The organism is Algoriphagus sp. AGSA1, from assembly GCF_021390545.1.
Classification (GTDB): domain Bacteria; phylum Bacteroidota; class Bacteroidia; order Cytophagales; family Cyclobacteriaceae; genus Algoriphagus.
In genome coordinates this window covers 115343-171636 of sequence record NZ_JAJUWR010000011.1, presented here as the reverse complement: position 1 = coordinate 171636, position 56294 = coordinate 115343, and the positions used below count along the sequence as shown (strand labels likewise).

Genomic DNA, 56294 nt, shown 5'->3' with positions numbered 1-56294 from the left:
CAGTGACAGGATTTTGAATTAGATGAATAGGGTGATCAAAGACATATTCCAGGATTTTTTCCTCCAATACTTCTTTCACTGTCCCTGATTTTGCAATCATGCCATTTTTGAGCAATGCGATTTTATCGGCATACTGGGCAGCTAGATTCAGTTCATGGAGGATGACCAGGATGCCGATGTTTCTTGCTTTCAAGGTCTGGAGTATCTTCAGCACCGCATGCTGTTGTGCGATGTCAAGGCTGGAAGTTGGTTCATCCAGCAGCAAATACCTTGGAAAGGGCTTGGTTTCCCAGATTTGTACCAAGACTCTGGCAAGTTGAACACGTTGTTTTTCCCCTCCGGAAAGATGGTTGAACACCTGGCCTTTCAGATGGGCTGTATTGGTTGCTTCCAACACTTCTTCGATAAGCCTAGCTGGCCGCTTTACTTTGGTATTGATGAGCCCCAGTTCCACCACTTCTTGCACAGTAAACGGGAAATTAACCTGTGTATGCTGTGGCATCACTGCTCTTACAGCGGCAAGTTCACGCGCTTTCAGCTTGTGGATATTGTGCCCGTTATAGTCAATAGATCCGTGTTTGCATATGATTTCCCCAGAAAGCAATTTGAAGAAGGTGGATTTCCCAGCACCATTTGGCCCCAATACCGCCAGAATTTCTCCAGGATGCAATTCCAGGCTAACCTCATCTACGATAGGTCTTTGGCGGATGCAAAAATGTACTTGGGAAGCTTGAAGCATCAGTTTTTGGATTTATTCAGGTTGAAAATAAGCCAGATAAAGAAAGGCGCTCCGATCAGTGCTGTGATCACTCCGATGGGCATTTCGGCCGGGATTACAATTATTCTTGAGATCAGATCCGCAAAGTTCATAAGTATGGCACCCAGAAGAAATGATCCCGGTAGAACCAACCTATGGTCTGCCCCAAACAATATCCGGATGAGGTGGGGAACCACCAGGCCTACAAATCCGATCATCCCAACCATCGATACCCCTACTCCCACGATCAATGCGCTGCAGGTAAGCAGTCTTATTTTCACCAGTTGCACATTTACCCCCATGTGGAAGGCCTCCTGTTCACCAAGCGCGAGGGCATTGAGTTGTCTGGCATTGAGCATTAGTAAAATGGAGGGGATTCCAATTAAAATCAGGCTTACCGGGATTTTGCTCCAGACAGCTCCTCCCAGATCACCCAGACTCCAGAAAGTAAAGCTTCGCAAAGCTGAATCGTCCGCAAAGAAAAGTACAAGCCCTATCAATGCCGCTGCGAGTGCATTGATGGCAACTCCTGCCAGGATCAAGGTGGCGGCGTCTGTTCTTCCCTGGGATTTGGAAAGTTGGTACACCGAAGTCACACAGATCAGCCCTCCGATAAAAGCAAATAGGGGTAAGCCAAGCATTTTGATCCAAGTCAATGAAGAAACGGTAGGCACCCATACCATAAAAATCACAGCGAATAAAGCGGAACCGGTACTTACTCCGATCAGCCCGGGTTCGACTAGAGGATTTCTGAACATTCCCTGAAGCGCTGCTCCGGCTATGCCCAAACCTCCGCCCACAAGCATGGCCATCAAAACTCTCGGTGCACGGATCTGCAAGATCACGTTGGCCTGTTGCGTTTCATAGGTACCCAAACTTATACCAAGTTGATCAAGTAGGATCGCCAAAGTCTTTGGAAATGGAATGCCATAAGCTCCCAAAGAAAGGGAGGCGATCAGAACCAGCACTAGCACCAAGCCAAATCCAAGAAGGATGAGAGTTTGACTTTGTGTCTTCGTATGGTTCCAGGCGAAATTCATACTTTATTATTATTGACGGACTGCTTTGGCTAAATCCAATGCTGCTTTCCCTACTCTAGGCCCAAAACCTGAAAGGTATTGCCCATCTAGTGACACGATGTTACCATTTTTATATGCTGTGGTCTGATCTATGCCCTGGATTGCAGCTAAACCATCTTTGCCACCCACACTTTGAATTCCTGATTCGAAAAAGACCAAATATTCAGGATTCATAGAAACAAGAGATTCCGGAGTCATTGGAGCGAATTCGTCAAAACCAGTGGCACTTCCTTGGATTTTCGCCAATTTGAACATTTCTGATGCGAATGTTTTGTCCCCTGCGATAAATACGGTTTCCGGGCCACGAGCCATGACGAAAATTGCCTTTGGCTGGGATTCCTGTGATTCTAAATAAGTTGTGAGATTAGCAATATCGGTATCTATGGAGGTATTTATTTCTTTGCCTTTTTCCTCCTCATCAAAAAAAGAAGCCAATTCATTCACCAGTTTCTTAGTGCCGTCCACGGTGGTGGGCTTGGTGAAAACGTGGATGTTTACCTGTGCCGCCTTTAGTTGTGTGACAACATCGGGATTAAGATAGCCTTCCTCAATAAGTACTATGTCAGGCCCTAATGCAAGAATTCCTTCGGCTTTGATCTGGTTTCTGTAGCCAATGGAAGGGAGATCCTGCATAGTTGTGGGGTAGGTAGAGGTGATGTCGGTAGCGATGATCTGATCGCTGTATCCGAGCGCATCTACTACTTCAGTAATGGTGCCCCCTGCCGTGATGATTTTAGACTGCCCGGCACTTTCCTCCTCTCGCCGAGATGGGGTACAGGCTGTAATAATTGACATTGTTACTAGCGCAAATGAGAAAACGTGTCTTATCATTATTTAGATTAATTTCAAATACCATGCAAATGTAAACTTAACTAGATTGAATCCAAATAAAAACAATGATGAAATTGTTAAAATTAGAGGTGGCTTTTACAGGAATGGCGAGAACTGTGGGGAAATGTTCCCGTCTCAGCTTCAGCAGTCTGCTCAGTTTTTCAACCAACACTACTTAGAAGGTATTAAAAATTGAACCTTAGGATATTAATTTCCCAAATATCCTTTGGTATTCGTCTTTTCTGCTTAATTTTGCGGTCGAATTCAAAAAGCACATCCTTTTTACATTTCAATTATCAAATGGCAAATATTGGAAAGATAACTCAAGTGATCGGGCCCGTAGTGGACGTTTCCTTTGAAGGCGGCAAGCTGCCAAATATCCTTGACGCGGTAGAAGTTACCAAAGAAAATGGCCAAGTGGTCGTAATGGAAGTTCAACAGCACTTGGGTGAAGATCGGGTGAGAACTATTGCAATGGACTCATCTGAAGGGATGGTTCGTGGCATGGAAGTTAGGGATCTTGGTCTTCCTATTTCAGTTCCTACAGGTGAAGGCATCAAAGGCCGTCTTTTCAACGTGGTTGGTGAAGCTATCGATGGTTTGCCTCCAGTTCCAGCTGGAAAAAGACTTCCGATCCACAGATCTGCTCCGCGATTCGAGGATCTTTCTACAGCAACAGAAGTACTTTTCACAGGTATCAAAGTAATTGACTTGATCGAGCCTTATGCAAAAGGTGGTAAGATCGGGTTGTTCGGTGGTGCAGGTGTAGGTAAAACTGTATTGATCCAGGAATTGATCAACAACATCGCAAAAGCATATGCGGGTCTCTCTGTATTTGCCGGTGTAGGTGAAAGGACAAGAGAAGGAAATGACTTACTTCGTGAAATGATCGAGTCAGGCATCGTGACTTACGGTGATGACTTTGTCCACAGCCTTGAAGAAGAAGGTGGATGGGATCTTTCCAAAGTTGATTTGAAAAAATTGGAAGACTCTAAAGCAACCTTTGTTTTCGGTCAGATGAACGAGCCTCCAGGGGCACGTGCACGTGTGGCTTTGACTGGTTTGACTTTGGCAGAATATTATAGAGATGGTGAAGGCGATGGAGCAGGTAAGGATATCCTATTCTTTATAGATAACATTTTCCGATTCACCCAGGCAGGTTCTGAAGTGTCCGCACTTCTAGGACGTATGCCATCTGCGGTAGGTTACCAGCCAACTTTGGCTACAGAAATGGGTACCATGCAGGAGCGTATTACTTCTACTAAGAACGGTTCCATTACTTCAGTACAGGCGGTTTACGTGCCAGCGGATGATTTGACCGATCCGGCTCCGGCTACGACTTTCGCCCACTTGGATGCTACTACGGTATTGTCGAGAAAGATCGCCGAATTGGGGATTTATCCTGCGGTGGATCCTTTGGATTCTACTTCCCGTATCCTTTCTCCGGATATCTTGGGAGAGGAGCATTACGGATGCGCACAGCGTGTGAAGGAGATTCTTCAGCGTTACAAGGAATTGCAGGATATCATTGCGATCTTGGGTATGGAAGAGCTTTCTGAAGAGGATAAGCAAGTCGTACACAGAGCAAGACGTGTACAGCGTTTTCTTTCCCAGCCATTCCACGTAGCAGAGCAGTTTACAGGCTTGAAAGGTGTGTTGGTAGATATCAAAGACACCATCAAAGGCTTCAACATGATCATGGACGGTGAGTTGGATCACCTTCCTGAAGGAGCATTCAACCTCGTAGGTAGCATCGAAGATGCCATCGCCAAGGGTGAGAAAATGTTGGCAGAAGTTAAATAATTAGACACCAGAGCAGCGGCTTAGGACATTCTTAGTCGCTTGCTTTTTTATATTCCGAATCAGATGCATTTAGAAATCGTCACACCGGACAAAAAAGTATTTCAGGGTGAAGTATCCGAGGCCAGTTTCCCTGGTGCCAACGGATCATTTCAGGTGCTGAACAATCACGCTCCTCTCGTTTCGGCCTTGGCAAAGGGAACGGTTTCCTTTACCACTCCGGAGGGAAAGCAGTCCATGATCGTGGATGGCGGCGTAGTGGAAGTCAAAGACAATGTGATCGTGGTGCTGGCTGAGAAAGTAGTCGCATAAGCAATTCATTTCAATATATAAAAAGGTCTCCTGTGCGAATGGGAGACCTTTTATGCTTTAGTCTTACGAAGATTAGCTTTTCCAAAGTTCGGAACTTTGGAAAAGCTGGTGACTAGGGTTATCTGTAAGTTGATATTTCGGAATACTTCTTATTCTTCAATAGGCTTCAGGATGGCACGTTTGATGTATTTATTATCTTTGCTAACTAAAGCCGCATCCACTATATACAAAGTGTCATTTTTTATACCTGCTATATGGCCAAAATCCAAAAACTTGAAAGAATTGATCGTTTCAGACCAAGTTTTTTCAATATTATTATATTTCAAAATATGTGACATGTTGTTTGTTGCTTGTGGACTTTTTTGATCTTTCATAAATGATTGTAAGACAAATCCATCTTCATATACTTTAAAGTCACTAAAATAGTGTGGCTCTGGATGGTGTACTAAAGTGCCTGGAATGTTTTCTACTTCGAATTCTAAAAATGGGATATCATATATGAAATGTCTACTTTTTGGAAAAGAAATATTTTCTAATGTTTTAGTCAAGTTATCGGTCTGAAAGATTGAAATCGATTCAGTGAATGGAAAAGAAATCATCATTTCTTGATGGTGAGTAAAACCTGAAGTAAAAATCTTCCCCGGGGCAATAAACTTATTCATTTCTCTGAGCTCATGTGGGAATGATATACTGTTTTCAATGAAATTCCCTTTTAGGTCGTACTTGCCAATCAATTTGTCGGTTAGATTATAAAACTTGTTTGATGTAAATGTAGTCTGATTAGTTGAGTGCTCGATGAAAAAATGATCCTGATCCTTAGAAAATAAGCCTAGCATTAAGGGTTTGAATCTGATGTCATTTGGTGGTGCTAAGGAAATGGTATTCACATGTTTTTGGCCAACTTCAAGTTCTTTGGAAAGGTTGAATTGATGAATCTTTTTTGATGTGCCCTCAAATACATATACCATTGGATATTCGAACCAGTGTACTTTTGTAGGAAGCAAATTAATTCCCTTTTCCTGACCATTCGTTATAGAAGAGACCTCTTTTCCACTCCTGATGTCAAAAACCCAAACGCCCCTACTATGAAAACTTTCAACGCCAATTAAAGTGTCATTAATTAGTGTTGCGTCTGAGGGCTTTGTTAGGAATCCATTACTCTGTATGATTTCCACGGAATCAATTAATACTAACTCTAAGGCTTGAGGTAATTGATCATAATCAGTCTTCTCACCACAAGACCAAAGAGTTAGTAATAAATACAAAAAACAAAGTAGTTTCATTTAGTTTATGACATTAACATTCTAAGTCTGCATCTTCATCAGGACACGCTACAATAACACAGCCGCTAGGACATAAATATGTTGCGCAATCATATTGATCCTCTCCTATTAACTCGCATTTCTCTGCAGTTACCGTTTGTGAAAAGCCTACCATACCTAGTACGGCAAGGGTTAAAATCATCATTTTTTTCATGATTAATTTGTTTAAATTAAAAGATATTTATAAAAAGCTAGCTTAGTTGAAACTATAAAGACCATATTGAAATTACAAATTTCATTCCGGGTAATTTTATAAACGGTTAATTTCGATGGGGGGGGTAAATAGTTGGTTTGAGAATTATTGCTTGATACTGCTTAGGTTGATCTTGGGTCTTCCGGAAATCGTCACACCGGACAAAAAAGTATTTCAGGGTGAAGTATCCGAGGCCAGTTTCCCTGGTGCCAACGGATCATTTCATGTGTTTATAATTTGGTTTTTAAAGGCCATAACCTTTCCGGAAGGCAGGCTCGATTTCAGGTGCTGAACAATCACGCTCCTCTCGTTTCGGCCTTGGCAAAGGGAACGGTTTCCTTTACCACTCCGGAGGGAAAGCAGTCCATGATCGTGGATGGCGGAGTAGTGGAGGTCAAAAACAATGTGATCGTGGTGCTGGCTGAGAAAGTAGTCGCATAAGCAATTCATTTCAATATATAAAAAGGTCTCCTGTGCGAATGGGAGACCTTTTATGCTTTAGTCTTACGAAGATTAACTTTTCCAAAGTTCCGCACTTTGGAAAAGCTTGTGACGAGGTTTATTCTGTAAGTTGATATTTCGGAATGCCCCTTATTCTTCAATAGGTTTCAGGATGGCCCGCTTGATGTATTTATCATCGTACTTCATCATGCTGCCCTCGTAGAAGTATAAGGTGTCATTGGCAACTCCGGCTAGCATTCCGATATCAAGTATTCCTTTCGGATTTTGGGTTTCATACCATTTTTCTTCTTCCTTATTATACACCATCAGGTGAGCAAATCGTGTCTTTTCGATTCCTCCCTCACCGATTTTCATCCAAGTTTCAATATATATAGACTTCTCATCCTCATAAAGAGAGTTGAAATAATGGTTGTCAGGAGTTTTTGCACTTTGTTTTTCTCCGGCCATAATCGCCTTGAAATCAATTATTCTATCTGCAGCCTTCAGCTGATAATCAAATACCCTACTAGGCGGTAGATCTAGTTGTTCTAGCTCTTCACCCTTGTTCGTGTAGCGGTGTAGTTTCTTGCTGTGTGGAAAAGAAAGTAGAATGGTTTGATTATTATCACTCATTTTTAAGTAGTTAGTCGGACTTAATGACCCGTCCATGGCTTTATATTCCTCTGGATATTCCTTTATAGATTTTTGAAATTTTCCGTTGCTATCAAAAAAGTATAAAAGATCACCTGAATTTCGATAAAAGTCTGGCAGATAGGCATCGTACTTTTGGTCGTAAAGCTCTACCAAAAAGCCTTCTTTCGTTTTTTTGAATTCTGCTCCTATTGTTCGGATGATTTTGTCCTCTGGTAGATCTAGCCTTATTTTCTCGATAAACTCTTGGCTGACTACATTGAATACCAGCACAGACTGGCTTCTTCTATCAATGATATAGACAATGGGGTAATCTGAGATGTTATAGGATGTAGGCATAAAAGCACCTATGGGAAAATCCCCAGAAGCAATATTTCCCACTTGTTCGCCATTTTTACGGATAATTCCTACAGCGGGGGTTCGATTGGAGGATACGGCTAACAGGCTATCCCCGATTAATTCTACCTTGGCAGGTACGTTCATAAAAAAATGCTCTTCTTTAACTAAAGATGAGTCTACAATGACAAGGTCTAATAAAGTGGGAAGAGCATCCTTTTCCGCAGCTGATCGACATGACCATAAAGCAAAAAAGAATGCTCCAAATAAACAGTACTGTTTCATTTTGGTAAATTAATTAGGTGCAAACGGTCATCGTGTGACAATCACCATCTGCACATTGTTCTTCATTATCACAGGCCCAAGCGATACAATCACCACAGTCTGCTACATCACATCCATATTCATCTTCAAAATGTGTGCATGGATCATTCATATTCGCCATTGCCGGCTGCACCACCGCAAAACTACCCAATACCATACCTAGTACGGCAAGGGTTAAAATCATCATTTTTTTCATGATTAATTTGTTTAAATTAAAAGATATTCATAAAAAGCTAGCTTAGTTGAAACTATAAAGATCATATTGAAATTACAAATTTCATCCGAGATGATTTTATAAACGGTTAATTCCAATGGGGGGGTAAAAAATTAGTTTGAGTATTTTGTCCCCCAAGCTCACATGCGTACCATAACATGTTATAGTCAACACTTTATACTATCTTCAGCCGATGAAATTCCTGTTCTTCCTTCCTTTCTTTGTCCTGGCCAGTATAGTAGAGAGCGATACCCAAAAGCGGCACAAATCCTTTCACGAGGATTTCAAAAAAGCCAAATCCAGGCACTTCCGCTATGGATCTACAGGAACTGCAGCAGACTTCAAATATAAAATGGGGATGCAATCCCCCACGGAACCCGGGACTAATATTCTGTCTTTCAAGCTAAATCCTGAGGAAGAAGCCGGACCCGGAAAAGGGCCAGAGATCATCTCTAAGAAATTCACGCATTTTGGTTCCTACTCCACCCGTCTGAAAATACCTGCTGTTCGGGATCGCCAACCGGATGTAGGGGCTGTAGTAGGGTGTTTTACCTATCATGAGGATGACAAAGAAGGTTTGAGCGAGATTGACTTTGAGTGGCTGGTCGCTGATCCCAGAATCATCTACGTAGGTACTTGGACGGGCGAGCACGGCAAACTGCAGCGCATAGGAAGGATAATCAATCTTGCAGAAGGTAAAATCCTGGAGACGGTGAGCAAAATAAACTACGACGGAACGCCCACGGCTTTAGAGGGATTGCAGAATCTGCCTGAAACTATCCCTGCTATCAAGAATTACGATGCTTCTTCCCGGTTTTATACCTATGGGTTTGATTGGGGACGCGATAGGTTAAGGTGGTGGATGCTTCATCCTGAGACAGCCGATACGGTAGTGCTGTGGGACTATCAGGGTTCAAGGTTGGGTATCCCCCAGCATGCCTCAAAGTATAGGATGAACTTCTGGCATACGCAGGATTGGGCTGTGGAGGGTAACCCAAATTCCATGGAGAAGCCCGCATTTCCGTTTGAGCTAGAGGTGGATTGGATGGAGTACATGCCTAGGTAGTACCGTTTTATCAGGTTCATTTTTGACGAAGCAAAGCCGGTTGGTCACTTCATTAGTCTTTATAGCTGATGTGATCATTTAAAAAAGACCGGAACTTGTTAATTTCATTCACTGAATAAATCCCTCCTTGGATGAAGATCCCGAGTGTGATAGCTTCAGCTTTTTATTTTTCCAGTGCTACTTGGGTTATTGCCCGTATGCTAAAAATAGGTGCAAATGTTATTGGAGGGGGACAAGTGCTGTCCTTTGTTAGTAGTGAAGGGAGATCCTCTGGAGAAAACAGTTCAGTTTGCGCATAGGAAATAGGTGCTAAGCCCTAATTTACAACTAGTGTTTGGAAGGTTTATTTTAGAAGAACTGTTGTTTTTACAATATTATTTCTACCTTTGCAGCCACGAAAGGGGGTGTATAGATATGATCATAGTTAACGTAAAAGAGAACGAATCAATCGAGAAAGCGCTAAAGCGTTTCAAAAAGAAGTTTGACAAGACTGGTGCAGTCCGTGAACTTCGTGCGAGACAAGCTTTCACTAAGCCTTCTGTGAAGAGGAGAGCACAAGTAATCAAAGCGGCTTACAAGCAGCATCTTCAAGAAGAAGCAGCGAAGTAATCAGTTTTGATCTTCCGATATTGAGCGCATTTGCCATCGGGCAGATGCGTTTTTTTATGTCTCAGAGGTAACGGTTCCGTCATGGATTGGGAAAAAGAACACTTCGGAGCCCAGTTCACTTAGAATTTTCTTCGATCGTTCCGGTCTGGCATCTGTCAAAAAAATCTGCCCAAACGTGTGCTGGGAGATCAGCTTCATCAGCTGGGCAATGCGCAGATCGTCCAGTTTGTCAAAGATATCGTCCAGCAGCAATACAGGCTTTTCACCTTTCTCATTCTCAAATATCTGAAATTGAGACAGCTTAAGTGCAATGATATACGACTTCTGCTGCCCTTGGCTACCGATCTTCCGGATAGGGTGCTCCCCGATCATAAAGCCAAAATCATCCTTGTGGATGCCCGCATTGCTGTTTTTGGTTATCAGGTCTTTTTTTCGGAGACTTTTAAAATACTCGGCAAAATCCTCCCGAAGCGCTTCAGTTTCATACTGTACGCTTACTAATTCCTGGCCTTGGGAAATCTCCGAATAATGGCTTTGTAACAGAGTAGCCATATCTTTTAAGAGTTCATTTCTTCTCACTGCAAGCTCTTTACTAAGCTCAATTAATTCAGTGTCGTACTTATCCAACAGTGTCAGGTCACGTCGCCCTGTTTCCGCAAACTTTTTGAGAAGGGCATTCCGCTGTTTCAAAAAGTGGTGGTACCTGATCAGCTGATCCAGATAGGCATGATCCAGCTGGGAGATCAAGCCATCGAAAAACTTTCTACGTCCCTCGCTTCCTCCCTTGATCAGCTCTGTGTCGTCTGGAGCAACCAAGACCAGCGGAATGAGCCCTACGTGCTCTGATGTTTTGGCCAGTGCTTTTCCGTTTTGGTAGATTTGCTTCTTCCTGCCCAGTTCTACGGTACATCTCACCTCCAGCTGTTTTTTTTCGGCTAGTTCAAACTGTCCTTTGATCGCAAAAAAATCTTTCTGGTGCTGGACATTCAGGCTGTCACTGGATTGCACGGCGCTTTTGGTCAGGGATAGGTAATGAATCCCGTCAAGTATGTTGGTTTTACCGCTTCCATTTAATCCCACAAAGCAATTGATTTCCGGGGAAAATTGGATTCTGGTCTTCTCATGATTTTTGAATTGTAGGAGTTCGAGAGACTTCAGATACATGAGATTGGGTAATTATTTCGTAGGGAGCCTGTTATTTAGGACGGGTTGATTATATTTGAAACCTAAAATTAGCATATTTTCATCATTACGATATGGCAAAGAAAACTGCAGCAACTAAGTCCAAAGTAAAATATTCAAAGGAAACTTATACCTTCTGGTACGAGAGCATGCTCTTAATGAGGAGGTTTGAAGAGAAAGCGGGGCAACTTTACGGGCAACAGAAAATAAGAGGGTTCTGTCATTTATATATAGGCCAGGAAGCTTGTGCTTCCGGGGCGATTTCGGCATTGACTAAAGATGACAAGTGGATCACGGCTTACCGTTGTCATGCGCATCCACTGGGGCTGGGCACTGATCCAGGGGCTGTCATGGCTGAGCTTTTTGGCAAAGCTACTGGAACTACCAAAGGAAAAGGTGGCTCTATGCACATTTTTGATAAAGAGAAGAATTTCATGGGAGGTCATGGGATCGTCGGTGCGCAGGTACCAATGGGGCTGGGAATGGGCTTTGCGGAAAAATATAAAGGCACCAAAAACCTTGCAATCTGCTACATGGGTGACGGAGCTGTTCGTCAGGGGGCTTTCCACGAAGCATTGAATCTGGCCATGCTTTATAAGACTCCGGTGATTTTTGTCATCGAAAACAACGGCTATGCCATGGGTACTGCTGTAAAAAGATCGTCAAATGTGGAAGACCTTTCTACTTTGGGAGAATCTTATGACATGCCATCATTTGCTGTGGACGGGATGAATGTGGAGGCAGTGCACGAAGCTGTAGCCGAAGCTGCTGACCGTGCAAGAAGAGGCGACGGGCCTACTTTGCTTGAAATGAGAACCTACCGTTACAAGGGGCACTCTATGTCTGATCCTCAGAAATACAGAACCAAAGAGGAGGTAGAGGAATACAAGCAGCGTGATCCGGTGGAGCAGGTGCTGGCCACTATCAAGGAAAACAATATCCTGAGTGAAGAGGAAATAGAAGAGATCGTAAAAGGTGTGAAGCAAAAAGTGGCCGATGCGGTGAAGTTTGCTGAAGAATCCCCTTGGCCAGACGGTCAGGATGCTTTCAAGGATGTATATATCCAGGAAGACTATCCATTTGTGATGGAATAATCGAATAAATCATAACCCATTAAAAGCCATGGAGACAGAAAGCTTTCATGGCTTTTTTATTGGACTTTGTGGAAAATATAAAAACCGTATATTTGCGGCTGAAATTTGAGTAGCATGGCAACGAAACAAACTAAAAAAGCACACCCGGAACATCACAATGATATTTTGGAAGATCCTTCCGAGATTGCGGCAAGATTAGGAAAGGGTGAAGCTTTTTTGAAGCAGAATAGTAAAGTATTGGCTGGGGTATTGATCGCAGCAGTGGTTTTGATCGGTGGAATCTTGTTTTTCCAGATCAACACCCAAAACCAAAATGAAAAAGCACAGAAGGAAATGTTCCAGGCTGTGTATTTCTATGAGCAAGACAGTGTTCAGCTGGCCTTGAATGGTGATGGTATCAACGCGGGTCTTCTCACTATAGTAGATAACTATCCTAGAACTGATGCCGCGAATCTTGCACATTTCTACATTGGTTCTATTTATCTATCTGAGAGAAAGTATGAAGAAGCGATCTCTGAATTGGAAAAATTCTCGGCTGATGATTTCCTGGTGCAGGCTAAAGCTTATTCCCTTATCGGTGATGCTAATATGGAGCTAGGAAATACTGACAAAGCCATTGCTAACTACAAAAAGGCAGCTGAATATGATGAAAATAAGTTTTTCACACCTAAGTATTTGACCAAACTGGCGATTGCATACGAAGCAGCCGGTAAAACCGCTGAAGCCATCGCAGCTTATGGACAGATAGAGGATAAATATTTCGAATCTTTCGAATTCGCTGCCGCACGAAAACATAAAGCCCGCTTAGAAGGTCTTGCCTCTAAGTAATGCTTTTTTCTATAGCATACTAAGAAGAGTAAGGCCCTACGGTCTTACTCTTTTTTTGTTTAACGCGAATTTAAACACCAACAAAACGAACAGCAGCTTAACTTAAATTTATCAGTCTGTTATTCCTGTTTCTTATTTCTAGACTCTTGGCTCTTGATACTTGTTACTAAAATCCTGATTCTTGGATCTTGGCTCTTGTTTCTAACCTCCCGGTCCTTAAATTTTATACATTAAAATCTTCCCCATATGGCAACTTCCCTTAAAAGCCTCAGTGCCCACTCCTCCAAAAATATCCAAGACATCAGTGAAAAAATATTTGGCATCATTGTCTCCGAATGGAATGAAGACGTGACCGAAGCGCTTTACTCAGGTGCTTATCAGACGTTATTGGAAAACGGGGCGAAAAAAGAAAATATCATTCGGAAAAATGTACCCGGGTCATTTGAGCTGACCCTTGCTGCACAATGGCTAGCCCAGGAGGAAAGCATAGATGCAGTGATCTGTCTTGGCTGTGTCATTCAGGGAGAGACTAAGCACTTTGATTTTATCTGTGACGCCGTAGCGCATGGCATCACCAACGTAGCATTGAAATACAATAAACCTGTGATCTTTGGTGTATTGACTCCTAATACCCAGCAGCAGGCGATGGATCGTGCCGGAGGAAAACATGGCAACAAAGGTGATGAAGCAGCCATCACAGCAGTGAAAATGCTTGGATTCTAAACACAAAAACCTATTAACCTTATACTGATTAGTCTATGAAAATCATGAAATTTGGAGGCACATCTGTGGGCCGTCCAGAACGCATGCACCAGGTAAAAGACCTGATCACCCGTGGTGATGAATCAAAAATCGTAGTTCTTTCTGCTCTTTCTGGCACCACCAATTCCCTGGTAAGCATCGGCGAGGCTTTGGCATCGGCAGATAAAGTCCTGGCGAAATCCAAAATTGATGAGCTTCATGCACATTACAATGCCTTTTATCCCGAGTTGGTCAAAACCGACACTGCAAGAGAGAAGTCTCAGGAAATCATCAAGGAACACTTTGAGTTTCTGAATATCCTGCTGAAAATATCCTTCAACGAAGCGATCAACCGTGATATTCTAGCCCAGGGAGAATTACTTTCTACCAAGCTTTTTCATACGCTTTTGGAGGAACTTGAGATCCCTGCGGTGTTCTTGTCCGCACTGGATTTCATGAGTATTGATGAAAATGCCGAACCGGAATTGCAGAAAATCTCAGACAGATTGAAGTCTATTCTAGCGCAGCATCCCGATGATACTATTTTTATCACTCAAGGGTTTATTTGTAAAAACCATCTGAATGAAGTAGATAACTTAAAACGTGGTGGAAGTGATTATACCGCTTCGTTGGTAGCGGCAGCCATCCAAGCTACCGCCTGTGAGATCTGGACAGATATCGACGGTATGCACAACAATGATCCGCGTATCGTGGACAAAACCCGTCCCATCGCAGAAATGTCATTTGACGAGGCGGCAGAGCTTGCCTACTTCGGGGCCAAAATTCTCCACCCCGCATCCATCTGGCCAGCTCAGCAGTTCAACGTTCCCGTGAAACTGCTTAATACCATGCAACCAGAAGCCCACGGTACACTGATCAAAGCAAAAGTAGAGTCAATGGGAGTAAAGGCAATCGCTGCAAAAGATGGTATCACAGCCATCAAAATCAAATCCAGTCGCATGTTGCTTGCATATGGTTTCTTAAGAAAGGTGTTTGAAATCTTCGAAAAATATAAAACTCCAATTGACATGATCACCACTTCGGAAGTTGCTGTTTCTGTCACCATTGACGATTTGAGCCATTTGGAGCAAATTATGCAGGAATTGGAGTCGTTCTGTACGGTGGAAGTGGATCGTGAGCAGACGATCATCTGCATCGTGGGCAATATGGTGTCCGAAAGCAAAGGGGCCATACAGGCTGTGATCGATTCTCTGATAGAATATCCGGTTAGGATGGTTTCATTCGGCGGTAGCCGCCACAATGTCTCCGTATTGGTGGATTCCAAATTCAAAAAAGAGGCATTGCAAAGCCTTAATCAAGACCTATTTACTTGGTAAAAATGATAGCCGGCCTAGTGTCGGCTATTTTATTTAGACTGATTCTTGTTACTTTTGGGACATGTCAGTGAAAAACGATAAGTCAGGGTTTCTTCAGCGCCTTCAAACCAAGTGGAAATTGAACAGCCTGCTTCAGGTCATCCTGGTTTTGCTGGTTTTTGCCTGTACGGGTTTTACTATTCTCTTTATCAAAAACCCAATCCTGGATTTTTTCGGGGTCGAAAAGGGCGGCTTTGTCAACACGGTACTTTACCTATTATTGGTTCTTCCCCTGTACCAGATTTTTCTGTTGATCTATGGCTTTATTTTCGGCCAGTTTAACTTCTTCTGGGAGAAGGAAAAGGATTTTTTCAGAAGGATTGGGAGGATGTTTTCTAAAAAGAAGTGATTCCATTTTATAATACCTTAAACTTTTACTAACTCATTACGCTAGTAAAAAACGTATCATGATTCTATCTTTTGGATCCAGAGAAACTGAAAAAATCTGGGATGGAATTCGAGTAAAAAAGCTTCCTCTTGATATTCAACAAATCGGTCGTAGAAAATTAAGAATGCTGAATAACTCACAAAACATTGGAGATTTACTCGTTCCTCCTTCAAATCGATTAGAAGAAAAGCTCTCTGGAAATCTTTCTGGCTATTACAGCATTAGAATAAATATCCAATGGCGTATAATCTTCAAGTGGGAAAGCGGAAATTCAAAAGAGGTAGAAATAGTTGATTATCACTAAAACATGGAAAAGTTAGCAAACATACATCCAGGCGAAATCCTAAACCTTGAATTTCTAGAACCTTTGGGCATTACTGCTTATAGGCTGTCCAAAGACCTTGGCATTCCTCAAACTAGGGTGTCTGAAATAAGAAAAGGTAACCGGAGAATCACAGCTGATACAGCACTTCGCCTGAGTAAATATTTTAGAAACTCTCCTAAATTCTGGCTGGGCATTCAAGACGATTATGATATTGAAGAAGAAAGTCTGCGGAAAGAAAAAGAGCTCAATGATATAAAACATTTCGAGGAAAAAAATGTCATATAAATAAAAGTCTAGTGTCTGAATTTTCGGTATACTTTTCCAATTCCCTTTCTTTTGGGAAAAGGAAAAGCAGATTTTTAGGAGAATTGGAGAGATGTTTAAGCAAAAGAAGACGTAATCTAAAATTCTTCTTGAAGGATTACACTTTTATTTTTATCGAAAAGCCTTAAAAAATCAATTTCACCCGTACCTTCAAAAAAATAGCCTACTCCCACTATATCTCCAGCATCTTCGGTAAATGATTTTTGTAAAACAAGGGTGTCAGCCATGCGCACTTTCACTTCCTTATCCATTACAGAAATCTGCATTTCAGCCCATTCTGAAGAATCCACACCAAAACCTGACAAGTCGGCCTTTTTCCCCTCTATACTTTCCCCAGCCAAAAACACACCGATCTCAGAGGAGCATCCCGGAATTGAAACCGGGATCATAAGGGCACTATTCTGACAAATAATTACCAGCTGGGAAAACTGACAGGTTCCACTTCCTTCTGAATAGGTATTGCGAAAACGAGTTTCCAAAGAAAAAGAATCACTGGATAGGCTCCCAAAGTCCTCCACATAATAAAACCGGGAAATTGGCAATTCCGGTTGCAAACTGATGTTCTTGCTCAGAAGATCGCTTTCAGAAAGGCTTAGTTTGCCATTTTTGATGACTTCCTCCTTTTTGAAATAAATGGGGACAGGATCGTTTTCGACAAGTGAAAGCCAGCCATCTGTGGCTATTAAAAGGTCATGTTCCTGCATCACTTTTTCTCCCATAATCAGTTTTGCCCTAAAATAGCCCGGATAGTAATAGACGGATGTAGCTTGATTTTGATTTTTGTCGATTTTAAACCTCTTGCTTGTGTCCCAGGATTGCTGGATAAAAAGAGAATCTGTAGGCGCACTTGAAACATCAAACTCAAATACTACCGAATTGGGAACCCCGGAAGTGACAGGCTGGCTGCTAAACGTAAATGTTGCCGGATCCACTGTCTGTTCAGGCTTCTCATCCAAAAAGTTCCATCCGACTAGGATCACTGTAATCAAAGCAGCAACAACCAATAAGGCGGAAATCTGATTTGAACTCCACTTCAACATCCCCTTTTTTTGGAACGGCACATCTTGCGGTTTTCCGGGTTCAGGGATTTCCATTTCAACTTCTTTGTGAATCGAGTCATCGAAATCCCTGAAGCTATCAAATCCAATAAACTTAGCCAATGCGTTTAGGGTCGTAATTTGAGGCTCACTCTCATATTTGACTTTCCCCCAAAGTCTCCTTAGGGTGCTTGTGCTCAGATTTACGCCCGTTTTGGAAAAAATTTTCTCACTCAATAATTCGAAATCATTATTTTTCCAATACTGGCTGTCACCCCAGCCCAAATTTTCCTCAATCAGTGCTAAGCATTTTTTTAAACTGGATGGATTATTTAGCATTCGATATTCTCTGTTTTCTACAAAGAAAGATAACTGTTTGATTTTTTGTCCACGTAAAAAAGTTCGTGAAAAACCTTGAACAGCTTTTGAACAGCCTTTGATCCTTGGTTCAATGAGTGTGCTCTTAAATTGGCAACCATATTCTAGCACCCTAAACCAACAACAATGAAAAAACTCATTTTATTCGGCACTTTTACTATGCTGTTTTCCAGTTTGCAGAGCCAAACAATTCCACTTGATTCCGATACATGGGATTATACCGGGAATACAGTCGAATTCAAAACTGAGAATGGTACCCAAAAAATGCTTATTTCTCCTTCGTCGGGAAAAGTAGTTGCCAAGAACCTTGAGTTTAGCAATGGGACTATAGAGTTTGATTCATTTGACACCAAGGCACTCTCCTTTTTCTTCAGAATGAAAGATAGGGATGAAAATGAGTATTTCTACCTAAGAACTGCTAGGGCCGGCGATTCCACCGCCATGGATGCTATTCAGTATGCCCCCTACATAGATGGTGTTTTAATGTGGAATATTTATCCTCAATACCAATCAAATGCCAATTTTAGCCTGGAGGGAAAGAATCATTTTAAGTTTGTAGTCTCAGGTTCCAGAATGGAAATCTATATCAACAGCGAAACTCCAACTTTAGAAGTGGATCATCTGGAGGGAAATTTTGAGACAGGGCTATTGGGTTTTGAGGGAGAAGCAGAGATATCAAATGTAAAGATTGACCCAAAGAATACAGGTGGTCTTTCTACTTTACCGGGTATCGATCCTGTAGCAAATGATCCCAGGTATATCCGCAGCTGGGCTGTGAGCGAAGGAATTCAAATACCGGATAAAATAGATTTCAGCTATGAATACCTTCCTTCACCGGATACTGAATGGAAGATAATAACGACGGAAAGAAGAGGCTTGGTAAACCTGACAAGGCTATTTGGTAAAATAGAAGAAAAAAGGTTGAATTGGCTCAAACTGAAAATTGAGTCAGAAAAAGAACAAACCAAGCAAGTTGATTTTGGATTCCTTACTGAGATGTGGGTGTTCCTGAATGGCCAAATGCTCTACTTAGACAAAAACTTGCAAGGAAGACTAATGGCTAAGAAGCCTGATGGAAGGATTTCTATCGAAAACACATCCTTTGAATTGCCCTTAAAAAAGGGACAGAATGAGTTGTTAATAGGTATCGCAAATCAGGCATGGGGCACAGGGGCTATGATGAGACTGGACAATCTGAGCGAAATCAAGGTTTCCCCTGACCCTAGTTTTGACGACCGCATGACCATACTTCCTAAAGCATCTTTAAAAGCATTTGAGGGAAAATATTTGACAGAAAACGGGATCGAACTAGTCATTACCAGTGATGCTTATTCTTTGACTATGGCAAGCGATGTGTTCAATGGGACTGCCTATCCCAAATCGGAATCCTTGTTTTTCGTCAGGGAAATGAATTTGGATATTCAATTCCTTTATAATCCAGTAGGTGCACCATCTGGGATGGAATTTATTCTTGATGGTAAAAATGTCTTGAAACTGGAAAAGGCTGATTGATCTGTTCTGACAGCTCATAATGACTTGATTGATACGATAAACAACTGAAAAACAATTTAAGATGAAGAAAGCAATAGTTCCTTTAGTATTTGTGACACTAGCTCAAGTTGCATTTGCACAAGAGTTTACACCAAACCTACACGATCACAATCTCTGGTATGTCCAGAATAGAGAGCCATCAAAATCAACGACAAACGGCATAGAACTGAATGCTGGGGAAGGGGACGGAATGATGGTTCTAAAAGACTTTGATTTTCAGGATGGAAGTATTGAGCTTGACGTCAAAGGGGAAGATAAACAGGGAGCAAGTTTTGTAGGCTTGGCTTTCAATATTCAAGGTGAATATGAGTATGAAACACTTTATTTTAGACCTTTCAATTTTCAAAACGAAGCACGGAGAACCCATGCTGTCCAATATACTTATAATCCTGATTATACCTGGGATGTGCTTCGGGAAAAATACCCGGGTAAATACGAAAACTCGCTTGAACCTGCTCCGGATCCAAATGATTGGTTTCATCTAAGGATCACCAAAATCAGCGGTAAGATCAGTGTTTACGTAAACAACCAACCCGATCCTTGTTTGGTAGTGTCAAGTCTCTCTGAAAGGGATAATGGAATGATTGGACTTTGGGTGGGAAATGGGTCAATGGGAGAATTTAAAAATCTTAAAATCGTGTTACAACCTACAAGTGTGAATTAAATATGGCTTGCTGAAAAACAGCTCACATGAAAAATCGGCCAATCACTCAAAACGATAGCTTTTGATCAATTACTGATGTTTTTCAGCATGCCCTAAGTAGAGCCGATTTCAAATAAACGGGGAAATCGTGACTTATTTAAGCTCCAACATAGTTAGCCGCAACTGTCCCAGATCATATTTTTTATCCGTGCATGCTATCGAATAGGAAGCGGCATGGGAAGTAAGAAAATCATTCAGATCCTTACAGTGTCTGAAGATATTGAATTCGCTATTGCGACAATCCCACACGACTCCTTTAATCTTACCCATATTGGACATTGCGGCGGCACCGACCAAACCCATGTTCGAATAGAGCCCTTGCTCCCATCCACTTTGAATTTCCAGCTCAGTATAAAGATAACGTTCCCCAGATAATAACACTTGGGCAAATGCCGATGATAGAAGCATATTTACCGTTTGATCTTTGTCTTTTTTATTTCTGTTTTTCCCAGCCACGATACTTCCATACTGAAAATACAAGTTACCCTGATAGGATACGGCAAATACTTTTTTCAGCTTTTTGCCTGTAGTAACATCGAAAAAGAATATATCTCTGATTAGCTGATTATCCTCCTTGATTTCTTCTCTGTTAATCCCTTCAGGATATATTTTGGCAATGCTACTCGGTTTTTTCTTTAAAAAATCCTCCTTGCTTTTATAAATTCCCTCAGGATAATTTGATTCTTCCGTGAGTTGACATATTCCATAAGATACGGATACAAGATAGATCAAAAGACATGTTATCAATTTACGCATAGTAAAAAAGGTTAATTCACACTATCAAGAAATTCTACTCCAATTCACAGCACTTTTCTTCTGCTGCTTTACTTGCCGAAGCACAGGTGCATTTTCAGGCGAAGTCAGTTCAGGATCTACGGCCAATAGCTGCTGTGCGGCATCTCGGGCCAAAGTCAATATCGCAGCATCCTTACTTAGATCCGCAATCAGCAAATCGGTGATCCCGCTTTGTTGGGTTCCCATCAGATCCCCGGGGCCGCGCAATCTCAAATCCACATCCGCAATCTCGAAACCATCGTTTGTACGAACCATGGTTTCCAACCTCACACGGGAGTCTTTAGAAAGCTCATATTTGCTCATCAGGATGCAATAACTCTGTTCAGCCCCCCTTCCTACCCTTCCCCGCAGCTGATGCAACTGAGACAACCCAAAGCGCTCTGCGTTCTCAATGACCATCACCGAAGCATTGGGTACGTTCACGCCCACCTCGATCACCGTGGTCGCTACCATGATTTTCGTCTCTCCCTTGACGAAGCGCTGCATCTCATATTCCTTCGCATCGGCTTTCATACTGCCATTTACTATGCTGATTGGGTAATTGGGAAAGGCACGGGAGATACTTTCGTAGCCGTCCATCACATTTTTCAAATCCATCTTTTCGGATTCCTCGATCAGAGGATAGACGATATAAACCTGCCTGCCTTTTTTTATTTCCTCGTTGATAAAGCCAAACACTTTTAGCCTGTCTTTATCGTAACGGTGGACTGTTTGAATCGGCTTTCGACCCGCAGGCATCTCATCGATCACGGACACATCCAGGTCCCCGTAAAGTGTCATTGCCAAGGTTCTAGGAATAGGCGTAGCCGTCATGACCAATACATGAGGGATAAAGGCTTCATTCTTAGCCCAAAGTTTCGCCCGCTGTGCCACACCGAAGCGGTGTTGTTCATCGACTATTGCTAAGGCCAGGTTTTGAAATTGAACCACATCTTCCAAAAGCGCATGTGTACCGATCAGAATCTTGAGTTCGCCGGAAAGAAGTTCCTCATGAATCACGCTACGTGCAGATTTTTTCGCAGAGCCTGTCAGCAAAGCAATTTTCAGCCCCATCATGTCCGCAAATTCCTTCAATCCTGCATAATGCTGAGTCGCCAAAATCTCCGTGGGGGCCATCAAACAAGCCTGTGCTCCCGAGCTGATCGCAATCAATGCGCAAATAAAAGCGACCATGGTTTTGCCACTTCCCACATCTCCTTGGATCAGACGATTCATCTGTTTGCCTGATTTCAAATCAACATACGCCTCTCGGATTACCCGCTTCTGGGCATTGGTGAGTTCGAAGGGAATATGATTGGTATAAAATTCCGTCAACAATTCGGTATTGTTCAAAACCTGGCCACGGAACTTTTCTGTTCTGGCCATTTTTAGCGTGAGCAGACGGAGCTGTAAATAGAAAAACTCCTCAAATTTCAAGCGTTTTCTTGCCCGCTGCAGAAGAGTAGGCTCTGTGGGAAAATGAATCTGCCGTATCGCTTCCTTTTTTCCAATCAGTTGATATTGCTCCAAAATCTGATGGGAAATGGTCTCTTGAATGTGGGGGAAACACACCAGTAACAGTTGTTCCATGATTTTGGAAATCCCTTTGGAATCCAAAAACCTTGCTCTCAGCTTTTCAGTGGTGGAATAAATAGGTTGAAAATTGTTTCTTTTTTCGTTGGCAGTGGTCAAAGGCTCCATTTCCGGATGCGCTATACTCCATTTTCTGCCAAACTGGGCAGGTTTTCCCAAGAAAACATAAGCCGCACCCGCCACGATATTCTTTTGAACCCATGCAATTCCCTTGAACCAGGTCATTTCCATCTCCCCAGTCTCATCGGCCACATGAGCTACCAGTCGTTTTTTATTGCCCATACCCACCAGTTCTACCTTTCGGACTTTGGCAATCACCTGTACCGATTCCATGTCCGAATGAAGCTCCCTGATCTTAAAAAATTTTGTCCTGTCCTCGTAGCGGAACGGATAATGCTGTAGTAATTCCCCGAAGGTGAAAATATTCAACTCCTTATTGATCAGAGCGGCACGCTGAGGCCCTACTCCTTTGAGAAATTCTATCTTGGTGTCAAAAAAACCGGACAAGGACAATGTTTTTTGGGATAAGGCAAATTAAACCCACTCGGTGCAATTGCCAATAAAAATGGCTGGAATTGTCCGAATCGCTTTTAAGTTAAAGTTATCGACTTCCATATTTGTTCCAGTTCAGGTTTTTTCTCTTGAAGGCTTTTTAGTAAAAGCATCTGGTTTTTTGCTCGGTGGAGATTCTGCTCCGGATACGCTACCTTGTAATATACATTTCCCTGAAGGTGGTCTGTAAAAAAGCGCAAGCCCATGATACAGGTCATCACTTCACCGGCGAGTAGAAGAGATTCGGTCTCTTCTTTGCTTGCCAAGTTTTTCACGCCTTTCCAATAGCCTAGAAGAAGTTGCTCGAACACCGTGATTTCTAAACGTATTTTTTCCCATTTTTGGCTAGTTTCGGCTCTGGAGCAGGCTACAGTCCTGACCAGGTCACCGAAGTCGTACATCAAATAGCCGCTCATCAGCGTGTCCAGGTCTATCAGTGCTTCCACTTTTGAAAGATCTTGGGAGAAGATAAGGTTGTTGATTTTGGTGTCGTTGTGCGTGAGTCTAAGAGGGAGAACGGATTGGTTTCTTTTATATGCATTGATTAAGTCTTTCTGGCCCAGATAAAAATCCAAAATTTCCCTTTCTTCTGCTGAGCGTAGATGCTTTTCATTTGCCACTTCCTGCAGCCTGGCAAAGCGTAAATCCAAGCGGTGAAAATCAGGAATACATTCCTGTAATTGGGAGGTCTCTACATTTTTCCCCCATTCTGCAAATGCTCCATAAGCTTCGGCAGCTATATATGCTTGATTTAAATCCGTGATTTCCTGTATGGTCTGACCATTGACAAAATCAAATAGGCGAAACAGGCGTCCGTTCACAGATGTGATCAGGTTGTTTTCTGAATTTACCAGGGGCAAGGGAAGCTGAAAAGGCAGGAACGTTTCGTTTCCTTGAGATTTGACCAAGCGCTGATTATGTGAAATGCGCTCAGGAAACTGAAATACTGTATTGTTAAACTCCTGCAAGACGTATTTGGAAGATCCAGATTCAATCAGATAGGTGCCGTGAATCAGCCCTGATCCAAAAGGAGAGTATTCAAAAGTCTCAAACGAATTAAACGTGTATTTGGCAAGGATTTCAGCCATCTTTTGCTTATTCATAGGCCAAAGCTATAGTTTCGCTTTCAATTCGAGTTTATTCTTCCACAAAAATAATTGTCTAAGAGCTGGGATAGTCAGGTTGTAAAGATTTAATCGCTGGCCCCAACTTGCAGATTTGGCTAGGTTTGATCTTTTGTGACGAAAAGCGCATTATATTTCGGAAATAAGCTGACTTGCCAAAATTCCGTGCGATCTTCCTATAAAGTCTTTTCCCATTTCAAAGAAAATAAATACATTAGCAAAATTTATCATTTAAGTAGAAAGTTATTTCTAAAAAAAATTAAAGAACGGAATAAATCCAACCGCTATGAATGTAACCTCCATTGATTGGGCTATTATTGCCTCTTTCTTTGTTATTTCCCTTCTGATAGGAGTCTATACATCCAAGAAGGCAGGATCTTCTGCTAAAGAATTCTTTCTATCGGGGAGAAACATGCCTTGGTGGCTGTTAGGTGTCTCTATGGTGGCTACGACTTTCTCAGCGGACACGCCAAATTTGGTCACTGACATAGTCAGGAAAAACGGCGTGGCAGGCAACTGGGCTTGGTGGGCATTTCTATTGACGGGAATGCTTACAGTTTTTGTTTATGCCAAACTCTGGAGAAGATCCGAGGTGACTACTGATCTGGAATTCTATGAATTAAGATACTCAGGCAAGGGAGCCGCCTTCTTAAGGGCGTTCCGCGCACTTTACCTTGGTGTATTCTTTAATGTAGTGATTATGGCCACAGTTTCGCTCGCTGCCATCAAAATCGGTGGTGTGATGCTAGGCCTCAGTCCTGTTCAAACATTGCTGATTGCCTCTATTGTCACTGTGGTTTATAGCTCTTTAGGCGGTTTAAAAGGAGTTTTACTGACTGACTTCTTTCAGTTTTTCATTGCGATGGCCGGTTCATTTGGCGCGGCCTATTTCATATTGGATCTTCCGGAGATTGGGAGTTTGAGTAATCTTTTGACTCATCAAAATGTGTCTGGTAAGCTTGATTTTCTCCCTGACTTTTCCGATCCAAATGCCTATATACCGCTTTTTCTGATGCCAATCGCCATTCAGTGGTGGGCGACCTGGTATCCCGGCGCTGAGCCTGGGGGGGGAGGGTATATTGCCCAGCGAATGCTATCCGCCAAAGATGAGAAGAATGCTATTGGAGCCACTCTGTTTTTCAACATCGCGCATTATGCGATGAGACCTTGGCCTTGGATATTGATCGCTTTGTCATCCCTGATTATTTTTCCGAATATTTCTGACTTACAAACTGCATTCCCGGACATGCCCGTGGATAAACTTGGGGATGATCTGGCCTACCCGGCCATGCTTACATTTTTGCCGACAGGCTTGATAGGATTAGTACTTGCATCCTTGATTGCGGCAGTGATGTCCACGCTTTCTACGCATTTGAACTGGGGCTCTTCATACATTGTTAACGATTTCTACCTGAGATTTATGAAACCTGAAGCTTCAGATAAGGAGCTCGTAGCAGTGGGTAGGATTTCTACCGTCGTGCTGATGGTCCTTTCTGCGGTCTTGGCATTGGCGCTTTCCAGTGCATTGGATGCCTTCAATATCTTATTGCAGATCGGTGCGGGAACAGGCTTGATTTTTATTCTAAGATGGTTTTGGTGGAGAATCAATGCATACACCGAGATCTCTGCTATGGCGATCTCGTTTGTCGTAGCGATTTTTTTCGAAGTGATCAACCCAAAGGTAAATTGGATATTGATCCCCGAAAATCAAGCTTACCTTAAATTAGTCTATAGTGTCAGCATCACGACTATAGGATGGCTGATCGTCACATTCATCACTGCGCCTGAAAAGGACGAAATATTACTTTCCTTTTACAGAAAAGTAACCCCGGCTTCCTTTGGCTGGAAAAAAGTACTGGATAGGTATCCGGCAGAAAAGCAAGTGATAGGCCAGCTTCCTAAAGAGTTGGGCTTGATGATGGTTGGTTCTGTCATGGTATATGCTGCCTTATTCTCTACAGGATTCTTTATCTACGGTAATTTATTGGCAGGATTTATCGCAGGTGCCATTGCGACGGCCGGTGGGATTATCATTGTCCGATCCTGGAAGAAATTAAGTTAATCCAAAAATTTCACCGAATTCATCAAGTGGGCCATATCCTCCTTGATGAATTCTATTACAGGAGCCAGCGAATCGTTTTTCATGGCTGTGTTGAAATATAAGGCTCCTCTCAGGAAGTTCTTCGTAGAGTCAGTGACGAAAAACTGAAACTGGGTAGGTACTTCACCTGTAAGTTCTGCCACTACTCCAGTATATCCTTCCGGGGTCAAGAAAACTGCTTCCTCTATTCCATAAGCTTTTACCTGATGCTGTGATGTGAGTTTGAATGCGTCATTTGACAATTGCCTGAAGCTGATGCTTTTTCCATCTATTTGCTTATAGGTCAAATGAACCTTGGCACCAAATTCCGGATAATTCAAATTCGCCCAGGTATCCTCCTGGATATTAAAAGAATCCACTTCCACCCTGGAATAACTGGAATAGTCTAGCTGGTATGGGTAACCCTCTGTCAGTTTCTGAAACGAATGTTCAGGTAAATCAATACGGTTGTAGCCCGGAGGTTTGGGTAGATACGCCTTATCGCATCCTAAAGTGCCCAGCAGCGACAAGCCTATCCATAGATATTTTCTCATGGTTTAAAATTAGCCAAAGTGTTTGATTTGGTTTTGGAATAAGTGAAATTTAACCTAACAAGCAAATCCTATTCACATGAAAAAATTAACACTAATAATCCCGAAATTCTTCCTAGCTGCCATTTTTATGATGGCTGCTTCAGCTGTTTCAGCCCAGACCACAAAAGACGAGTTCCTTGGCAAATGGGTCAACAGCAAACAGTTCACACTTGATGTTTTGGATAAAATGCCAGAATCCGGGATGGATTATAAAACTGATCCCGGTGCCATGTCCTTTAAAGAACAGATTCATCACATTGGCAATGCCATAGTAGGTATATCGCAAGGTTTTCTAAAAGGAGGGGATCCGGGATTTACCATCGATTTGGCCACTGCTTCCAAGGCAGACTTGGCAGACTATGTGGCTAAATGCTACGATTACGGCACATCTACGATGAAAGCACTTTCAGATGCAGACGGAGCTGAGACAATCGAAGTTTTCGGAAATAGCGTCACCAGACGGCAGGTCATGGCTTTACTCATGGATCACAGTACACATCATAGAGGATCAGCCATTGCCTACTTACGTGCGCAAGGAGTAGAGCCTCCCGAGTTTGTAGGTTTCTAAACAAACCTAATTAAGCATAAAAAAGAAGCTGTCTCATAATTCATAATTTGTCACATTGAGCGAAGTCGAAATGGACTTAATTAGCGCATAAAAGGCTTCGACTTTCATGCCTTCGGCAGACTTGCTGCTCAGCCTGACAAGAAAACTTACTTATGAGTCAGCCTCTTTCTGTTTGTGGAATATTTTACTCTCTGATCCAGGCGACTTTTTCATCCATGCTTTCCCGTTTTCCTTCAGGCCAGTTGTCTGTGGCCGGCTTGGCGACGTAGAAGAATCCCATCAGGGCATCCTCCCCTTCCAGGCCAAAATCCTCTCTGGCTTCCTGCCAGAATGTAGGGCCGCCGGTTCCCCAATATGCCGCCAGTCCATGGGCGGAAGCAGTCAGATACATATTTTGAACTGCCATTGCAACTGCCGCTATCTCTTCCATCAAAGGAATTCCCTGAGAGCGTTTCATCAGTATAGCGATCATATGCGATGCTTTCAATGGCTGCTGCTTGAATTTCTCGTAGGTAGCCTCCAAAAACGGCGTGCCGTTCTTTTCCGCACGAAGCTTGTACATGTCCGCCTGATAGTCCGCAAACTTCTTTAGGCCGTCTCCGGTATAGACGATAAATCTCCAAGGCTGGGTCATTTTATGTGTTGGTGCCCAGCGTGCATTCTCCAAAATCTCTTCGATGATGGAATCATCTACCGGATCATTTTCTTTGAACTGTGCTGCAAACATGGATCTGCGTCCACGGATGATTTTATTTACTTCTTCGATGTTGAAATCGGGCTTTTGCATAAAGTATAGTGATAGTTGATTCTAGTATTGAATTTGATTAAGGCTTATTAATCGACAAAAGTTTCCTTGATCACGGATTTACATTTTCTTATTTCTGCCTGGGTCAATTTATCAAGCACTAAAAAAACTTACTATAATGATCCGTTAAGGAAGAGTCTTCTCAGGCTTGGTTCAAATTTCTCAATGGCATACCTCAAAGCTGTTCTCGGCATAGTTTTATAATGCTTCCTCAAAAAGGCCATCTCTACTTCAAAATCCTGATTTCCTATTTCCCTGAGCATCCAGCCAACAGCCTTATGGATCAGATCATGAGGGTGATCAATTAGTTTCTCAGCAATCCCCAAAGCATCATCGTAAAAGCCCCTTTTGATCCAATAATAAGAACTGATCATTGCTACCCGTTGACTCCAGAGTTGACCTGAATCCGCTAACTCATAAAAAAGCGTCTTATCCTTATCCAGAAAATAATGACCAAGAATAGGATGACAAGAGCTATCGACTAGATCCCAGTTGTTCACATGGTCGAGATTTTTCAGGTAGAAATCAACTAGCAGTTTGCGTTCTGCTTCGTTCGTTAGCTTTTGATAACGGTAAACAAGAACAAACAAGGCAGTAAGCCTTACTTCGTGATAGTTGTTATGCAAAAGTTGTTCGATCTCATCTAGACTGATTTCCTTATATACTGCTTTAGCTGTTTTTCTTTGCACTGGGACGGTTACACCAAGAAATTGATCCCCTTCACCGTACTCTCCTGATCCTGACTTGAAGAATCGCGGAAAGTATTCGGCTTTCCCTCTACTTGCATTATCGGCAAGTGATGCTATGATCTGTTCCGTTAATATACTCATGGATAAAGGTAAATTATCTTACCCTTTCTTAAAAGTCATCACCTCCACCAAAATCATCTCCGCCTTCTCTTCGGCTTCTATTATTTTCGTTTTTTTCCTTAAATCCTCCGAAACGGTAGGTGAATGCAAGTGTGCCTATTCGGGTTTCCCTCTGGAAAACGCGCTTTTCGTCAAATCGGAGGTTGTTGGTCGTGATCCTGAAGTTCCGGGTGTTGAAGATGTCGCTGACATTTGCTGATATAGTGGCTTTGCCATTGAACACATCTTTACGTACCCCTACATTCACACTATACTGGGGCTCAATTTGCCCTTGTGGCAGGACTATAGGGCCACGGTAATTTCCCTGTACCTGTACGTTGAACCAGTTGGGTATAAGCCAATTTGCCAGCAGGTTTAGGGTCCAGCTGAAGTTTTCATTGCTGAAGTCCTCTTCAATATTTCCCGCATCGATTTTGGAGTAGAATAAGTTTCCCGTTAATGTAGCATCCAAGCTATTGGAAATCTGAACCTGATTGATCAACTCAAATCCGGTGCTCGATCTGGTGTCTGCATTTTCACGGCTTTGGATCGCAATATTATCATCCGTCAAAATCGTAATCCTGGTCTCCACATCTGTACTATATCGATGGTAAACGGTGGCATTTAACAAATACTTCTCCCAACCTTTCATGTAGCCCACTTCATAACTGTCTGTAAATTCCGGCTGCAAATATGGGTTTCCTATACTGAAATTATATTGGTCCCGTACTCTGTAGATAGGTGCCAGATCCCAGATGCTCGGCCGGGAGATTCTTCTGGTGTAATTTAAGGTAAACTCATTCTCCTCTGCGATAGCATAGCTCAGGAAAGCACTTGGAAAAACGTTAAAATAATTATTGGGAATACTTTCATTATTTCTCACCGTTTCGCCCAAGGTCTCCGTGTATTCCCCCCTCAGACCTAGCTGATAGCCAAATTTTCCTTTGGTATTTTTATAAGTAAAATAGGCTGCGTACACACGCTCATCGAAATCAAAAGTATCGGTGAGTGAGTCCACCACTATGGGGCTAAAGTCCGTAAACTCGTCTCCCTGTGCAAATTCTTGGCTCCATTTCCAATTGCCCAGTGTAGCTTTCAGACCGGTTTCTATGGATGCGCCATTGCTGAAAGGTTTTTCATAATCCAGTTGTGCCACATACAGATTACTTGTTCTGGGCCGATCATTGTTTTGCAGAAGCCGCTTAGTAGGGTCTGGGTTTCCGTCAGCATCAAAGTATTCCTGATCGGTAAAAACAGTTTGTGATCGGTTGTCATAAGAATATGACAGGGAAGTGTAAAGTCTTTGGCCTAAGCTATCAATATCCCAGGTATAGTTTATTCCCCCTTCGTAATTTCCACTATTGCTCCATTCCTCATTGATCCGCACAGAACTGGAATCCAAAGAGCCAATCTCATTCAAGTTTTGCTGATTGATATTTTCATATTCTACTTCATCATCAAAATTTCCCTGAAAATAAATCCCCAGCATTGCCCTGTCAGAGACATTATAATCTACTCCGCCGCGAATGAGGTGGGTTTGTTCTACCTCATAGCCATCCTGAACTTGCTCTAACCGTGGAGAAAACCCACTCAAATAATTCACCCTGTTTCTTTCTCCAATTTCAAACCTTCTCCTGTCTTGCCAATTGTAGGAGACGTAGAAGTTGGCCTTTTCCGTACCGTAGTTCAGGTTGATTCCGGCTTGGTATTTTTCCCGGGTACCTATAGAGGCGTTGACTTGTCCATTGAATCCTGTCTTTTCATTTTTCTTCAATATTATATTGATAATACCACCCACCCCTGTGGCGTCGTAGCGGGAAGATGGGTTTGTGATCAATTCCACGGACTTGATGCTGTTGGCAGGGAATTGTGCCAAAATACTCTCGGTGTCATCTCCGGAGAGGTTTGAGGGTCTTCCATTGATATAGATTAGGATGTTTCCGCTTCCACGCATGGAGATCCCTCCTTCGTCGTCCACCTGAATTGAAGGTAAGGTGCTGAGTAGCTGTGACGCGGTTTGTCCCTCGGCTACTATACTGTTTTCCACGTTGTATGTACGCTTATCAATATCTGATTCAAACATCGAAGTGACTCCTTCTACCACCACTTCATCCAAGTTTTGAGCGTCTTCTTCCAAGGTGATTGTGCCAAAGTTCACTGTGTTTTTATTTCCCAATGATATGTTTTCGAAATACTCTATAAAGCCGATAAAGCCTGCCCTCAAAATATATTCCCCAGGTGAGGCATTGAAATCAAAGGTTCCGTCAAGCTTGGTCATACCCCCGTATATTATCGTCGAGTCACTAGGCTGGAGTAGGGCTATGTTAGCAAACTCCAGAGCTGCTTCGCGCTTTCCGTCCATGACTTTCCCTTTTAATCTGATCTCCTGGGGAAAGGCATCAAAAGATAGAATCATCAGAAAGAATAGGAAAGGTATAGTTGATTTTCTAATCATAGGGGCCAATAGATAGGTAGTGGTTGGTTTGAATTCAGGCTGTTGTTTAAAGTATTAATTATCAATATTTTACATGTTAGAGCCTTAATAAGTAAACCTCTATATTCACGTAAGGTTTCGTTTTTTCAACAAAAATTTTCCTTTGGGAAATAGGCTGGATGATGTGGTTTTTTGTTGTGTGAGCGGTGATTTTGGTATTTCCGATATCCTTTGATATAGCAGAAAAGAAGATGTTTGGCCCTTGAAAATTTGAATTACCTACCTTTAAAAATGATTCGGCTGTGTTCTGCATTGACCCTTAATTTTAATTTTGCCGGTTACAAATATTGATCAGCTTAGCTCAAGCTGCCTAAGAAATAGCAAGTAAGCTTTTTGTCTCTGAAAGGACGGTGGACAAACAGAGGAGCAATATGATTGGGAAGTTAATTCTGGAAAAAAACACAATTCTTTGTTGATATGGGCTCGAAAAAAACGTGAAATAATAGAATAAGATTTTTTGTTGGTATTAATTAATAAAAATACGCCTTAAAATGTATTGGGACATTTCAAGTTCGTAGGTAATTTTAGACAATTCTTTTATAATCAACTTTTTACCACATGAGAATATCTAGCTTAAAAGGAAATTTTAAAGTTATCCAGACTATTAAAAATCGGGATGAATTATTGGTTTTGGGATCATGGAGTGATCTGATCAGGGTTTTTGATAGCAGTAGGGCCTTCCTGGTAAATAATCAGGAGTCTTTATTTGGGATTTTTCTCTGTAAACAGGAATGTGTTGATTTTCTGGCCAAAATTATTCAGGAAATCGATTACCATGAATGGGAAGATTTTACGTTGGCAAGCCCGGTTTTTCGCAATCATTTACAAATGTAAAGGATGATTTTTTTCAACAGAAAACATTCAGAGCTGTATGGATCATTCGATCCATGGTTTTTTCAGCTTCTTTATCAAACTGCCCACTAGGCCGATTGGCCACTATTGCATTCAGGCTAAGCATTCTATGCCCCAATAGCTGTCCCATAGCATAGTAGCCTGCTGTTTCCATTTCGAAATTTGTCATTTTCAGCCCCTCATCTTCCAATTCCGCCAACCGCTCAATCATATTCTCCAATTTTGGTTTTATACGGATTTCTCTTCCCTGTGGCGCATAAAATCCAGGTGCAGTGAGCGTGACTCCCCGGTGGAATTCCGATGGTAACTTTGCTAAAAGCTCTGCTGAAGCCGATGCCTGATATGGTAAAAAAGTCAATCCTAGCGTGTCTCTCACCAATTGTGACCAGTTTTGACTACCCTTCAGTTGAGGGTAAAACTGCATCAATGTATCTATGCCTACGGCCACCTCTGCAGCAAGCAAACTTCCTACAGGCAAATCAGGTTGCATACTTCCGGATGTCCCCAAGCGGATAATTTCGAGAGATTGTTGCGTAGGTTTTACGGTGTGGGTTTTGAGATCTACATTCACCAGCGAATCCAGCTCAGTCATCAGAATCTCCACATTGTCTGTGCCCATTCCTGTGCTCATTACCGTCACGCGCCTGCCCTTCACTCTTCCTGTGTGGGTGACAAACTCCCGTTTCTGGCCCTTGAAGTCAATCTGGTCAAAGTACTTGGAAACCTTCTCCACCCGGTCTGGGTCTCCCACCGTAAAAACACGTGAAGCCAGGTTTTCTGGCTTCAGATGTAAATGATAAATGCTGCCATCAGCATTAAGGATCAATTCGGATTCTGGGATTTGTCTGCTCACGCTACAAGTTAAGCATTTGATTTTTCTTTGGCTTTACGATTTAGTCCTTTGTATGGATTATAGCCATTGGTGTTTTTCTGGTAATAGCCAGTCCCATCATATACCCGTTTGTTGGGATTTTCTTTACATGCCGAAGAGCAAGTTCCTTCCATCTCCCATCCACAGTTTTCACACAACGGGATATGGGCGTTGCAGGTGGAATTGGCACAGTTTACCATACGGTCTGAGGGGGTGCCGCATACATGGCAGGTAGAAACGATCTTTGGATTTACCTTATTGACATCCACGGCTATTCTATTGTCAAATACATAGCATTTTCCTTCGAAATCTTCTCCACCTGCTTCCATGCCGTACTTGATGATTCCTCCATGAAGCTGATATACATCTTCAAAACCTTGTTCCAGTAGAAAAGCGGAGGCTTTTTCGCATTTGATCCCACCGGTACAGTAGGTCAGTACTTTCTTGTTTTTCAAGTGCTCCAACTCTTTTACCTTCTCAGGGAAATCCCGGAAATTATCAATGTCCAAGGTGACGGCATTCTTGAATCGCCCCAACTCGTGTTCATAATTGGAGCGTACATCCAAAATCACCACATCTTCCTGATCCTTCAATTTCTTGAATTCATCAGGATTAAGATGCTTTCCAGTCCTGACGTTTGGATCAAGGTGCCTCAGAGCACTGTGAACTATCTCCGGCTTGTAACGCACGTGGATTTTGGCAAATGCATGCTTGTCGTGCAAGTCGATTTTAAACTCTGTCTTGGCAAAACGAGGATCCGCATGAATATAAGCCATGTATTTTTTACAATCTTCCATCAGTCCTGACACGGTGCCGTTCAGCCCCTCGTCGGAGATGATGATCCGGCCCCGGATGTTGTTCTCTATGCAGAAAAGATGATGCTGCTCACGGTATTCTTCAGGATTTTCAATCTTGGCGTAGCAGTAATAAAGGAGAATTTGATAGGTGCTGTTTTCCATAACTGTGGCCCTGTTGCGGCAGGGTGTTTTAGGATTTATGATTTCAGATAGTTGATTTCGGATTATTTGACTTTTGCGGCAGGATTTCCAAATACTGTCTCATTGGCATCTACCGTGGCAATCACTACAGATCCCGCCCCTACTCTGGCATTTTTGCCAATAGTCACGCCGGAAATGACCGTCACTCCAGAGCCAATGAAGGCTCCTTCTTCGATGATGACATCTGAGTTGATCACCGAGCCTGCACCAATCTGCACGAAATCACCGATCTTCGCTTTATGCTCAATTATAGCAGAAGAGTGGATGATGCAGTGACTTCCCACTTCTGCACCCGCACCAAGATTTACATTGGCATTGATGAAATTACCGTGCCCTATGATGGCGTCTGTAGATATATAGGAACGCTGGTGGATAGCATTCACGGGCTGTACTTTTCTTCGTTCGTTCAGCAGCTCCACCAAAAACTTTCTATATTTTGGATTCTCCTCAGCCACAAAAGCTTCTGTTTTCTGACCGATAAGTTTTAAAAAACCATCATCCTCAGGATTTCCAAGAACTGAGACATTGTTGATCTCCGTTCCATGGATCTTTTCATCCTCATCCAACAGGCCGTAAACGATTACATTGTTGCTGTTGAATATCTCAAGGGCAGGGCGGGCGATTCCTTTTGCTCCAAAAATTATAACTGGTTTTTCCATAGTTTTCTGCAATTCAGGGTGCAAAAATACAGGAATTCACTGGCTTACCCAAAATTCATTTGGATTCAGATTTGATTAATGTTTGGGCTATTTTACACTGAAGACATTTCTTGGGCTGGCAATAATTTTTGTATAAACCGATCATTCCCTGCGTATCAAAACTATTTTGAGCAGACCAACCACAGGATTGGAATTTTCTGAGGATATGATTGTTCTCCGCAGACACCTCCTGCAAAAGGTCAAAACATCGATCTTGCCAGTCTGGCTCCTCGAAGTAGCGTCCATATGCAAACCATAATGGGATCACGTAATTGATGACCAACAATTCCAATATTGTGCTGGAAATCCCATTACTGACACGCCTTTGGGATGGTTTGCCAAAGCTATAATGATGCTGCCAATAGTCGCCGGGCTTTATTTTAAAAAGCTTCTTAAATGCCGCAAAATCCCTGGACTCCTGCATTACGGATTGGAGAAGATTGGGAGCATTGGATAGCACGGCTGCAAGCTGAGCAATTCGGATTGTTGGGAAATTACTTGGCCTAACACCCATAAACGTCCAGTGAATTCGTCTTAAGGAAGAGGCCCATTGATACTTCTTTCGGTAAAAATCATACTCACGGATCAGGTATTGAACATAGGGTTCTTCCGATTCTGTAGGTAAAAGGCCGGATTGTCCCAGCAGTATTGCTTCTAGTACCGGTAGTTGATCCCGGTGCTTCAGGAGGATTTTATAGGGGACTGAAGCTGCCAATTCACCCATAGCCTGGCTGTTGGTCTTGAAGCCAAAGCAGGTGAAAAGCCAACGATATGCCGTCTCTTCCCAGTCATCTGTAGTTTCTTTTAGTAGGCCCAAAATCAGAGATGATTTCTCGTGAAGCCGCTCTACCAAGGCTTTTTCCAATGCGGAAAATCTTACGATCTCCGGTGCTTCCTGTAGCCCATGTGCACAGGGCAAATCCGCCTTGTAATCAAGCATCTGCTCATAGTTCCTCCAAATATCCAGAAATATAAGTCCCTTGAGTTCGAGCGTAGGCATAGTAGTTCCGTCATTTCGTAATACCTCTTGATCATTTTCCCAGACTACATGCAGCACCACTGAATTGTAAGCTGGGTCTCCTCCGTGCGAATGCTGCTTCCATTCACTTGCCAGGCGATGTACCTCTACATGTCCATGTAAAGTCACTCTGTCAATGACGACGACGGCATCCCGGAAATCAGGTCCTTCACTGTGATTATGGAAGCCAACCTGTATGATTTTGAGTTCATCACCGTTTGTGGTGCGAAGGTTTGTCTTGGTGAAATATTGGAATTTCCACACTAGCTGTAAAAAGTCCTCTTTGAATGTCATAAAAGCCTAGGTTAAAAATCAAATGAATTTAACCAAAAACTAAAAAACAAAAAAGTCAGGAATGCCTGATTTTCAAAATATTCCGTTTTGGGGCAGGTCAGAGGTGTCTGTCCAATAACACCTTCATCTCTTTCTGGAGTTTTTCCGCTTCATTCCGAGCCGCTTTGGCAAAGTCCCTTTCTCCCGAGGCATATATTATCCCACGACTGGAATTCACCAAAAGTCCACAGCTGGAATTCATGCCGTATTTCGCCACTTCGTCCAAACTTCCACCTTGTGCTCCTACACCAGGTACCAGGAAGAAATGATCTGGAACGGCTTGTCTTACCTCTGCAATCAATTCCCCCCGAGTTGCACCGACCACATACATGAGGTTTTCGGGGGTGCCCCAATCCTGGCTTTTTTCCAGCACAGTCTGGTAGAGAGGTTTGCCATTTTCATCTTTGATCAGCTGGAAATCCATGGAGCCAATATTTGATGTCAAAGCCAAAAGAATTACCCATTTATCGGCAAACTCCAGAAAAGGAGTCACGCTGTCTGCTCCCATGTAAGGAGCCACCGTCACCGAGTCAAAGTCCATTTTCTCAAAGAAGGCCTTGGCATATAGCTTGGAAGTATTTCCTATATCTCCCCGCTTGGCATCTGCTATGGTAAAGATCTCTTGAGGAATGATTTCCAATACTTTCTGCAGGGTCTCCCATCCTTGCGGGCCAAGCGCTTCGAAGAAGGCTATGTTCGGTTTATAGGCAACAGCGTAATCAGCTGTCTCCTCTATGACAGCTTTGCAGAAGCTGTAGATTGGATCTTTCTCGGTCTTTAGATGTGCAGGTATTTTAGCTATATCCGCATCTAGACCTACACATAGAAAGGAAGATTTCTTTTTGATTTGGGAGAAAAGCTCGGCTCGGGTCATAGAGAAGGGTTTTGGCAAAGGTAGGAAAATCAGAATTGGTTCTAAAAATAGCTAAAATATACCCTGTACTTTTTGTGGCACCAAATTAGCCGAATCCTATCGATTTTTATTTTCAGTCTACACATGAAGCATCCTTTGATTTTCATAGTTTTGACTTTCTTCTTTCATACTACCTCATTATGCCAAGTCCAAGCGTATAATGAGGATACATCCATCCCGACATTTGATATTAACAACCTCATCATCAAATCATCAGATTCAGTTCACAAAGAGTTCAGTTTTCTTAAAACCACCCTATCAGCATTTTTAGAAGAATTCCCAAGCCCTGACAAAAACGAGGATTATTATTATGAGATAGATGAAAAGATGGCTAGGTTAATCACCTACGCCAATAATGAATTCTATTTCTTAGATGCAAAACTCGAGGCCTTCCATCTGAAAGACAGCATGTTTTCAATAGGGAATGGAAAAAATTTTATAAAATTAGGCGATCATCACACAGCAGTATCAAGGCTATTCCCTCCCTATGAACTAAAAATTGAAATAGATTATGGTACAAAAGAGGAATATGGAGTAATAAGAATAACTACTTCTGAGGAAGGATTGGTCCATGAAGATGAAGATTCAATCATTATGTTAGTCGATGTTAAGTCTGGTATTATTACAGAAATATATAAATGATTTTATGTTTCCATAGGTATAAAGGAGGACTTCCTGTGTTGTTCGTACTGTTTCTTCTCTTTTCACATGATTCCACATCGCAAGATATTACAGGTCACTGGCGATGGTTTAAACAAGATAGGGCATTCACAATCTTTCTATATAAGCCCAAGTCTGATGATGAACTTTTGGGGTCATATGATTTAATAGGAAAGCATTGCGGGCAGTACTACAACGGAGGCAGGATAGACTGTGCTGAGCAGCTTTCTGTTTTTTTGAAAAAAGAAAGAGACAACATCTTCACCGGCACAATCAAAAGTGCTTATTCTGACGGGATCTCAGAAATTCGCATACTATATTCTCCGAAAACCAACCAAATCAATTGGCAGGTAATCAAAGGAGTGGGGCAATTTTATTTCCCCCATGACGCCATTCTAGAAAAATAGCACTCACACTTTGATAACAGGAAAAGAAAGGCTTCTCAAAAACCCTCTTTCATTTTTTTCCAGATCCAAATATATAGACTGGGGCCCTTAGTTCTTCACAAGCTCCTGGGCTAAGGTTGTTTTTCCTACCTGGCGTGGCCCAAGAATAGCTATTGCCGGAAAATCCTGCATCAATTCTTGGAGTTTATAAGTCAAATCACGTGTAATCATCCTTGCAAATTTTAAATTTGCAAGGATGATTTTTAATTATTAGTCTGAAATACAGTCAATTGACTATTTTTATCAAAGTTAACTGTGACCATGGATCCAACAAGTGAAATTGCTGCTGTAATCAAGAAAAAGATCAAGCTGAAAGCAACCGCTGTAGTTTCCTCTATCCCCGCATAGGCATGTGCATAGACGAATACAAGCTCCCTTGCCCCTACTCCTCCGATCGTGAGAGGAAGCACTGCCACAATAGAAGAAAGTAAGAAAACCAGCTGATAGGCAAGAAAATTCTCTGTAACTCCAAGGCTTTTTAGAATAAACCAAGCGCATACCAGCTGGGTCACCTGGCCGGCCATGGACCAGCCGTTCGCTTTCCAAAAAGAAGGCAGAAATGCCTTGAACACTAGTTTTTGCATTAACCAAAAAAAAGGAAATACAAGCAAGGCAGCTAGCCCGACCAACAGATCCCAAGGAACTGAGGAGTCATAAAGCAAGCGCAAATCCGCTGGAAGAATCAATGCCAACAATAAGAAAAGGATTGCCACCAATCCCCCTAAACGATCCAAAAGAGAAGCTTGTACCAGCTGCTTGACAGGCGTCTGGTAATGTTTGTGCAGCAAATATACCTTATATCCGTCTCCGCCGATTCCTCCCGGCAGAAACAGGTTATAAAACATCCCGATCAGATATAGCCTGATGTTAAGTTTTTCCGAAATGAATAGTTTAATGTTTTTGAAATACAGATTTAACCTAAAGGCAGTAAACAGTTTGCTCAATGTAAAAGTGAGAATGGCAGGGATCAACCATACCCAATGGATGGTCTTGGTGATTTGCCAGAGTTGGTTTGTGTCTATTCTTCTAAAGACTAGGTAGAGCGCGAGGCAGGTCAACACCAACTTTAAGGCAGTCGTTAATTTTTTCTTGAGAGAACGCTCTGTTTTAGCCAAAATTCAATTACAAGTTGGAGCCCATCTTATCGTTAGGCAAAATCTGTAAATCCTCCAATGGTTTTTGGATCCCTTGGTAAACAGATTTGATGGTGTACGTCTTTTTATTCTGCGATTCGAAATAGGTACGGACAATGATCTCAGCGATGATCCCAGTAGTGACAAATTGAATTCCCCCCAAGACTAAGATAAAGCCAAGAATCATAAGTGGCCTTCCCCAGATATCCTCTCCTATGAGCTTTAGAATTAATAAATAAAAATTGATCACGATTCCGATCATAAAGGCGATTAGACCGATTCCGCCAAATAAATGAATCGGACGCTGAAAATACTTCTGAAAAAACAGCATCAAAATCAAATCCGACATCACTTTGAAAGTACGGCTCAGACCATACTTAGATTCCCCATGGATTCTTGGGTGATGTTTCACGTCCACTTCAGTCATTTGGGCTCCTTGTTGCTTTGCCAAAACAGGAATAAACCTGTGGAGCTCCCCGTACAAGCCCATTCCTTGGGCGATCTCAGCTTTATATACGCGAAGAGTACAGCCGTAGTCATTCAGATATACTTTAGTGCTGTTTCGGATTACCCAGTTGGCGATTTTACTGGGGATTTTACGAAGTACAAAACCATCTTTCCTATTTGCCCGGCGGCCTGCCACCACATCCCATTCTTCATCAATAGCCTTCTGTAGCATCACAGGGATATCAGTCGGATCATTCTGCAGATCGCCGTCCATCGTGGCAATATATTCCCCAGTGGCCATATCTATGCCTGCTGCCAGTGCTGTAGTCTGCCCAAAATTCCGGTTGAAGATAATCAGTTTGGTACGGCTATTTGCATACTTTTTCACCTCTTCCACTGTCCGGTCAGTAGAACCATCCTCGATCAAAATCACTTCATAATCTATTGCCTCCAAGGCAGAATAAGTAGCTTCTAAAAGTGGCTGGATGTTATCTTCTTCATTATAAACAGTAATTACTACGGAAATCTGTGGCTTGGACATGCTATAAAATTTTGTCAAAAATACGGGAAAATACTTCCAGAGGCAAAAAAGCTAGGGAGGCTTGTGTATGTCAACGAAAATTTGCTGTGACAATGATCAATCGGCCTATCTTTGCAACATGTCTATTTCTACCTCGGATTCATATCATATCAGCCCTTGGGTAATCATGTTGGCATTTACAGTTTTTGTTGGGCCATTTGCTTTGAGCTTCCATATGCATTACCCAGATGAGATGTATTACACTGATGCTGCAGTGAAAATGCTGCAAAAAGGTGACTACCTAACTACTTATCTGGGAAGTGATGAACTTAGGTTCAAGAAGCCTATAGGAACTTATTGGACAGTACTTGCGGGTTTCAAGCTTTTTGGGGTTTCTCCCTTTGCCTCCAGATTTTTCTTTCTGGTCGCTGGAGCATTGACGGTTGGGTTGACGTACTTGGCCGCTAAAGTATTATTTGATGACAAGAAAATCGCTGGACTTTCTGCTCTGATCATGGCATCAAATCCCGTCCTGATCTTTAGCGCCACCCGATCCATTCCCGATGTCTTGTTGGTGATGACTATGACCGCAAGTGCGGTGGGATTTGCCGGTCTGATCCGGTTTGGGGATGCTACTCCAAAAAAATATCTTTGGATACTTTATATCAGCTTGGCTGTGGCATTTGAGGTGAAGGGACTTCCAGCTGCGGCTTTAGGAGGATTTGGGATGGTTTATCTGTTGTTTAACCCCTGGAAGAAAATTTCTTTCAAAACCCTTCTGCACATCCCCTCTATTCTTGTTGCGCTATTCATTGCGTTGTTTTGGTTTGTAGCCATGTGGAAGATTCATGGGCCTACTTATCTGGACAGTTTTCTAGAAGATCAAGTCGGTACCCGGGTGGCTTCGCGATATCTACTTATCAGCCAAAATGGATTTCTAGCCATAGGTATTCTAATTCTCATTTTTCTTCCTTGGGTGATCTTTACCTTTTCTTCTGTCAGAAAATCAGTTGTTAACCTCAGAAAAGATAATCCTACTTTCTTTTGGTTTGCCATCTTATGGGGGTTGGCGATTTTGGCGATGGGTGCAATGACCAGCAAATTTTATGAACGCTATCTGCTTCCCGTTGCCCCGGTTTTGGCCATCTTGTTGGCCTGTATTCTTGTTAGATCGGAATTTGAAGAGAAAAGAATAGGCTTGAAAATTACTTCTTGGTTTTTCCTCGTGGTGAATTCAATTGTTTTATTGTTTAGTCTATGGCTCAATATAAATCTGGGTGCGCCTTTCTTGATTTATGCGCAGCTGCTGATTGGGCTTTTGATCCTGCTCTATCTGGGGCGGCTGACCATTTTAGGCCGTAAACTTCCCAAAGCCATTTCGTATGGCTTTATGCTTCTTTTCTTCATGATCTCTTCAGGTACTTTTCAGATTTCACTGCCGGATCAGGGGCAGCAGGTGAAGGCTTTTGCTGCTCAGGAGAAAATTGATCCAACGGATAAAATCGGATTTATAGGAAATCTACATACCAGCAGCAAAATCAGAATTGGCTTGGGGACTGATTATGAAATGATCGACTTGCCAAGCCAAGGATACAGGGATGCATTGGAAAATTATAACCGATTGATCATCGAAGACAAGTACCTGGATTCCATAAATGTTTTTGGGTTTCAAAAGAAGGTGGCTTCCTTGAATTGGGCTTCAGGGGCCATTCCCGATCTGATAAGAAATGCAGGACATGCAGATTTTGAACAGACTCTGATGGAAAAGGGACAGAAATATTATTGGCTGGAAAGAATAGAAGATTAGTATCAATACCTGTCAGGCAGATAGGGATTAAAGTGCTCTAATTTTCTCCAGACCTGGATTTTAGCAGTTCTTAACGGTTCACCTCTGAAAGTAACCGGCATTTCCTCCTCATAAATCAGCTCTTGGAAACGAGCAAACTCACCGGGTGAACCAAAGTTCCAGCTGACAAAGATGCCTACTTTGTCCTGACCTACAAACTGCTCCAATCCCGGCCAAAGATCAAATTGGCTTTTTCTGGCTCCCATATTCAGCATATACGTTTGGGGGTGCTCAGGAAGGTAAAAGGAAAGTTCGGAAGCCATATGGTAGGTCTCCGAAAATATGAACGCATCCTTTATGCCAAGGCTATCCTGTAGTGAATAAAGTCTCTTCGCCAAGGGGTCATATCCTGCCATTCGTCTAAAAGCTGATTTTTCCGCTTTCGTGATGGGTTTTATACTTTTGAGATAAGTGAAGTCCGGAAGTATAAAAAGTAAGGGGAAACCAATGCTTAATCCAATTCCCCAGTTTTTCATTTTTTTCCAGGCCAGACTTTGAGAGCAAATCCAGGCTGCTAAAGGGATGGCCAGCGTACTGTAAGCGAAAACCGGCCAATTCACTTCTATGGAGGTGAAGAAGCTCAAAAATGCAAATCCCGCCCAAGACATCACCGGAGCAAGAAGCAGGTACATGGATTTTTCGTTGCTACTGAATCTGGAGCGAAACAAGAAGCCGACAAAGAGAGGCAGCAAAAACACCGATACCATCGCAAGTTGCCCCGCCAGGTATTCAAGAAATTGGGTTAGAGCTTTTCCAAAATCAATTACAGAAGATTCTTTGCCCCCGCCGCCCAGAGCCGCCAAATGCTTAAAGGTGTCGAACTCATTTTGCCAATTCCAGATTAGCATAGGTGCGAACCCTATAAGGCTGATTAAAAAATAGATCAGAAAATGGCGTTCCTGGTTCTTCCATTTTTTGGAATACACCAGAAAAATAAGCAGAAAGGGAAATATCAAGATCATCACCATCTTGGCCATCAAGCCAAATGCCGTGGCCAGCCCCGCACCAATCCAGAAGTTTAATCTACGCTCCTGAATACCGCGAAAAGCCAAATAGACTGCCACTATCCAAAAAAATGAAAGAGAGCTGTCAGTCATGTGAAATGTGGAGGCAAGCCACCACATAGGCATAGCCTGCAGGATCATAGCTGACCAAAATCCGACTTTCGGTGAGTAAAGGTGTCTTCCAAATAGGAAAGCCACCCAAGATATCCCCACGCCACAAACTATCGCATTGAGACGCACTCCCAACTCAGTGTTTCCTAAAATGGCCGTGCTCAGGTAATTCATTACGGCCACTAGGGGAGGTTTTGAATAGTAATGCCAAGCCATATTCTGAGACCATAACCAGTACTGCGCCTCTTCAGTAAAAAGGTCTATTTCAGGTCTCAGTGTGAACATGACTTTGGCCAGCACCAGTGCTATGGTGACAAGCCAAAAGTACAGGGGATAATTTGATGACTTCCGCATATAGGACTGTATATAAAAAAAGCACCTCCCAGCTTTTGAGAGGTGCAACAAAATTACGATCCTAATCGGTTACTGTTTAGCCAGCACAACTTTTTCTTTATATTTTTTGATCTGCCTTCTCAACCCTTCGATGGCATCATCGGATGCGGCTTCGAATGAGTCGGATTGGTTCTTGGCAAAGAACTGTTTGCCGGGCACATTCATTTTGATTTCTACGATTTTATTGGCGTTGTTGTCATTTTTGTCGAGCCTTAAAAAAACTTCTCCGTCTATGATTTGGTCATAGTAAGTGTCCAGTTTGTCAGCCTTTTTCTGTATAAAGTCGATCAGTTTACGATCGGCGTCAAAATGGATGGAGTGCATCTGCAGTTTCATATTGATTTGCATTTAGTGGTGAACAAATTATTTAATTTATGCTTTAGGATGTGCCTGTTCGAACACCGCCTTCAGTTTTTCCATGGAATTGTGCGTGTACACTTGGGTAGCGGCCAAGCTTGCGTGACCAAGCAAGTCTTTTACTGCGTTTAAATCTGCGCCTTTGTTTAGAAGATGTGTGGCAAATGTATGTCTCAGCACATGAGGACTGCGCTTACTGGTCTGCGCAAAAAGATCTAGGTAATGCCTTACGATGCGAAATACCATCATGGGGTAACTTTGCTTATGTTGATTGCTGACAATAAAATACTCACTTTGGTCAACTTTAGAAAATCTTTCTTCAAATACTTTTTTATACAACAAAATATTCTGTTTTAGCCCTTTTGTAATAGGGATTATTCTCTCTTTCTTCCTTTTCCCGAGCACTTTTACCGAATCCTCGATCAGGTTGATGTCTGACCATTTCAGTCCGATCAATTCGGAAAGCCGTACACCGGTGAGGTATAGGAACTCCATCACCATCCTGTCCCGTTGACCTTCGAAATCCGGTTTGTAAACGCTCTCTTCTAGAACGGCAAGAATCGCTTCTTCCTGTATAAACTCGGGTAGTTTTTTTGGGTTTTTAAGACCCTTTAACTTATACGTGGGGTCTGAGGAAATGATCCGTGATCGGAGCAAAAACTTGTAATATGACCTTAATGTGGCGATTTTCCGGTTGACTGTAGTAGTACCTAAGCCCCTGTCCACCAAGTCGATCACCCATGCCCGAAGCTCCGGGTGGAGAGCGATCGAAATATCATCTATTTCAAAAGAAACTGCCAAAAACTCCTCTAATTGGGTTAAGTCCCGGCGATATGCCGCTACAGTATGTGGACTGGCCTTTTTTTCGAACTCCAAGTAGTTGATAAAAGAATCGATCATAGGTGAGATAAGATAGGATAAAAAAGACTAATTGTTACAGGCCCACCGCTCAAAAAGGGATAAATAAATTCACATGCATTAAGAATCATGATTATAGCAGAGGCGGGGTAAATTCCGCCAATGGTGTAAATTCTCTAGATTTCAAGCTTTGGGTAATCTTAGCTAGGAGTGTAAAAGTATGTTGCCCACTGTACCCTTTTTGATGTTTCTGAGGTACAAGCTTTATACAAAAAGGAAGCAGTCTTCGAAGCAAGGTGACACAGGGGGAGCCAAATTGCAAGAATCCCACCCATGCTCTGTGGCAAGCTCATCGGAAGACTGAGAAAGTCTGCCGATGAGCTTGCGTTTTTATGACCTATTTACTAAAGTTATTTCCACAGATCTGCTGGATATTCACCAGCATCATGTAGTTTTTGTAGTGAGTCGATCACTATAGGTTTGTCTTCTGTATAAGTGACACCAAACCAAATTTTACCACCTTCTAAAATATCAAAAGCAGCTTCCTTGGCTTTGATAAGATTATTGGCAACAGTAGGGATGTAGAATTCTGATTTGAGGTTTTCCAGATTTTCTGGAAGAAACTTGTTCCACATTTTTTCGATGTCAGCGAATACATTTTGATGGAAGCCCCAAAAATTCATGCTCACCGGAGTGTTTTCAGCGATTTCTAGGATTTCATCTTCACCTTTACTGACTATTTTACCTCCCTCTCGGGATATTGAAGTACGCTCTACCATACCTATCAGATGGCCTTTTTCATTCATATCACACACACCGCGACTTACTGTTCCATGCTCTGAAAGTACATTTTGGATGGCATAGCCCACCATCGCATGTAGATCCGGCTTTACTTCAGTGCTCAGGAATTTTCCGATTGCGGAGAAAGCTTCCCTCCCATAGAAATCATCTGCGTTTATGACAGCAAAGGGCTCATTGATCACATCTTTTGCACATAGGACGGCATGCGCAGTTCCAAAAGGCTTTTTACGCTCAGCTTGCTTCAATTCATTCGGGACAAAGCTGTCCAGAGACTGGATTACGAAATCCACTTCTATTTTCCCTTCCAATTTAGGCAAAAATTTTTCTTTGGCGACCTCGAAAATTTCTTCCCGGACTATGAAAACGACTTTGCCAAATCCGGCCCTGATCGCGTCAAAAATGGAATATTCAAGAATCGTCTCGCCCTTAGGGCCAAAACCGTCTATTTGTTTATTCCCTCCATATCTGCTACCCATTCCGGCAGCAAGTACTAATAAAGTGGGTTTGTTGTGCATGTGCGTAGGTTTACTAAAACTAAGGCAAAATTAAGTTTTTATGGCAGGGAGGCAAGTCTTCGTTCTTGAATAAAAAATAAGGTAAGGTTTGTTTTTAAAGCAATTATGTCAAAATATAGATTGCATTGTTGGCAAGTATGATTAAAAACCACCTATAGACTGATCAAATATCAAGAATATTGAGTGATATGGGTAAAATTTATACTTTACAGATGGTAATTTTAATTTTCTGATTAGTTTTATGCCATAATCTCAAAAAACCATTAAACCCATTGAAAAAATGAAAAAAATTGAAGCAATTATCAGGACTTCACGCTTTGACCAGATCCACACCTGTGTGGCTGGACTGGGTGTTAAGTTCCTCACCTTTTATGAGGTAAAGGGAATGGGGTTGGAGCATGCGCGGCAGGAGATGTACCGTGGTGTATCCTATGAGCCAGCTTACATTCCCAGGACCAAAATTGAAATAGTCACAGTGGAGGAGTTGGTCGAGCCAGTAATCAACTGTATTCTGAAGGAAGGAAACACCGGCCAGATAGGAGATGGGAAAATCTTCGTCTATGATGTGCTGGAGGCTTACCGTATCAGAAACACGGACACTGGGGAACAGGCGCTTTAATTTATTCACTCATTCACAGAACCTATTTTATCACATGCAAGACTTATTTACCGTCAATAATTTATGGATGATGATCGCCACAACGATGGTTTTCATTATGCATTTGGGCTTTGCCAGTTTGGAAGCTGGCCTTACCCGTTCAAAAAATACCGTTAATATTCTATTTAAGAACACAATTATACCTGCCATTGGGCTATTGACCTATGCTTTCGTCGGGTTCAATCTGATGTATCCGGGGGACGAATTTGCGGGTTCTTTCTTTGGGTTTGCGGGTTTTGGCCTCACACTGCCAGATGGCTGGGATACCAGCAATTACAATGAAGGATACACTTTCTTTACGGACTTTATCTTCCAGGCGATGTTCGCGGCTACTGCAGCTACTATCGTGTCGGGAGCTGTGGCAGAACGTGTGAAGCTTGGCCCATTTATCTTTTTCTCAGTATTATATGTAGGAATTTGTTATCCAATCGTGGGTATGTGGCAATGGGGCGGAGGATTTCTCAGCACACTGGAAACCCCCTTTTATGACTTTGCGGGTTCTACGATAGTACACTCTGTTGGAGGGTGGGGAGCCTTGGTCGGTGCCGCATTATTAGGGCCAAGACTTGGTAAATATACTTCTCGGGGAATGACTGCGATTCCTGGACATAATATTCCATTGGCCACCTTAGGTGTGTTTCTTTTGTGGTTCGGGTGGTTTGGCTTCAACGGGGGATCTGTTCTTAGTGCCGACCCTGGCGCTGTGTCTAAAGTTTTTGTGACCACTTGTATGGCTGCTGCTGCCGGAGCTATCGGGGCGCTTGCTGTCTCTTACCTGATGTTCAAGACCTATGATATCACAATGGTATTGAATGGGATTTTGGCTGGCTTGGTAGGGATTACTGCCGGCGCGGATCTCATGGGGGTGACTTCTTCCGTTATCATCGGGTTGATAGGCGGAGGCTTGATCGTACTTGCGGTAGTGTTCTTTGACAAGATAAAAGTTGATGATCCGGTAGGAGCTATTTCGGTTCACCTAGTCGGTGGTATTTGGGGGACTTTGGCCGTGGGGATTTTCGGAGACCTAGCTGGTATGGGCCAATTCTTTTCCCAGCTGATAGGAGTAGTCGCAGTAGGTGTGTTCTGTGTCATATTTGCCGGAGTGATCTTCTTTGTGATGAAAAAAACCATCGGTATTCGGGTAGATGAAGCGGAGGAAACTGAAGGCTTGGATATCAATGAGCACAGCATGCGCGCATATCCGGATTTTGCCACAAAAGATTAACAAGGATTAAACAAAAGTTCGTGCTGCCATAGATGAAAAAAGCCCCGTTCCATAGTTGTTCGGGGCTTTTACTTAATATGCAGGTTTGAAATACCTGTTGAGAATTACCTGGTGAATATTTCCAAACATCAGATAACACCATTCTTTGAATTCCTGAATCTCCGTATGGGAGATTATCCTTAAGCCTTTTCTCAGCTCACGCTCAAATAAATACTTTGAAAAGCTAACCTTTTGTAAGATAGTTTTCACATATTCGGTCATAGTCTAAAGAGTTTAGGGTTTTAACTGATTTTAAGTTCCAATACGCAGGCATTTCTGCATATGTTGCGTTATTTTAGAAATGAAAGAGTATATTCCCTATTTTCGCAACCATGATTAAAACGCTTGCCCAATTCATTTTCGTATATAGCCTCATGGCATTTTCTGGGATGGCTATAGCGCAGGACGTTCAGATTGAGCTGGGGTCCGCAGAGATCGGTTTGAATGAAACATTCACAATCAAGGTAACCATCAGTAACGAAAAAATCAAGTCCTACGATCAGTTTCCTGATATTCCTAGTTTTCAGAAACAGGGGATATCCCAATCTTCCTCGATGAACCTCATCAATGGACAGATGAGTAGTTCCAATAGCATTATACAATACTACAGACCCAGTAGAAAGGGAGTGTTTACTCTGCCATCTTTTGAGTTGTCTATCAATGGACAAGCTTACTCGTCCCCAGGCAAGCAGATCACGGTGGGGGATGCTGTAAGCAGATCTGGATCAGGAGGGGCTGCCTCAGATCCTTTTGCGGATTTTTTTGGAAGATCGGCGGTAGAGGAACCTGAGTATGTGGAGATGGAGGATGATGCGTTTTTCTCTGTATCTGTGGACAAAGAGGAGGTTTTTCAGGGTGAAGGGTTTAACGTTAGCATGGCATTTTATATGTCTGAGTCAAATCAGGCACAATTTAGCTTTCATGAGGCAGGCAGACAGTTGGATAATGTCCTTAAGAAAATAAAGCCCTCCAACGTGTGGGAAGAAAACTTTAATATCAGCAATATTGAGCGAGAGCAGGTTACCATTAACGGTAAACGCTGGACTAAATTTAAAGTCTATGAAGCCACCTTTTTCCCGTTTTCGGAGGGAGAAATCGAAATCCCACGGGTTCCTTGGGAAATGATAAAATATAAGGTGGCCAAGAACCCAACTTTCTTTGGGGCGAATCGACAAGAAGACTTCAAAACTTTCTATTCTAACCCAAAAAGTATTAAAGTAAAACCCCTCCCTCCCCATCCTTTGAAAAATGAAGTCAGTGTAGGAGAATTTCAGCTTAGGGAAAATATTAAATCCATTGAAGTTGAGACAGGACAGGGCTTTGACTACAGCCTAGGAATCTCCGGGGTAGGGAATATCAATGCAATCTCCCCTCCCAAAAGACTCCCTGTGGCAAACCTCAATACCTATGACCCAAATGTGCGGCAGCAGATTAACCGGGGATATGGAAGAGTATCTGGGATAAAGGAATTCAACTACTATATCACCATCAATGAAGCCGGTGATGTGGACTTGGGACGGAACTTTGAGTGGATTTATTTTGATCCTGTCCGTGCTGTGTATGACACCTTGGTTCCGCAGGCTAAGATTTCAGTAGTAGGGGACAGCAAAGTGAACCAGGCGATTTCCAGCCAAAGATTAGGAGGGATTTATGATCGTATATCCACCGAAGACAACAGGTTTTTAAACGAGAAATATAAATACTATTTTACGGTCTCAATCAATGTATTACTGCTTTTGGCGGTTGCATTGCTGGCTTTATTGATAATCAGAAAGAGATAATGGGCAATTCATTTGGGAAGCTATTCAAGATCACCACCTACGGTGAATCGCACGGATTGGCTTTAGGGGTAATCATCGAGGGATGCCCAGCAGGACTGAAAATAGATGAGACTAAGCTGATCGCGGAAATGCAGCGAAGAAAGCCCGGCCAGTCTAAAATCACCACCCAGCGGAAGGAGGAAGATGAATTTGAAATCAAATCCGGCGTTTTTGAGGGAGTGACCACGGGCACTCCAATAGGGATTGTGATCAATAATTCAGATCAAAAAAGTAAGGACTACTCTCATATTTCAGATAAGTTCCGTCCCTCCCATGCTGATTTTACTTATTTCGAAAAGTATGGACTGAGAGACTACCGTGGTGGAGGAAGAAGTTCTGCCAGGGAAACAGCTGCTCGGGTTGTTGCCGGCGCTATTGCCAAGCAGCTGCTGGAAACAAAAGGGATCAGTATCCAAGCCTATGTGTCCCAAGTTGGAAAGCTCAAGCTGGAGAAGGATTATTTAGAGCTGGATCTGGCCAAAGCTGAGGATAACATTGTGAGATGTCCTGATCCTGCTGTGGCTGAGGAAATGATAGCCTTGATCGATTCGGTAAGAAAAGATAGGGACACCATCGGAGGGGTAGTTACCTGTGTGATCAAAAATACACCTGTAGGAATAGGAGAACCGGTGTTTGACAGGCTTCATGCCGAGCTTGGGAAGGCTATGCTGAGCATCAATGCCGTAAAAGGCTTCCAGTATGGAAGTGGTTTTGAAGGGGTGAAAATGAGAGGCTCAGAGCACAATGATGTATTCGTGCAAGATGGGGATAGAATCCGTACAATAACGAATTACTCTGGAGGTATTCAGGGGGGCATTTCCAATGGCGAGGATATCTATTTCAGTGTAGCTTTCAAGCCGGTGGCTACCATAATGACCGATCAGGAGTCGATAAACGAGGCTGGTGAGACCGTGGTAGTTTCTGGAAAAGGGCGCCATGACCCATGTGTGGTTCCTAGAGCTGTACCTATTGTGGAAGCAATGGCAGCATTGGTAATAGCAGACTATATTTTGCTGGCAAAAAGCAGTAAACTGCAAGACTTCTAACCCAGATATATATGATTAAAAAGATACCCTTACACACCCAAATTATCATCGGACTTGTTCTGGGGTTGATTTTCGGGTTGATGGTCATTAAGACTTCCATTCCTAATTCTTTCACTATTGATTATATCAAGCCATTTGGAACGGTTTTCATCAATGGCCTGAAAATGATCGCTGTGCCTCTTGTGCTGGCTTCACTGATTGTAGGTGTTTCTAACTTGGGAGACATCTCTAAACTCAGCCGGATTGGCGGGAAAACAATTGGGACATACCTGTGTACGACCGTTCTGGCAATTACTATTGGCTTGGTGCTTGTCAATATATTCAAACCGGGTAAAAGCCTCCCTCCAGAAACCCGGGAAAACCTGATGACCTTATATGAAGGTGATGCGGGGTCTAGAGTGGGACAGGCTGCTGAACTGCAAAAACAAAGCCCGCTACAGCCTTTGGTGGACATAGTTCCTGAGAATGTTTTCCAGGCCACAACAGATAATGCCGCTATGCTGCAAGTTGTGTTCTTTGCCATACTCGTAGGAATAGCGCTTCTCCAGATACCCAAGTCAAAAGCCGGGCCTGTTGTAGCATTTTTTGATGGAATGAATGATGTGATCATCCAAATCGTGAATTACATCATGATGATTGCCCCTTATGGGGTTTTTGCACTGATGGCCTCTTTGATAGTGGAGATCGCAGGTGAAAACCCTGATTCGGCAGTGCAGTTGTTGATGGCTTTATTGAAATATAGCTTAGTGGTGTTGGGAGGTTTGTTCACCATGATTTTGGTGGTATATCCAGTTATTTTGATGGCATTCACCAAGGTGAAATACAAGGATTTTTTCAAAGCTATCCGCCCTGCGCAACTATTGGCATTTTCTACCAGCTCCAGCTCAGCTACTTTGCCTGTGACGATGAAGCAGGTAGAGGAGGAACTTGGTGTCTCAGAGGAGGTCTCAAGTTTTGTACTTCCATTAGGAGCTACCATAAATATGGACGGAACTAGTCTTTATCAGGGCGTGGCAGCTGTGTTTATCGCTCAGGCATTGGGGATGGAGCTGTCTTTGACCCAGCAATTGATGATCGTGTTGACTGCCACTCTGGCATCCATAGGTTCTGCCGGGGTGCCTGGGGCAGGTTTGATTATGCTGATAATTGTGCTCGAATCAATCGGTGTGCCTGCGGCTGGGATTGCGTTGATCATTGCTCCTGATCGAATCTTGGACATGTTCCGTACTGTGGTCAACGTCACCGGTGATGCCGCTGTGTGTACCATCGTAGCCAGTACTGAAGGGGAATTGCCGGATGGGTTGATTAGAAAGTCAAATCCGCTTACGCCAAATGAATGAATAGTAACCTCTATATAAAAAAATAGATGTAAAAAAATGGTCCCGAAATATGTTTTTGGGACCATTTTTTAAGTTGTAGGATGAGGTTTACTTCAAACCTCCTGTCATTTCTTCAGGCTTCACCCATTCGGTGAATTGTTCTGATGTAAGTAGATTCAAAGCAATGGCCGCCTCTCTTAAGCTGGTACCTTCTTTATGCGCTTTTTTGGCAATTGCGGCCGCATTTTCATAGCCAATATGAGGGTTGAGGGCTGTTACCAACATCAATGAATTCTCCAAGTGTCTTTGGATCATTGGTGTATTTGGTTCAATTCCCACTGCACAGTTATCATTGAAAGAAACGCATGCATCGCCGATCAAACGAGCCGACTGCAGAAAATTTGCCGCGATCAGCGGCTTGAAGACGTTTAGTTCGAAGTGACCTGTGGCCCCACCTACCGTGATCGCTACATCATTGCCCATCACCTGGGCCGCCACCATGGTAAGTGCTTCTACTTGGGTTGGATTTACTTTGCCTGGCATAATGGAAGAACCAGGTTCGTTTTCTGGAATCAATATCTCACCGATTCCTGATCTAGGCCCAGAGGAAAGCATTCTTACATCATTGGCTATTTTCATCAGAGATACTGCCAGCTGCTTCAGTGCTCCATGGGTTTCTACCATGGCATCATGTGCCGCCAATGCCTCAAATTTATTCTCAGCTGTGACAAAAGGCTGACCTGAAAACTCAGCGATTTTTTTAGCCACCAGCTCCGAATAGCCTTTTGGTGTGTTTAATCCCGTGCCGACGGCGGTTCCGCCAAGAGCCAGTTCGGAAAGGTGGGCAAGTGTATTTCTCAGTGCTTTCAGACCATAGTTGAGTTGGGCTACATAGCCTGAGAATTCCTGCCCTAAGGTAAGCGGAGTCGCATCCATAAAGTGGGTACGTCCGATTTTCACCACGTCTTTGAACGCCTCTGCTTTCTTGGCAAGTGTATCCCTTAGTTTCTCAACTCCAGGGATAGTAGTCTCTACCACCATTTTATAGGCAGCGATGTGCATGGCAGTTGGGTAGGTGTCGTTGGAGGATTGGGATTTGTTTACATCGTCATTTGGGTGGATTTTCTTCTTGGTATCCTCCAGAGAACCTCCCAGCAGTACATGTGCCCGGTAGGCGATCACCTCGTTTGAGTTCATATTTGATTGGGTGCCTGATCCGGTCTGCCATACCACCAGCGGGAACTGATCATCATGCTTCCCCTCTAGAATTTCGTCGCACACGGTGCTGATAATATCAGCTTTTGCCTGATCCAGCACCCCTAGTTCCGCATTGGTCTGAGCGGCAGCTTTCTTCAAAATGGCAAAAGCTCGGGTAATCTCAATAGGCATTCGGTTTTTTTCTCCACCTATTTTAAAATTGTTGATAGATCGCTGGGTCTGCGCTCCCCAGTACTTGTCAGCAGGTACCTCTACAGGCCCCATGGTGTCTTTTTCTATGCGGATACTCATATGTTTGTTATTGTTGGATCAAAATCTCGGCACTAAATTACTTCCTAATGCCATTTTTCCCTAGGATTAAAAGCCTTAATCCTTCATCTGGAAATTGATAAGCTGATGAAAAACGTTTCGTGAAACTTTTACCTGCCGATTGAAGAAGTACATCGCGATCCCATAATTGAAAAGTCCCAATGCCAAGCAAAGAACTGCGTAGGCATAGTTGGTGAAGACAAAGGAATAAAATATGGTAAATGCCAGTAGTACAATAGTCCAAAACGCCAGAAAAAATACCGCACCGGGGAATAAGCGGTAATTGATAAATATGATACACCCTCTTGGAGTCGCTTGTACTTGTCCTAAAATCAGGGGCAAAAAGGTGTCCCCCCTTTCCACGGTTTTGGAGATTCTGAAGCCCTTACGCCCTATAAAACCATTGAAAAGCACCTCGTCTTTGGCCAAAGTCCGCTGATCTAGGAAGTTTACTTCCCGGGTCACGCGATTCAGCTGGGTAAGCACCTCTTTTTTGGTAAGAGAACTGACTATTGTTTCGCTATCGTAGGGCAAAAGGTGCAAAATTCTTTATTTAAAGGCGACACAAGAGATTTCCACATTTACATTTTTGGGGAGCTTACTTACTTCTACTGTTTCCCGTGCCGGAGGGTTCGATTTGAAATATTGCCCATATGCCTCATTGATGGTGCCAAACTCGTCCATGTTCTTGATGAATATACTACACTTGACTATGTCCGCGAAAGTGAAATCAGCGGCTCTTAGGACTGCTTCCAGGTTTTTCATCACAGCATGGGTTTCTTCAGTGATGTTTTCGTTGATCAGCTCACCTGTATCGGCATCCAATGCGATCTGTCCCGAGACATATAAGGTGTTTCCCGCTAATATTGCTTGTGAGTAGGGGCCGATGGGGGCTGGGGCTTCTTTGGTGAATATGATTTTGTTCGGCATAATTTCTATTTTTTGAGGAACCTCTTTATTTGAAAACTAAATTTCCTTTACTGCGACTGCTTACTTCATCTTCGCCTCATTCCAATATATGTCCATTTCTGCCAAGCTCATATCGCTCAGTTTTTTGCCGGAACTCTCTGCTGCCTTTTCCAGATATTGAAAGCGTTTGATGAATTTCTTGTTGGTACGTTCCAAGGCTTCTTCTGGATTGATGTCAATAAACCTCGCATAGTTGATCAAAGAAAACAATAAGTCTCCAAATTCTCCACTGGCTTTCTCCAGATTTATTCCCGCAGTATTCGTGGCATTGAATTCATCTTTGAATTCCTGCATTTCCTCTTCCACTTTTTCCCAAACTTGGTTTTTCTCTTCCCAATCGAAACCCACCCCTCTGGCCTTTTCCTGGATACGCATAGCTTTGATCAGGGCCGGCAGGGATTTGGGGACTCCTCCCAGCACTGATTTGTTGCCTTTTTCAGTCATTTTTATTTTCTCCCAGTTTTGCTTCACAGCCTCTTCATCATCAGCCAGGGTGTCTCCATATATATGTGGATGACGGCGGATTAGCTTTTCACATAGCCCATCTATCATCGTCTTTATGTCAAAATTGCCTTCCTCAGAGCCGATTCTTGCATAAAAAACTATGTGCAATAAAATATCTCCCAGTTCTTTTTTGACTTCTTCAGGATCACCTTCCAATATGGCGTCGGATAATTCAAAGGTCTCTTCGATTGTCAGATGTCGGAGACTTTCGGTCGTTTGTTTTTTGTCCCAAGGGCATTGCTCCCTGAGTTCATCCATGATGGTCAATAATCGGTCAAAAGCTGCCAATTGCTCGGCTCTGGTACTCAAATTTGTCATGGGCAAGGAAACTATGCGTGGATTGTGGACGTTTTCGAAGTAAAGCTTTAAATTTGCGCAAATTTATCCGTTATGACAACCGTATTTCTAACACTTGGTTTTGTTGCTTTATTCTTCATTTTGATGTCAATAAGGCTTCTGTTCCTCAAAAACGGAGAATTCAAAGGAACCTGTGCATCGCAGAGTCCTTTCCTAAATAAAGAAGGCACTACCTGCGGGTATTGTGGAAAAACCGTAGATGCCAACAGCAGCTGCGGCAATCCTGACAATGAAGTTGACAAAGTGCTGGCAAAATTCAAGTAAGCCAACTTTATTTATAGCTAAAATTATCTGTTTTTTACCTAATTATTACTTAAGTGTCTCTAATTAAATCTATCTCTGGCATCAGAGGTACTATCGGCGGTAAATCCGGTGATGGATTGACCCCCATTGATATTGTCAAATTCACATCGGCATATGGCGCTTGGGTCATCGAAAACACCAATAATCCCAAGATTGTAATAGGAAGAGATGCCCGGATTTCCGGAAAAATGGTTTCGGGCCTCGTTTCAGCCACGTTACAGGGGCTGGGTATCCATGTTATCGACCTTGGATTAAGCACTACGCCTACCGTGGAATTTGCTGTTCCTTTGGAAAATGCAGGAGGGGGGATCATTCTGACCGCAAGCCATAACCCGATTCAGTGGAATGCGCTTAAACTGTTGAATTCCAGGGGGGAATTTATTTCTGATCTGGAAGGAAAAAGTATCCTGGAGAAGGCAGAAAAAGAAGATTTTATCTTTGCAGAGGTAAAAAAGCTCGG

The 56294-nt window shown here is 42.7% G+C and carries 60 protein-coding genes and 1 pseudogene (2 of these 61 running past the window's edge); 28 read left to right on the top strand and 33 right to left on the bottom strand.

The annotated features are described in order from the left end of the window. The 3 genes in view from LZF95_RS10790 to LZF95_RS10780 are tightly spaced (at most 9 nt apart) and all read right to left on the bottom strand, a layout consistent with a single transcriptional unit that may run on beyond the window. On the bottom strand, positions 1-739 hold the 5' portion of the coding sequence (locus tag LZF95_RS10790; RefSeq protein WP_233755002.1) for a heme ABC transporter ATP-binding protein. Its footprint begins 65 nt before the window's first position; the window shows 739 of its 804 coding nt (coding positions 1-739); it begins with the start codon at positions 737-739; its stop codon lies beyond the left edge, outside the window. Next, positions 739-1797 (bottom strand): iron ABC transporter permease, encoded by a 1059-nt coding sequence (locus LZF95_RS10785; protein ID WP_233755001.1) that lies wholly within the window; start codon positions 1795-1797, stop codon positions 739-741. The genes LZF95_RS10790 and LZF95_RS10785 overlap by 1 nt, the downstream gene beginning before the upstream one ends. 9 nt (positions 1798-1806) lie before the next feature. Then, positions 1807-2631 (bottom strand): hemin ABC transporter substrate-binding protein, encoded by an 825-nt coding sequence (locus LZF95_RS10780; protein WP_233755000.1) that lies wholly within the window; start codon positions 2629-2631, stop codon positions 1807-1809. Between the two features lie 336 nt (positions 2632-2967). Here LZF95_RS10780 and atpD point away from each other — a divergent pair, with 336 nt between their 5' ends. Together atpD and atpC are read left to right on the top strand one after the other, a co-directional pair. Next, a complete protein-coding gene (gene atpD, locus LZF95_RS10775) occupies positions 2968-4470 on the top strand; it encodes a F0F1 ATP synthase subunit beta (RefSeq protein WP_233754999.1) in 1503 nt (500 codons plus the stop codon). A 63-nt stretch (positions 4471-4533) separates the two neighbouring features. Continuing rightward, a complete protein-coding gene (gene atpC / locus LZF95_RS10770; protein ID WP_233754998.1) occupies positions 4534-4779 on the top strand; it encodes an ATP synthase F1 subunit epsilon in 246 nt (81 codons plus the stop codon). A gap of 149 nt (positions 4780-4928) precedes the next feature. Here the strand turns inward: atpC and LZF95_RS10765 are convergent, their stop codons facing one another. Together LZF95_RS10765 and LZF95_RS10760 are read right to left on the bottom strand one after the other, a co-directional pair. Next, positions 4929-6062, bottom strand: coding sequence for a hypothetical protein (locus LZF95_RS10765; protein ID WP_233754997.1), 1134 nt, complete (start codon positions 6060-6062; stop codon positions 4929-4931). 13 nt (positions 6063-6075) lie between these two features. Further along, positions 6076-6255 (bottom strand): hypothetical protein, encoded by a 180-nt coding sequence (locus LZF95_RS10760; protein WP_233754996.1) that lies wholly within the window; start codon positions 6253-6255, stop codon positions 6076-6078. 172 nt (positions 6256-6427) lie between these two features. Between LZF95_RS10760 and LZF95_RS10755 the strand changes: the two are divergent. Next, positions 6428-6735: pseudogene (locus tag LZF95_RS10755) on the top strand (F0F1 ATP synthase subunit epsilon). 150 nt (positions 6736-6885) lie between these two features. On the opposite strand, the gene LZF95_RS10750 reads toward LZF95_RS10755, so the two are convergent. Together LZF95_RS10750 and LZF95_RS10745 are read right to left on the bottom strand one after the other, a co-directional pair. Next, positions 6886-7869 carry a hypothetical protein gene (locus LZF95_RS10750; protein WP_233754995.1) on the bottom strand — a complete coding sequence of 328 codons (984 nt, stop codon included), beginning with the start codon at positions 7867-7869 and terminating at the stop codon, positions 6886-6888. A gap of 151 nt (positions 7870-8020) precedes the next feature. Continuing rightward, positions 8021-8242, bottom strand: a complete 222-nt coding sequence (locus LZF95_RS10745) for a hypothetical protein (RefSeq protein WP_233754994.1) — start codon at positions 8240-8242, stop codon at positions 8021-8023. A gap of 211 nt (positions 8243-8453) precedes the next feature. Here LZF95_RS10745 and LZF95_RS10740 point away from each other — a divergent pair, with 211 nt between their 5' ends. Beyond that, positions 8454-9326: a glycoside hydrolase family 16 protein gene (locus LZF95_RS10740; RefSeq protein ID WP_233754993.1), complete on the top strand. Its 873-nt coding sequence runs from the start codon at positions 8454-8456 to the stop codon at positions 9324-9326. A gap of 414 nt (positions 9327-9740) precedes the next feature. Then, a complete protein-coding gene (gene rpsU, locus LZF95_RS10735) occupies positions 9741-9935 on the top strand; it encodes a 30S ribosomal protein S21 (RefSeq protein WP_233754992.1) in 195 nt (64 codons plus the stop codon). A gap of 54 nt (positions 9936-9989) precedes the next feature. Here rpsU and LZF95_RS10730 read toward each other — a convergent pair whose 3' ends face one another. Continuing rightward, the gene (locus LZF95_RS10730; RefSeq protein ID WP_233754991.1) at positions 9990-11099 is read right to left on the bottom strand and encodes a DNA replication/repair protein RecF; all 1110 of its coding nucleotides are present in this window, start codon (positions 11097-11099) and stop codon (positions 9990-9992) included. Between the two features lie 92 nt (positions 11100-11191). Here LZF95_RS10730 and pdhA point away from each other — a divergent pair, with 92 nt between their 5' ends. From pdhA to LZF95_RS10695, 7 genes are all read left to right on the top strand, one after another. Beyond that, a complete protein-coding gene (pdhA, locus tag LZF95_RS10725) occupies positions 11192-12211 on the top strand; it encodes a pyruvate dehydrogenase (acetyl-transferring) E1 component subunit alpha (RefSeq protein WP_233754990.1) in 1020 nt (339 codons plus the stop codon). Between the two features lie 114 nt (positions 12212-12325). Beyond that, on the top strand, positions 12326-13039 hold the full coding sequence (locus tag LZF95_RS10720) for a tetratricopeptide repeat protein (protein ID WP_233754989.1): 714 nt from the start codon (positions 12326-12328) through the stop codon (positions 13037-13039). Between the two features lie 246 nt (positions 13040-13285). After that, positions 13286-13762: a 6,7-dimethyl-8-ribityllumazine synthase gene (gene ribH / locus LZF95_RS10715; protein WP_233754988.1), complete on the top strand. Its 477-nt coding sequence runs from the start codon at positions 13286-13288 to the stop codon at positions 13760-13762. Between the two features lie 35 nt (positions 13763-13797). Next, complete coding sequence (locus tag LZF95_RS10710) at positions 13798-15117, top strand: aspartate kinase (protein ID WP_233754987.1); 1320 nt, start codon at positions 13798-13800, stop codon at positions 15115-15117. Positions 15118-15178: 61 nt separating this feature from the next. Then, positions 15179-15505 (top strand): DUF6787 family protein, encoded by a 327-nt coding sequence (locus LZF95_RS10705; RefSeq protein ID WP_233754986.1) that lies wholly within the window; start codon positions 15179-15181, stop codon positions 15503-15505. 58 nt (positions 15506-15563) lie between these two features. Next, positions 15564-15848 carry a type II toxin-antitoxin system RelE/ParE family toxin gene (locus tag LZF95_RS10700; protein ID WP_233754985.1) on the top strand — a complete coding sequence of 95 codons (285 nt, stop codon included), beginning with the start codon at positions 15564-15566 and terminating at the stop codon, positions 15846-15848. 3 nt (positions 15849-15851) lie between these two features. Continuing rightward, positions 15852-16154, top strand: a complete 303-nt coding sequence (locus tag LZF95_RS10695; protein ID WP_233754984.1) for a HigA family addiction module antitoxin — start codon at positions 15852-15854, stop codon at positions 16152-16154. 116 nt (positions 16155-16270) lie between these two features. Here the strand turns inward: LZF95_RS10695 and LZF95_RS10690 are convergent, their stop codons facing one another. Beyond that, entirely contained in the window at positions 16271-17569 is a 1299-nt protein-coding gene (locus LZF95_RS10690) for a hypothetical protein (protein ID WP_233754983.1), read from the bottom strand. 165 nt (positions 17570-17734) lie between these two features. Between LZF95_RS10690 and LZF95_RS10685 the strand changes: the two genes are divergently transcribed. Beyond that, positions 17735-19120, top strand: coding sequence for a hypothetical protein (locus LZF95_RS10685; protein ID WP_233754982.1), 1386 nt, complete (start codon positions 17735-17737; stop codon positions 19118-19120). Between the two features lie 61 nt (positions 19121-19181). After that, positions 19182-19823, top strand: coding sequence for a family 16 glycoside hydrolase (locus tag LZF95_RS10680; RefSeq protein WP_233754981.1), 642 nt, complete (start codon positions 19182-19184; stop codon positions 19821-19823). A 132-nt stretch (positions 19824-19955) separates the two neighbouring features. On the opposite strand, the gene LZF95_RS10675 is transcribed toward LZF95_RS10680, so the two are convergent. From LZF95_RS10675 to LZF95_RS10665, 3 genes are all read right to left on the bottom strand, one after another. Continuing rightward, positions 19956-20618, bottom strand: coding sequence for a hypothetical protein (locus LZF95_RS10675; protein WP_233754980.1), 663 nt, complete (start codon positions 20616-20618; stop codon positions 19956-19958). A 24-nt stretch (positions 20619-20642) separates the two neighbouring features. Continuing rightward, on the bottom strand, positions 20643-22736 hold the full coding sequence (gene recG / locus LZF95_RS10670; RefSeq protein ID WP_233754979.1) for an ATP-dependent DNA helicase RecG: 2094 nt from the start codon (positions 22734-22736) through the stop codon (positions 20643-20645). A gap of 83 nt (positions 22737-22819) precedes the next feature. Then, positions 22820-23884, bottom strand: a complete 1065-nt coding sequence (locus tag LZF95_RS10665) for a phosphotransferase enzyme family protein (protein ID WP_233754978.1) — start codon at positions 23882-23884, stop codon at positions 22820-22822. A 307-nt stretch (positions 23885-24191) separates the two neighbouring features. Between LZF95_RS10665 and LZF95_RS10660 the strand changes: the two genes are divergently transcribed. After that, positions 24192-25967, top strand: a complete 1776-nt coding sequence (locus LZF95_RS10660) for a sodium:solute symporter family protein (RefSeq protein ID WP_233754977.1) — start codon at positions 24192-24194, stop codon at positions 25965-25967. Here LZF95_RS10660 and LZF95_RS10655 read toward each other — a convergent pair. Next, positions 25964-26539 (bottom strand): gliding motility lipoprotein GldD, encoded by a 576-nt coding sequence (locus tag LZF95_RS10655; RefSeq protein ID WP_233754976.1) that lies wholly within the window; start codon positions 26537-26539, stop codon positions 25964-25966. The two genes, LZF95_RS10660 and LZF95_RS10655, sit on opposite strands and share 4 nt — an antisense overlap. A gap of 76 nt (positions 26540-26615) precedes the next feature. Between LZF95_RS10655 and LZF95_RS10650 the strand changes: the two genes are divergently transcribed. Continuing rightward, positions 26616-27146: a DinB family protein gene (locus LZF95_RS10650; protein ID WP_233754975.1), complete on the top strand. Its 531-nt coding sequence runs from the start codon at positions 26616-26618 to the stop codon at positions 27144-27146. 184 nt (positions 27147-27330) lie between these two features. Here LZF95_RS10650 and LZF95_RS10645 read toward each other — a convergent pair whose 3' ends face one another. The 3 genes from LZF95_RS10645 to LZF95_RS10635 all read right to left on the bottom strand — a co-directional run bounded on the left by LZF95_RS10645 (position 27331) and on the right by LZF95_RS10635 (position 31254). Beyond that, complete coding sequence (locus tag LZF95_RS10645) at positions 27331-27933, bottom strand: nitroreductase (RefSeq protein WP_233754974.1); 603 nt, start codon at positions 27931-27933, stop codon at positions 27331-27333. A gap of 131 nt (positions 27934-28064) precedes the next feature. Beyond that, complete coding sequence (locus LZF95_RS10640) at positions 28065-28781, bottom strand: DNA alkylation repair protein (RefSeq protein ID WP_233754973.1); 717 nt, start codon at positions 28779-28781, stop codon at positions 28065-28067. A 28-nt stretch (positions 28782-28809) separates the two neighbouring features. Further along, the gene (locus LZF95_RS10635; RefSeq protein WP_233754972.1) at positions 28810-31254 is read right to left on the bottom strand and encodes a TonB-dependent receptor; all 2445 of its coding nucleotides are present in this window, start codon (positions 31252-31254) and stop codon (positions 28810-28812) included. 356 nt (positions 31255-31610) lie between these two features. On the opposite strand from LZF95_RS10635, the gene LZF95_RS27765 reads away from it, so the two are divergent. Together LZF95_RS27765 and LZF95_RS10630 are read left to right on the top strand one after the other, a co-directional pair. Beyond that, positions 31611-31709 (top strand): hypothetical protein, encoded by a 99-nt coding sequence (locus tag LZF95_RS27765; protein WP_368670772.1) that lies wholly within the window; start codon positions 31611-31613, stop codon positions 31707-31709. Between the two features lie 142 nt (positions 31710-31851). Then, positions 31852-32127, top strand: coding sequence for a hypothetical protein (locus tag LZF95_RS10630; RefSeq protein ID WP_233754971.1), 276 nt, complete (start codon positions 31852-31854; stop codon positions 32125-32127). Between the two features lie 13 nt (positions 32128-32140). On the opposite strand, the gene LZF95_RS10625 is transcribed toward LZF95_RS10630, so the two are convergent. The 5 genes from LZF95_RS10625 to pyrF all read right to left on the bottom strand — a co-directional run bounded on the left by LZF95_RS10625 (position 32141) and on the right by pyrF (position 36937). Further along, positions 32141-32998, bottom strand: a complete 858-nt coding sequence (locus LZF95_RS10625; protein ID WP_233754970.1) for a nucleoside phosphorylase — start codon at positions 32996-32998, stop codon at positions 32141-32143. 8 nt (positions 32999-33006) lie between these two features. Then, on the bottom strand, positions 33007-33975 hold the full coding sequence (locus tag LZF95_RS10620) for a rhodanese-related sulfurtransferase (protein WP_233754969.1): 969 nt from the start codon (positions 33973-33975) through the stop codon (positions 33007-33009). A 62-nt stretch (positions 33976-34037) separates the two neighbouring features. After that, the gene (locus LZF95_RS10615) at positions 34038-34673 is read right to left on the bottom strand and encodes an acetyltransferase (RefSeq protein ID WP_233754968.1); all 636 of its coding nucleotides are present in this window, start codon (positions 34671-34673) and stop codon (positions 34038-34040) included. 55 nt (positions 34674-34728) lie between these two features. Beyond that, positions 34729-36024: a DUF2851 family protein gene (locus tag LZF95_RS10610; RefSeq protein ID WP_233754967.1), complete on the bottom strand. Its 1296-nt coding sequence runs from the start codon at positions 36022-36024 to the stop codon at positions 34729-34731. Between the two features lie 97 nt (positions 36025-36121). Next, the gene (pyrF, locus tag LZF95_RS10605; protein ID WP_233754966.1) at positions 36122-36937 is read right to left on the bottom strand and encodes an orotidine-5'-phosphate decarboxylase; all 816 of its coding nucleotides are present in this window, start codon (positions 36935-36937) and stop codon (positions 36122-36124) included. A gap of 123 nt (positions 36938-37060) precedes the next feature. Here pyrF and LZF95_RS10600 point away from each other — a divergent pair, with 123 nt between their 5' ends. Further along, positions 37061-37618, top strand: a complete 558-nt coding sequence (locus LZF95_RS10600) for a hypothetical protein (protein WP_233754965.1) — start codon at positions 37061-37063, stop codon at positions 37616-37618. After that, positions 37615-38043 carry a hypothetical protein gene (locus LZF95_RS10595; protein WP_233754964.1) on the top strand — a complete coding sequence of 143 codons (429 nt, stop codon included), beginning with the start codon at positions 37615-37617 and terminating at the stop codon, positions 38041-38043. The genes LZF95_RS10600 and LZF95_RS10595 overlap by 4 nt, the downstream gene beginning before the upstream one ends. A gap of 87 nt (positions 38044-38130) precedes the next feature. Here LZF95_RS10595 and LZF95_RS27570 read toward each other — a convergent pair whose 3' ends face one another. Genes LZF95_RS27570 through LZF95_RS10585 form a run of 3 tightly spaced genes read right to left on the bottom strand, consistent with a single transcriptional unit; the run spans position 38131 to position 40203 of the window. Then, entirely contained in the window at positions 38131-38253 is a 123-nt protein-coding gene (locus LZF95_RS27570) for a hypothetical protein (protein ID WP_262912236.1), read from the bottom strand. Positions 38254-38285: 32 nt separating this feature from the next. Further along, complete coding sequence (locus LZF95_RS10590; RefSeq protein WP_233754963.1) at positions 38286-39197, bottom strand: lysylphosphatidylglycerol synthase transmembrane domain-containing protein; 912 nt, start codon at positions 39195-39197, stop codon at positions 38286-38288. A 7-nt stretch (positions 39198-39204) separates the two neighbouring features. After that, the gene (locus tag LZF95_RS10585; RefSeq protein ID WP_233754962.1) at positions 39205-40203 is read right to left on the bottom strand and encodes a glycosyltransferase family 2 protein; all 999 of its coding nucleotides are present in this window, start codon (positions 40201-40203) and stop codon (positions 39205-39207) included. A gap of 67 nt (positions 40204-40270) precedes the next feature. Here LZF95_RS10585 and LZF95_RS10580 point away from each other — a divergent pair, with 67 nt between their 5' ends. After that, on the top strand, positions 40271-41989 hold the full coding sequence (locus LZF95_RS10580; protein WP_233754961.1) for a glycosyltransferase family 39 protein: 1719 nt from the start codon (positions 40271-40273) through the stop codon (positions 41987-41989). A 2-nt stretch (positions 41990-41991) separates the two neighbouring features. Here LZF95_RS10580 and LZF95_RS10575 read toward each other — a convergent pair whose 3' ends face one another. The 4 genes from LZF95_RS10575 to LZF95_RS10560 form a co-directional block, all read right to left on the bottom strand. Then, positions 41992-43497, bottom strand: coding sequence for a glycosyltransferase family 39 protein (locus LZF95_RS10575; RefSeq protein ID WP_233754960.1), 1506 nt, complete (start codon positions 43495-43497; stop codon positions 41992-41994). A gap of 69 nt (positions 43498-43566) precedes the next feature. Beyond that, positions 43567-43872 (bottom strand): ribosome-associated translation inhibitor RaiA, encoded by a 306-nt coding sequence (raiA, locus tag LZF95_RS10570; protein WP_233754959.1) that lies wholly within the window; start codon positions 43870-43872, stop codon positions 43567-43569. A 36-nt stretch (positions 43873-43908) separates the two neighbouring features. Next, on the bottom strand, positions 43909-44793 hold the full coding sequence (locus LZF95_RS10565; RefSeq protein WP_233754958.1) for a tyrosine-type recombinase/integrase: 885 nt from the start codon (positions 44791-44793) through the stop codon (positions 43909-43911). A 368-nt stretch (positions 44794-45161) separates the two neighbouring features. Beyond that, entirely contained in the window at positions 45162-46067 is a 906-nt protein-coding gene (locus LZF95_RS10560; protein WP_233754957.1) for a sugar phosphate nucleotidyltransferase, read from the bottom strand. 280 nt (positions 46068-46347) lie between these two features. On the opposite strand from LZF95_RS10560, the gene LZF95_RS10555 reads away from it, so the two are divergent. Together LZF95_RS10555 and LZF95_RS10550 are read left to right on the top strand one after the other, a co-directional pair. Continuing rightward, on the top strand, positions 46348-46686 hold the full coding sequence (locus LZF95_RS10555) for a P-II family nitrogen regulator (RefSeq protein WP_233754956.1): 339 nt from the start codon (positions 46348-46350) through the stop codon (positions 46684-46686). Between the two features lie 34 nt (positions 46687-46720). Continuing rightward, positions 46721-47950, top strand: coding sequence for an ammonium transporter (locus LZF95_RS10550; protein WP_233754955.1), 1230 nt, complete (start codon positions 46721-46723; stop codon positions 47948-47950). A gap of 72 nt (positions 47951-48022) precedes the next feature. Here the strand turns inward: LZF95_RS10550 and LZF95_RS10545 are convergent, their stop codons facing one another. Next, the gene (locus tag LZF95_RS10545; protein ID WP_233754954.1) at positions 48023-48211 is read right to left on the bottom strand and encodes a hypothetical protein; all 189 of its coding nucleotides are present in this window, start codon (positions 48209-48211) and stop codon (positions 48023-48025) included. A gap of 110 nt (positions 48212-48321) precedes the next feature. Here LZF95_RS10545 and LZF95_RS10540 point away from each other — a divergent pair, with 110 nt between their 5' ends. From LZF95_RS10540 to LZF95_RS10530, 3 genes are read left to right on the top strand one after another with little or no spacing between them, the layout of a single operon-like run. After that, the gene (locus tag LZF95_RS10540) at positions 48322-49770 is read left to right on the top strand and encodes a BatD family protein (RefSeq protein ID WP_233754953.1); all 1449 of its coding nucleotides are present in this window, start codon (positions 48322-48324) and stop codon (positions 49768-49770) included. Further along, on the top strand, positions 49770-50855 hold the full coding sequence (aroC, locus tag LZF95_RS10535; RefSeq protein WP_233754952.1) for a chorismate synthase: 1086 nt from the start codon (positions 49770-49772) through the stop codon (positions 50853-50855). Before LZF95_RS10540 ends, aroC begins: the two co-directional genes overlap by 1 nt. 11 nt (positions 50856-50866) lie before the next feature. After that, complete coding sequence (locus tag LZF95_RS10530) at positions 50867-52195, top strand: dicarboxylate/amino acid:cation symporter (protein ID WP_233754951.1); 1329 nt, start codon at positions 50867-50869, stop codon at positions 52193-52195. Between the two features lie 87 nt (positions 52196-52282). On the opposite strand, the gene fumC is transcribed toward LZF95_RS10530, so the two are convergent. From fumC to mazG, 4 genes are all read right to left on the bottom strand, one after another. After that, the gene (fumC, locus tag LZF95_RS10525; RefSeq protein ID WP_233754950.1) at positions 52283-53683 is read right to left on the bottom strand and encodes a class II fumarate hydratase; all 1401 of its coding nucleotides are present in this window, start codon (positions 53681-53683) and stop codon (positions 52283-52285) included. Between the two features lie 75 nt (positions 53684-53758). After that, positions 53759-54235, bottom strand: coding sequence for a hypothetical protein (locus tag LZF95_RS10520; protein WP_233754949.1), 477 nt, complete (start codon positions 54233-54235; stop codon positions 53759-53761). Positions 54236-54250: 15 nt separating this feature from the next. Continuing rightward, a complete protein-coding gene (locus LZF95_RS10515) occupies positions 54251-54631 on the bottom strand; it encodes a RidA family protein (RefSeq protein ID WP_233754948.1) in 381 nt (126 codons plus the stop codon). Positions 54632-54691: 60 nt separating this feature from the next. Beyond that, positions 54692-55492: a nucleoside triphosphate pyrophosphohydrolase gene (gene mazG / locus LZF95_RS10510; RefSeq protein ID WP_233754947.1), complete on the bottom strand. Its 801-nt coding sequence runs from the start codon at positions 55490-55492 to the stop codon at positions 54692-54694. 72 nt (positions 55493-55564) lie between these two features. On the opposite strand from mazG, the gene LZF95_RS10505 reads away from it, so the two are divergent. Together LZF95_RS10505 and glmM are read left to right on the top strand one after the other, a co-directional pair. Continuing rightward, complete coding sequence (locus LZF95_RS10505) at positions 55565-55795, top strand: hypothetical protein (RefSeq protein ID WP_233754946.1); 231 nt, start codon at positions 55565-55567, stop codon at positions 55793-55795. Positions 55796-55848: 53 nt separating this feature from the next. Beyond that, a protein-coding gene (glmM, locus tag LZF95_RS10500) for a phosphoglucosamine mutase (RefSeq protein ID WP_233754945.1) crosses the window boundary here: on the top strand, positions 55849-56294 show its 5' portion. Its footprint extends 949 nt past the window's final position; the window shows 446 of its 1395 coding nt (coding positions 1-446); the start codon lies at positions 55849-55851; its stop codon lies off the right edge, out of view.

Excerpts from the sequence above, each read along its gene's own strand:
- LZF95_RS10785 (WP_233755001.1), bottom strand. The coding sequence starts at position 1,797 with ATGAATTTCGCCTGGAACCATACGAAGACACAAAGTCAAACTCTCATC.
- LZF95_RS10780 (WP_233755000.1), bottom strand. The coding sequence starts at position 2,631 with ATGTCAATTATTACAGCCTGTACCCCATCTCGGCGAGAGGAGGAAAGT.
- atpD (WP_233754999.1), top strand. The coding sequence starts at position 2,968 with ATGGCAAATATTGGAAAGATAACTCAAGTGATCGGGCCCGTAGTGGAC.
- atpC (WP_233754998.1), top strand. The coding sequence starts at position 4,534 with ATGCATTTAGAAATCGTCACACCGGACAAAAAAGTATTTCAGGGTGAA.
- LZF95_RS10765 (WP_233754997.1), bottom strand. The coding sequence starts at position 6,062 with ATGAAACTACTTTGTTTTTTGTATTTATTACTAACTCTTTGGTCTTGT.
- LZF95_RS10760 (WP_233754996.1), bottom strand. The coding sequence starts at position 6,255 with ATGAAAAAAATGATGATTTTAACCCTTGCCGTACTAGGTATGGTAGGC.
- LZF95_RS10750 (WP_233754995.1), bottom strand. The coding sequence starts at position 7,869 with ATGAACGTACCTGCCAAGGTAGAATTAATCGGGGATAGCCTGTTAGCC.
- LZF95_RS10745 (WP_233754994.1), bottom strand. The coding sequence starts at position 8,242 with ATGAAAAAAATGATGATTTTAACCCTTGCCGTACTAGGTATGGTATTG.
- LZF95_RS10740 (WP_233754993.1), top strand. The coding sequence starts at position 8,454 with ATGAAATTCCTGTTCTTCCTTCCTTTCTTTGTCCTGGCCAGTATAGTA.
- rpsU (WP_233754992.1), top strand. The coding sequence starts at position 9,741 with ATGATCATAGTTAACGTAAAAGAGAACGAATCAATCGAGAAAGCGCTA.
- LZF95_RS10730 (WP_233754991.1), bottom strand. The coding sequence starts at position 11,099 with ATGTATCTGAAGTCTCTCGAACTCCTACAATTCAAAAATCATGAGAAG.
- pdhA (WP_233754990.1), top strand. The coding sequence starts at position 11,192 with ATGGCAAAGAAAACTGCAGCAACTAAGTCCAAAGTAAAATATTCAAAG.
- LZF95_RS10720 (WP_233754989.1), top strand. The coding sequence starts at position 12,326 with ATGGCAACGAAACAAACTAAAAAAGCACACCCGGAACATCACAATGAT.
- ribH (WP_233754988.1), top strand. The coding sequence starts at position 13,286 with ATGGCAACTTCCCTTAAAAGCCTCAGTGCCCACTCCTCCAAAAATATC.
- LZF95_RS10710 (WP_233754987.1), top strand. The coding sequence starts at position 13,798 with ATGAAAATCATGAAATTTGGAGGCACATCTGTGGGCCGTCCAGAACGC.
- LZF95_RS10705 (WP_233754986.1), top strand. The coding sequence starts at position 15,179 with ATGTCAGTGAAAAACGATAAGTCAGGGTTTCTTCAGCGCCTTCAAACC.
- LZF95_RS10700 (WP_233754985.1), top strand. The coding sequence starts at position 15,564 with ATGATTCTATCTTTTGGATCCAGAGAAACTGAAAAAATCTGGGATGGA.
- LZF95_RS10695 (WP_233754984.1), top strand. The coding sequence starts at position 15,852 with ATGGAAAAGTTAGCAAACATACATCCAGGCGAAATCCTAAACCTTGAA.
- LZF95_RS10690 (WP_233754983.1), bottom strand. The coding sequence starts at position 17,569 with ATGCTAAATAATCCATCCAGTTTAAAAAAATGCTTAGCACTGATTGAG.
- LZF95_RS10685 (WP_233754982.1), top strand. The coding sequence starts at position 17,735 with ATGAAAAAACTCATTTTATTCGGCACTTTTACTATGCTGTTTTCCAGT.
- LZF95_RS10680 (WP_233754981.1), top strand. The coding sequence starts at position 19,182 with ATGAAGAAAGCAATAGTTCCTTTAGTATTTGTGACACTAGCTCAAGTT.
- LZF95_RS10675 (WP_233754980.1), bottom strand. The coding sequence starts at position 20,618 with ATGCGTAAATTGATAACATGTCTTTTGATCTATCTTGTATCCGTATCT.
- LZF95_RS10665 (WP_233754978.1), bottom strand. The coding sequence starts at position 23,884 with ATGAATAAGCAAAAGATGGCTGAAATCCTTGCCAAATACACGTTTAAT.
- LZF95_RS10660 (WP_233754977.1), top strand. The coding sequence starts at position 24,192 with ATGAATGTAACCTCCATTGATTGGGCTATTATTGCCTCTTTCTTTGTT.
- LZF95_RS10655 (WP_233754976.1), bottom strand. The coding sequence starts at position 26,539 with ATGAGAAAATATCTATGGATAGGCTTGTCGCTGCTGGGCACTTTAGGA.
- LZF95_RS10650 (WP_233754975.1), top strand. The coding sequence starts at position 26,616 with ATGAAAAAATTAACACTAATAATCCCGAAATTCTTCCTAGCTGCCATT.
- LZF95_RS10645 (WP_233754974.1), bottom strand. The coding sequence starts at position 27,933 with ATGCAAAAGCCCGATTTCAACATCGAAGAAGTAAATAAAATCATCCGT.
- LZF95_RS10640 (WP_233754973.1), bottom strand. The coding sequence starts at position 28,781 with ATGAGTATATTAACGGAACAGATCATAGCATCACTTGCCGATAATGCA.
- LZF95_RS10635 (WP_233754972.1), bottom strand. The coding sequence starts at position 31,254 with ATGATTAGAAAATCAACTATACCTTTCCTATTCTTTCTGATGATTCTA.
- LZF95_RS10630 (WP_233754971.1), top strand. The coding sequence starts at position 31,852 with ATGAGAATATCTAGCTTAAAAGGAAATTTTAAAGTTATCCAGACTATT.
- LZF95_RS10620 (WP_233754969.1), bottom strand. The coding sequence starts at position 33,975 with ATGGAAAACAGCACCTATCAAATTCTCCTTTATTACTGCTACGCCAAG.
- LZF95_RS10615 (WP_233754968.1), bottom strand. The coding sequence starts at position 34,673 with ATGGAAAAACCAGTTATAATTTTTGGAGCAAAAGGAATCGCCCGCCCT.
- LZF95_RS10610 (WP_233754967.1), bottom strand. The coding sequence starts at position 36,024 with ATGACATTCAAAGAGGACTTTTTACAGCTAGTGTGGAAATTCCAATAT.
- pyrF (WP_233754966.1), bottom strand. The coding sequence starts at position 36,937 with ATGACCCGAGCCGAGCTTTTCTCCCAAATCAAAAAGAAATCTTCCTTT.
- LZF95_RS10600 (WP_233754965.1), top strand. The coding sequence starts at position 37,061 with ATGAAGCATCCTTTGATTTTCATAGTTTTGACTTTCTTCTTTCATACT.
- LZF95_RS10595 (WP_233754964.1), top strand. The coding sequence starts at position 37,615 with ATGATTTTATGTTTCCATAGGTATAAAGGAGGACTTCCTGTGTTGTTC.
- LZF95_RS27570 (WP_262912236.1), bottom strand. The coding sequence starts at position 38,253 with ATGATTACACGTGATTTGACTTATAAACTCCAAGAATTGATGCAGGAT.
- LZF95_RS10585 (WP_233754962.1), bottom strand. The coding sequence starts at position 40,203 with ATGTCCAAGCCACAGATTTCCGTAGTAATTACTGTTTATAATGAAGAA.
- LZF95_RS10580 (WP_233754961.1), top strand. The coding sequence starts at position 40,271 with ATGTCAACGAAAATTTGCTGTGACAATGATCAATCGGCCTATCTTTGC.
- LZF95_RS10575 (WP_233754960.1), bottom strand. The coding sequence starts at position 43,497 with ATGCGGAAGTCATCAAATTATCCCCTGTACTTTTGGCTTGTCACCATA.
- raiA (WP_233754959.1), bottom strand. The coding sequence starts at position 43,872 with ATGAAACTGCAGATGCACTCCATCCATTTTGACGCCGATCGTAAACTG.
- LZF95_RS10565 (WP_233754958.1), bottom strand. The coding sequence starts at position 44,793 with ATGATCGATTCTTTTATCAACTACTTGGAGTTCGAAAAAAAGGCCAGT.
- LZF95_RS10560 (WP_233754957.1), bottom strand. The coding sequence starts at position 46,067 with ATGCACAACAAACCCACTTTATTAGTACTTGCTGCCGGAATGGGTAGC.
- LZF95_RS10555 (WP_233754956.1), top strand. The coding sequence starts at position 46,348 with ATGAAAAAAATTGAAGCAATTATCAGGACTTCACGCTTTGACCAGATC.
- LZF95_RS10550 (WP_233754955.1), top strand. The coding sequence starts at position 46,721 with ATGCAAGACTTATTTACCGTCAATAATTTATGGATGATGATCGCCACA.
- LZF95_RS10545 (WP_233754954.1), bottom strand. The coding sequence starts at position 48,211 with ATGACCGAATATGTGAAAACTATCTTACAAAAGGTTAGCTTTTCAAAG.
- LZF95_RS10540 (WP_233754953.1), top strand. The coding sequence starts at position 48,322 with ATGATTAAAACGCTTGCCCAATTCATTTTCGTATATAGCCTCATGGCA.
- aroC (WP_233754952.1), top strand. The coding sequence starts at position 49,770 with ATGGGCAATTCATTTGGGAAGCTATTCAAGATCACCACCTACGGTGAA.
- LZF95_RS10530 (WP_233754951.1), top strand. The coding sequence starts at position 50,867 with ATGATTAAAAAGATACCCTTACACACCCAAATTATCATCGGACTTGTT.
- fumC (WP_233754950.1), bottom strand. The coding sequence starts at position 53,683 with ATGAGTATCCGCATAGAAAAAGACACCATGGGGCCTGTAGAGGTACCT.
- LZF95_RS10515 (WP_233754948.1), bottom strand. The coding sequence starts at position 54,631 with ATGCCGAACAAAATCATATTCACCAAAGAAGCCCCAGCCCCCATCGGC.
- mazG (WP_233754947.1), bottom strand. The coding sequence starts at position 55,492 with ATGACAAATTTGAGTACCAGAGCCGAGCAATTGGCAGCTTTTGACCGA.
- LZF95_RS10505 (WP_233754946.1), top strand. The coding sequence starts at position 55,565 with ATGACAACCGTATTTCTAACACTTGGTTTTGTTGCTTTATTCTTCATT.